This window comes from Sphingobium boeckii (assembly GCF_014199215.1).
GTDB classification, from domain to species: Bacteria; Pseudomonadota; Alphaproteobacteria; order Sphingomonadales; family Sphingomonadaceae; genus Sphingobium_A; species Sphingobium_A boeckii.
On sequence record NZ_JACIJC010000001.1, the window covers coordinates 642,367 to 699,390 of the forward strand.

Consider the following 57,024-nt stretch of genomic DNA (forward strand, 5'->3'; position numbering starts at 1 on the left):
ATCGCACAGGCTATAGCTTGCGCTGCCGAATACGGCTATCCCCCGTCATCATGACGCACGTCCATCTGCCGAAATCCGGCCAGCCTCATGTCGTTATCGAACCCGTCGATGAGGGCGGCATCGTCGATATCGATCCGGCGCTGATCATCGATCTCTACAAGGCTCATGGAGCGCTCCTCTTTCGCGGGTTCGGCGCAGACGTCGTGCAATTTCGGATCTTTGCCAGACAGTTTTGCACCACGGCAGTGGTAAATGAGAGCCCGGGCAGGCAACTGCTCGATCCGATCGGCAATATCCATACGGTCGACGGGGGCACCGGTGCCTTTTCGCTCCATCCAGAATTGTCGCGGGAGCCGTGGAAGCCTGACGCGGCTTTTTTTGCCTGCCTTTCGGCACCCAGCCGCGGCGGCCAGACGACGATTTGCGACGGTGTGGCGCTGGTGCGCGAATTGCCGGAAATGGTGCGCCTTGGGCTGAAGAACCGCAGGCTTCTCTACATCAAGCCGACTTGGCCGAGCCTGCTGGACTACTGGCTGGGAACGCCGGACCCAAGCGATGCGCAACTCATGGCACCTCCGCCGGAATGTCCTTATTTCTTCCGTCGATTTCCGGATGGAGACATCGTTCGCGCCTTCACCCGGCCAGCTCTTCACAAGCCGATGTTCCTGGATGCGCCGGCTTTCGGCAATTTCCTGCTCTTCGCGCGATTCAACAATGGACGGCCCGATCACCCGGTTCTGGATGATGGATATCCTGTGCCCGAAGCCTGGCTCCAAGCGATCAAGGCGACCGGCGATCGCCTGAGCGTCGCGATTGATTGGCGCGCGGGCGACGTACTGATGCTCGACAATACGCGGTTTATGCACGGACGAACTGCAATCGTTGATCCCGCCGAGCGATTGATCGCGAGCTTCTTTGGTTATCTCGGTTTCGCCAAACCCGATCCTGAAGAACCGGTGCACGCCATCTGGCGGCGCGAGGATTTCGAACCACCGCTGCCGCCCGATCATCCGCGATTGCGGCAGGCGGCAGCGGAGGGCTAACCGACGTTAAGGCTCAACGCCCCATCGCCTTCATCCACCTTCACCGTCACCCCATCCGGCACATCGCCACGCAGGATCATGTCCGCCAGCGGATCCTGCAGATAGCGCTGCACCGCGCGTTTGAGTGGCCTTGCGCCATAGACGGGATCATAGCCCACCCGGCCGAGCCACGCGCGCGCGGCGTCGGTCAGATCGAGGATGATCTTGCGATCGGCGAGCAATTTGCCCACGCGGCCCACTTGGATATCCACGATCGGGGCCATGTGCTGCTGGCTCAGGCGATGGAACAGGATGATCTCGTCCAGCCGGTTGAGAAATTCGGGGCGGAAATGCCCGCGCACGATCTCCATCACTTGCGGCTCGACATCCTCCACCTTCTGATCGTCCGTCATGGATGACAGATATTGGCTGCCCAAATTCGAGGTCAGGATGATCAGCGTATTGGCGAAATCCACGGTGCGGCCCTGTCCGTCGGTCAGGCGGCCATCGTCCAACACCTGCAGCAGGATGTTGAACACGTCGGGATGCGCCTTTTCCACCTCGTCGAACAGGACGACCTGATAGGGCCTTCTGCGAACCGCTTCGGTGAGAACGCCGCCCTCCTCATAACCAACATAGCCTGGGGGCGCTCCAATCAGACGGGAGACGGTGTGCTTTTCCATGAATTCGCTCATGTCGATGCGCACCATCGCATTGTCATCGTCGAACAGGAAACCCGCCAATGCCTTGGTCAATTCGGTCTTGCCCACCCCCGTGGGGCCAAGGAAGAGAAAGCTGCCGAGCGGACGATTGGGATCCTGCAAACCGGCGCGCGCGCGGCGCACCGCGCGCGACACGGCGGCTACGGCGTCGGATTGCCCGATCACGCGCTTGCCGATCGCTTCTTCCATCTTCAACAGCTTTTCGCGCTCACCAGCCAGCATCCGGTCCACGGGAATCCCGGTCCAGCGCGAGACCACCGAGGCGATGTCATCCGCGGTCACTTCCTCGCGCAACATGGCCGACGAAGAGAGCGCCGCCGCATCCGCGAGCTGCTTTTCCAGCGACGGGATCGTGCCATATTGCAGCTCACCGGCCTTCGCCAGATCACCCGCGCGCTGCGCCTGATCAAGCTGGAGGCGCGCCGCATCGAGCGCTTCCTTGATTTTGGCTTCGCCCTGGATCTTGTCCTTCTCGCCTTGCCAGCGCGTGGTGAGCTCACCCGATTGCTCTTCCAAATTGACCAGTTCGGCCTCCAGCGCGGCGAGGCGATCCTTGGATGCGGTGTCGGTCTCCTTCTTCAGCGCCTCGCGCTCGATCTTCAACTGGATGATCCGTCGATCAAGCGTCTCGATCTCCTCGGGCTTGGATTCGACCTCCATGCGCAGCCGCGAGGCGGCCTCGTCCATCAGGTCGATCGCCTTGTCGGGCAGAAAACGGTCGGTGATATAGCGGTTGGATAGGGTGGCCGCGGCGACCAGGGCGCTGTCGGTGATCCGCACGCCGTGGTGCAGCTCGTATTTCTCCTTCAATCCACGAAGGATCGAGACCGTATCCTCCACCGTCGGCTCACCCACGAACACGGGCTGAAAACGCCGCTGCAGCGCGGGATCCTTCTCCACATGCTGGCGATATTCGTCCAGCGTGGTCGCGCCGATGCAATGCAGTTCGCCGCGCGCCAAAGCGGGCTTGAGCAAATTGCTGGCGTCCATGGCGCCCTCGCCCTTGCCCGCGCCGATCAGCGTGTGCATCTCGTCGATGAACAGGATGATGTCGCCCTCGGCACCGCGGACCTCGTCCAGCACGCCCTTCAGCCGTTCCTCGAATTCGCCGCGATATTTGGCACCGGCGATCAGGCTGCCCATGTCGAGCGCCATCAATTTACGGCCCTTGATCCCGTCGGGCACGTCGCCATTGACGATGCGCAGCGCCAGCCCTTCGGCGATCGCGGTCTTGCCCACGCCCGGCTCGCCGATGAGGACGGGATTGTTCTTGGTGCGCCGGGCGAGAATCTGGATGGTGCGGCGGATCTCCTCGTCGCGGCCGATCACGGGATCCAGCTTGCCGTCGCGCGCCGCCTGGGTCAGGTCGCGCGCGAATTTCTTGAGCGCGTCATAGCGATCCTCGGCGGTGCCGGTATCGGCGGTGCGGCCGCCCCGGAGTTCGTTGATCGCGGCGTTGAGCGCTTCCGCCTTCACCCCCGCGGCGGCCAGCGCCTTGCCAGCCGGCGTCGTAGTGGCGAGCACCAAAGCGAGCAGCAGGCGTTCGACGGTGACATAACTGTCCCCGGCGGTCTGCGCGACCTGTTCGGCAGAATCGAGCACGCGCACCAGATCATTGTCCAGCCCCGGCGTTTGCTGCGCGCCGCCGCCCGAAACGGCGGGAATCTTCGCGAGCGCCTTGTCGGTTTCCGCCAGCGCGATCTGTGCGTCGCCGCCGGCGGCCTTGATCAGGCCGGAGGCCATGCCCTGCTCGTCTTCGAGCAGCGCCTTCAAAAGATGCTCGGGCGCGATGCGCTGATGGCTGTTGCGGATCGAAACGGTCTGCGCAGACTGGAGGAAGCCCTTGGCGCGATCGGTGAATTTCTCGAGGTTCATTCAACACTCCACTTTGCGGTCACCGGCATATGGTGTGGTATTTGTGCAACACAAGATGGTGCGACGCGCTTTTTTCGTTCGGCGGTGATGCACCGGCACGCGGCACTGCGAAATAGGGATTTGCGCTTAGTGTGCACGAAGCGGCGGATTAGAACGGGCTTGCCGGGATTATTCGCGGGGACACGGGTGATCCGGCATTACGCCGTCGCAAAACTGCCATTTAACAGACTTTTTCACGCCATCAGAACATTGCGATCGCGTCACAATATGTTCCTAAGGCTGCGCTCCTCACAAGGGGGACACAATCATGCGCCATTACATTCATTGCCTGCTCGCATCCGCTGCGTTCATCGGCGCGCCCGCCATTGCGCAGGATATCGCGCCCGTGGACGCCTATGAGAGCGATTCCGAAATCATCGTCATCGGCAGCGGCCAGACCCGCCAGGTTCAGGAACTGAAGCAGGAGGATATCGTGATCCTCACACCGGGCACCAGCCCACTCAAGGCCATTGAAAAGCTGCCGAGCGTGAATTTCCAGTCCGCGGACGCATTTGGCGCGTATGAATGGTCCCAGCGCCTCTCGATCCGCGGGTTCAACCAGAATCAGATCGGCTTCACGCTTGATGGCATTCCCTTGGGCGATCACAGCTATGGCAACGTAAACGGCCTGCACATCAGCCGCGCGATCAGCTCCGAGAATATCGGCACGACCCGGGTTTCGCAGGGCGGCGGATCGCTGGGCACGCAGGCCACCAACAATCTCGGCGGCACGATCGAATTTCTTTCCAGTGATCCCGTCGGCGCATTCGGCGTCAAGCTGAACGGCACTGCAGGCAGCGACAATAGCTATCGCGGCTTCGCACGGATCGATGCGGGCAGCGAAGGCGGCGCGCGCGGTTATCTGAGCTATGGCTATCTCACCACGGACAAATGGAAGGGCGATGGCGCCCAGCGCCAACATGCCGTCAACGCCAAGGCAATCGTGCCGGTGGGCAATTTCAACCTGACCGGTTTCTTCAGCTTTTCGGATCGTCGTGAGCAGGATTATCAGGATCTTTCGCTGGACATGATCCGGCGGCTCGGGCTGGAAAATGACAATATCGCGGACGATTATGCGCTGGCGCTGCGGATTGCCGATGTTGCTGCCAATCGCGGCGACAGCGGCGCGACACCGCTCAATCCGGCGGCGGGCACAGTCTATCCGGCACCTTATGGGACCGTGGACGATGTCTATTTCGACGCCGCGGGCCTGCGTCAGGATTATCTGGGTTCGATCGGCATCGATGGGCGGATCGCCGAGGGCGTGACGGTCAGCGTGAAGGTCTATCATCATGACAATCATGGCCAGGGTCTGTGGTTCACCCCCTATGTGCCGTCACCGACCGGCGTGCCGATCTCTATCCGCACCACTGAATATGATATGAAGCGCACGGGTGTTTTCGGCGGCGTGACCGCAGAGATGGGCGTAAATACACTCGCCGTGGGTGCCTGGTATGAGAATAATGATTTCCAGCAGGCGCGGCGCTTTTACGGGCTGACCAGCCGGACCGATCCAGGCCGCAGCGCGCTCCAATTCCAGAAGGATCCCTTCGCAACCCAATGGGATTTCGACTATAATACCAAGACGCTGCAATATCATGTCGAAGACAAGATCGCATTGGGTCGCGCCACGCTCGCGCTTGGTTGGAAGGGGTTCCAAGTCAAGAACGCCGCCGATCCGCTGACGGCGGGCTCGCTGGCCAGCGGCAAGATTGAATCCAAGGATTGGTTTCAGCCGCACGCGGGCATGACGTTCAAGATCGACGAGCATGGCGAAGTGTTCGCCAGCTTCACGCAATTGACCCGCGCCTTCACCTCATCGGCAACAACCGGGCCGTTCGCCACGACCCAGGCCGGTTTCGCCGCGATCAGCGGTTCGCTCAAGCCCGAGGAATCGGACACATATGAGCTTGGATTGCGCATGAAATCGGGTGCGTTCAGCGGCACGGCGGGCGTCTATTACGTCAACTTCCGCAATCGCCTGCTCGCGTTCACCACCGGTGCCGGCATTGTCGGCAATCCCGCGATTCTGCAAAATGTGGGCGCTGTGCGTTCCTATGGCTTCGAAACCGCGGGCGAATTCCGCCTGGGCGGCGGCTTCAGCATCTTCGGATCCTATAGCTACAATGATTCGACCTATCGCGATGACGTGTTCAACGCGCTGGGTGTGGTCGTTGCAGCCACTTCGGGCAAGAATGTGGTCGATAGTCCGAAGCATCTCGCCAAGGCGGAATTGGCCTATGACGACGGCACCATCTTCGGTCGTTTGGGCATCAACTATATGAGCAAGCGCTATTTCAACTATCTCAACGACCGTTCGGTGCCCGGACGCGGCATTGCGGACGCCAGCCTGGGCTACCGCTTCCTGCAGGGCGCTTTGACCGGTCTGGAAGTGCAGCTCAACGCCACCAACCTGTTCGACAAGGCCTATGTGGCCACGATCGGTTCGAACGGCTTCGGCAATAGCGGTGATAATCAGACGCTGCTGGCCGGCGCGCCGCAGCAGGTGTTCCTCACGGTGCGCAAGGGATTCTGACGATCCCGGCCATTCCGATATCCCGGAATGGCCATTCAACGCCCCATGTCCATCCCGCCATCAGTCTCGCTGATGGCGGGATGGCCTGGCTTGCCCGCCCCGCCGCCGCTGCTATGGTCGCGTCGGGTTGCAAATCAGGATGTAATAATGGGTCGCGTCTCTCGTCTTTCTCTGCTTCTGCCATTGCTCGCGCTGGGTCTCACCGCCGCCGGCGCGCGTGAACCGATCACGGGGAGCGGAGCGGTTCCCGTCGCCGATCTCGTGAAGCAGGTCGATATTCCCTATCAGCGATTCACGCTGGATAACGGCCTGAAAGTGCTGGTGCACACCGATCGCAAGGCGCCGATCGTGGCCGTGTCCATATGGTATGACGTGGGATCGACGCGCGAGCCGAAGGGCAAGACGGGCTTCGCCCATCTGTTTGAACATCTGATGTTCAACGGGTCCGAGAATGTGCCGGGCGATTTCTTCGCGCCGCTGGAGGATATCGGCGCGACTGATTATAACGGCACGACCTCTTACGACCGCACCAATTATTTCGAAACCGTGCCCGCCGCGGCGCTGGAGCGGGCGCTGTTTCTGGAGAGCGATCGCATGGGGCATCTGCTGGGCGCTGTGACCCAGCAGACGCTGACCAACCAGATTGGCGTGGTCCAGAATGAAAAGCGGCAGGGGGATACCCAGCCTTACGGTCTGGTCGAATATACCCAGATCGCCGCGCTCATGCCGCCCGAGCATCCCTATGGCCATTCCGTGATCGGCTCGATGGCCGATCTGGATGCGGCCAGCCTTGAGGATGTGAAAAACTGGTTTCGCCAGCATTATGGCCCGAACAACGCCGTGCTGGTGCTGGCGGGCGATGTGGATGTGGCGCAGGCCAAGCCGTTGGTGGAGAAATATTTCGGCGATATCGCGCGCGGCCCTGAACCCGTCGTGCCGGAGATATCCGTGCCGACGCTGCCCGCGCCCAAGACCGAAGTGATCATGGACCGTGTGGCGACCACCCGCATCTATCGGGACTGGATCGTGCCGGGGCTGAATGATCCCGATGCTGTGCCGCTGGCCGTGGGCGCGACCGTATTGGGCGGGCTGGCGAGCTCGCGGCTGGATAATATTCTGGTGCGGCAGGAAAAGCTGGCCGTGGCCGTGACCGCCAGCCTGCAGGAGTTGGCGGGCGTCAGTCAGTTCGAGGTGACGGTGGATGTAAAGCCGGGTGCGGATCTGGCCCAGGTCTATCAGCGACTGGACGCCATTCTGGGCGATTATATCGCCAAGGGGCCGACCGCCGAAGAGGTGCAGCGCGTGGCGACCAGCGCTGCGGCGGGGCGCATCAGCGGGCTGGAATCGGTGGGCGGCTTTGGTGGCAAGGCGGTCGCGCTGGCCGAAGGCGAGCTCTATTCCAAAGATCCGGAATTCTACAAGAAACAGCTTGCCGCTTATGCCGCTGTCACGCCTGAACAGGTCACGAAAGCGATGCAGAAATGGCTGACGCGGCCGGTGTATGCGCTCTATGTGATGCCCGGCCAGCGCGTGGCCTACGAGGAATCCAGCGGCGTCCCCGCCAGCGTGACCGAGCCCGAGACCGCCTCGTCCGGCCCGGTCGCGGCGCGTCAGGCCGCCGGTGCGAATGGCGTCGACCGTAGCAAATTGCCCGATGTCGGGACGATTGCCGATCTGGACTTTCCCAAGGTGGAGCGCGCCACGCTCTCCAACGGCGTCGAACTGGTCTATGCGCATCGCGACGCGGTGCCGATCACGCAGATGGCGTTCAGCCTCGATGCCGGCAATGCCGCCGATCCCAAGGCCAACCTCGGCACGCAATCGCTGCTGCTCTCGCTGCTGGATGAAGGCACCACGACGCTGGATTCGGTTCAGATCGCCGAGCGGCAGGAAATTCTGGGCGCGAGCATCTCCACCGGCGCGTCCATGGACCGCACATCGGTCAATCTGTTCGCGCTCTCCGCCAATCTGGCCCCGTCGCTCGATCTGTTCGCCGATATCGTGAAGAACCCTGCTTTCGCGCCCGGCGAGGTCGAGCGGCTGCGCGGACAGCAGCTTGCCCGCATTGCGAGCGAGATGACGCAACCGCAGGCGCTGGCGCTGCGCACCCTGCCGCCTTTGCTTTACGGGAAGGATCATCCCTATGGCGTGCCGTTCACCGGCACGGGGGATCCCAAGGCCGTGGCGCAGGTGAGCCGCGATGATCTGGTCGCCTTTCACAATGCCTGGTTCCGGCCGGACAAGGCGATGATCTTTGTGGTCAGCGATCTGCCGCTGGCGAAGGTGAAGAGCGAGATCGAGGCGCGCTTCGGCACATGGGCGGCGCAGGGGCCGGCGGGCGTGAAGGATTTCAGCCCCGCCCTTCCTCCTGCGAAAAACAGGATCGTGCTGGTAGACCGCAAGGATTCGCCGCAATCGCTGATCCTCGCCGGAGAGATATTGCCGGTGAAGGGCACCGACGAACTGGTCGAACTGTTGTCCGCCAATGATGTGGTCGGCGGCAATTTCCTCTCACGGATCAACATGGATCTGCGGGAGACGAAGGGCTGGTCCTATGGCGTGAACACGCTGGTCAACCGCGTCGCCGAACAGGTGCCTTATATGGTGTTCGCACCGGTTCAGGCGGACAAGACCGGCGCGTCGATCGAGGCGCTGCGGCAGCAGATCGGCAGTTTCCTGACGAACAAGGGCGTCACGCCCGAAGAGCTTGAACGCACCAGGATCAGCAGCATCCGGCAATTGCCGGGATCCTTCGAAACCGCGGGCGATGTGCTGGGCGCCATGCAGCGCAACATCCTCTACAAGCGGAGCGATGATTATTATGATGGCCTGACCACAGTTTACCGCGGCATGACCGCCCACGCCCTGGACAAGGCCGCACGCGCGGCGATCGATCCGGATCAATTCCTGTGGGTGGTCGTTGGCGATGCAACGACGGTGAAGCCGCAACTGGAAAAACTGGGCTTGCCGATCGAAGTGGTTCAGCCCTGAACCCGACAATCAAGAAGGAGAGTGAAATGGCGAATGTGGATGGTGCGTGGAATGTGGTGGTGAAATCGCCGCTGGGCGATCAGCAATCGGTGTTCACCGTCGCCAGCGATGGATCCGCTTTCACCGGCAATATGGCCGGCGCGATGGGTTCGCTCGATGTGGAAGACGGCAAGGTGGATGGTGACAAGCTCACCTGGAAGATGAATCTCAAGGTGCCAATGCCGATGACCCTGGATTGCGAAGCCACGGTGAGCGGCGATGCGATCACCGGCAGCGCAGGCGCGGGCGCGTTCGGCAGCTTTCCGCTCTCGGGCACACGAGTCTGACGCCTCAAATCCTCCCCTGGTTGCGCCAGGGGAGGGTATTGCCTCAAAATGTATAGGCTACGCCCAACGCGCCAAACCATTGGTTGGCGCTGCCGGCGTCGCGCACGATCGGGCTGCGCTTGAATTCACCCAGCATCTTGGAATAGCTGCCCGTTGCGAAGACTGACCAGCCGGTGCGCAGATCGCCGGACAAAGCGTAATTCGCGAGCACGGTGGTGCTGATGTTCTTCCATCCCTTGTCGAGATCATAGGTGGCAAGGCCGCTCGCCGCCGTGCCGGCGGGGCTGACGCTATAATAATAACGCGCATAGCTGCTGCCGACATAGTCCGCGGAGACGTCGAAGCCGACATAAAGGCTCTGGCTGAGTGGCGTGCCATATTCGAAGGCGGGCTGGATCACATAGCTGTCATGCGCATTGGCCACGTCGCGCAGATAGGAGACGCGCACGCCGATGGTGTCATAATCGCTGGTGATCACGCCGGTCTTGGCGATGCCGACAAAGCCACCCAGCTCGATCGGCGTATCCAGTTTGCCGAGCAGCTTCACCTGAGGATCCTTGATGCCGCGCGTGCGGCTGAACCGGGTGCCGGCGGCGACGCCCAGAGACAGGTCCAGATTGTTGCCGGGCTTTTCCGGGATTAGGTCGAAATAAAATGCTGACTGGCGCGTGTAGAAATTGTGACCCGAAATCTTGCCGCGGATCGCCGGGCCGGGAATGATGCGATAGTCATCCGAACCTTCATAGGTCGGCACGATGGCCGCTGCGGCACCGATGGTGAGGGTATCATCATTATCCGGCGGACCGGCATTATCCTGTGCAAAGACGCCCGGCGCGACGGCAAGTGAACACACCAAGATCGTCGCGCGCACTGTGCGCCTTGCGAGCATTGATTTCATGAATCGGATTCCCTGTTTCTTAAACCATTGGAATCGGAAACGTATCGAAACGTCAATTAGTTGCGTATCGCCAACTATAGAAAATATTTCATCTTCACGCTTTGCGTCACCGTCCCGGTGCTCATGCCGAATTGCGCCGCGGCGAACTTCGGGGGGCCGAAACCAAGCGTTGGGTTGCGCGAAAAGCCGATGCCTTCCTTGGGAATGCCGGCGAAGGTGTCCAGCTTGGCGTTGCTGTTTTCATCGTGGATCAGCGCCAGCGCATAATCGCCCGAGGGCAGCCCGGTGATATGCGTCCGGCCGTCCGAAGCGTGGACGGAGCGGGTGATGGCATTTCTGTCGTCAGTGCAGCCGGGGAAATTCTTCGGATAGGCCGTAAGGCAGATGCGGATCAGCCCCTTTTGCGAACGCAGGTTTGCGAACTGGATATCAAGCGCGCCCGGTGCCGCCCCGCCGCCCAGCATCGCGAACACCAGCGCCGCCGCGCCCGTCTTTCGGGTCGCCCGGAAGATCGAACGTGCCCAGCCCTTTGTCCGTGCCGCAGAGCCTGTCCCAGAACCGGAAATAGAGACCATAATTGCACCTGTATTCGGCGTGGTGCCTTTGATGATGGCTCGCGGTGATCAGCCAGCCCCCCAGGCGCCCCCCGTGGACGGACCGGGGGAACATCTCCCAGCCCATGTGATTGGTCACCCCCATAACCGTCATGATCGTCAGCACAAGCGCCAGTGCGCCGATATGGATCGGAATTGCGAAGACCAGTGATGGAATGACCACAGCGCCGGTGATCGCCTCTATGGGATGAAAGCTCATCGCCGCCCATGCCGTGGGCGGTCGGCTGGCGTGATGCACGGCATGGGCGATGCGAAACGGGCGGGGCCGGTGCATCCAGCGATGGGTCCAGTAAAACCACGCATCGTGGGCAAAAAGATAGAAAAAAACCGACAGCGGCAGATACCACAAGGGATAAGCGTTCACGTCCGCATAGATCAGCGTCCATCCGCGATTCTGCCAGCCCCAGGCGACGATGCCCGCCGGCACGCCATAGATCGCAGCACTGGCGAGCGACCAGATGATTTCCCGGCGCATCTGCCGATCCTGCCCGGCATAGAGGCCCGGATGCTTGATCCGCGTGGCCAGCGCGAATCCGGCGCTGGCAAGCAGATAGCGGACACCGATGATGATCGTCATGGCAAGCGCGGACAGCGCGATGGCGAGCGTGACGGACATATTTTCGGCCTTACGCCCGCATGTCGTCGCGGGCAATCGGCCCGGCCTCCGAAACCCCTTTGTGTCTTGGTTAAGGCTCGGCTAGGGCGCTCTTTCAATGCCTAGTAAAATCACCTGTGACATCGCCATTGTGGGGGGCGGACTCGCTGGATCGCTCATTGCGCTCGCGCTTCATGCGCGGCATCCGGGGCTTGATATCCGGCTGATCGAGGAAAGCAGCGTGATCGGCGGCGATCATGTGTGGTCCTTCTTCGCCGAAGATGTCGCGCCCGATGATCGCTGGCTGGTCGCGCCGTTGATCGGGCATATGTGGAAGGGACATGAGGTGCGCTTTCCCGCGCACGGCCGGTCCATTGATGGACGCTATTATTCGATTCTCTCCGAACGGCTGGATGCGCATGTGCGCGCCACCCTGCCCAGAAAGGCGCTGATGACCGGACGTCGCGTGGCCGCGGTCACGCGCACCAGCGTTGTGATCGCGGGCGGTCACAGGGTGAAAGCGGGCGGCGTGATCGACGCGCGCGGCCCGGCTGAACTGGGCCTGCTCGATCTCGGCTGGCAGAAATTCCTGGGGCAGGAACTGATCCTGGAAAAGGCGCATGGCGAAGCGCTGCCTCTGGTGATGGATGCCACGGTGGATCAGATCGACGGCTATCGATTCGTCTATGCGCTGCCGTTCGGCGAAGATCGCATGTTCGTCGAGGATACCTATTACAGCGATACGCCGCAGATCGATCCCGCCAAATATCGCAAGCGCGTCGCGGCTTATGCCAAGCAGCGCGGCTGGAAGATCGACCATGTGGCGCGGGAGGAAACCGGCGTGCTGCCGGTGTGCATGGGCGGCGATTTCGATCGTTACTGGGATTCAGGGGGCAAACAGGTGCCCAAAGCCGGCGTGCGCGCCGGGCTGTTTCATCCCACGACGGGCTATTCGCTGCCCGATGCGGTGCGCACCGCCGCGCTGATTGCGGGGCAGGACCGGCTCGATGGCATTTCACTCCACGATCTGACCTATGATTTCGCGAAGAAAACGTGGGACGACCGCGGTTTCTATCGCCTTCTGAACAAGATGATGTTCCGTGCCGCAGAGCCGCACGAGCGGTATAAGGTTTTGGAACGCTTCTATTCTCTGGATGCCGGGCTCGTTTCGCGCTTTTATGCGGGACAGTCCACATTCATGGACAAGGCGCGCATATTGACCGGCAAGCCGCCGGTGCCCATCGGGCGCGCCATCGCGGCGATCAGGGAGAAGCGAAAGTGACACGTTCATGAAGACGGCTGCGGTGATCGGGGCCGGCTTCGGCGGACTGGCTTTGGCGATCCGGCTGCAATCGGCCGGGGTGGAAACCACGCTGATCGAGGGGCGGGACAAGCCGGGCGGACGCGGCTATTATTGGGAACGTGACGGCTTCACCTTCGATGCCGGGCCGACCGTGATCACCGATCCCGATTGCCTGCAGCAGCTCTGGGCGCTTTCGGGCCGCAACATGGCCGATGATGTCACGCTGCAACCGGTCATGCCCTTCTATCGCCTGAATTGGCCCGATGGCACGAATTTCGATTATTCCAACGATGATGCGCAGCTTCGTCAGGAGATATTGAAGCTCAATCCGGCGGATGTGCTGGGCTATCAGAAATTCCTGGGATATGCCGCGGGCGTGTATCGCGAGGGCTATCTGAAGCTCGGCACCGTGGCGTTTCTCGATTTTGCGTCGATGATCAAGGCCGCACCGGCACTGGCGAAATATCAGGCCTGGCGCTCGGTCTATTCAATGGTCTCCAGCTTCGTGCAGAATGAAAAGCTGCGCGAGGCGCTCAGCTTTCACACCTTGCTCGTGGGCGGCAATCCCATGACCACGAGCGCGATCTATGCGCTGATCCACAAGCTGGAAAAGGATGGCGGCGTCTGGTTTGCCAAGGGCGGGACCAACCGGCTGGTGGCGGGGATGGTCACGCATTTCGAGCGGCTGGGCGGCGTGTTGCGGCTGGGTGATCCGGTCGAAGAGATCGAGACGATGGGGGATCGCGCGACGGGCGTGCGCACGCGGAGCGGCTGGCGGATGGATGCCGATGCCGTGGCCAGCAACGCCGATATCATGCACACCTATCGCGATCTGCTGACCTCAAACCGCCGCGGCGGGCGCGCGGCGACGGCGCTCGAAAAGAAGCGCTATTCGCCATCGCTCTTCGTGGTCCATTTCGGCGTGAAGGGCACATGGCCGGGCATTCCGCATCACATGATCCTGTTCGGCCCGCGCTATAAGGGGCTGCTGTCGGATATTTACGATCATGGCGTGCTGGCAGAGGATTTCTCGCTCTATCTGCATCACCCGACCGTGACCGATCCGAGCATGGCGCCCGAGGGGCATTCCACATTTTACGTGCTGGCCCCCGTGCCGCATCAGGGCAAATTGCCGGTCAATTGGGACGAGGTCGGCCCGATCCTGGAAAAGCGCATATTGGACGAGATCGGCAAACGGCTCATTCCCGATATCCATGAGCGGATCGTGACCAAATTCCATTATACCCCCGCCGATTTCGGGCAGGATCTGAATGCGCATCTGGGCAGCGCCTTCTCGCTGGAGCCGACCTTGACGCAAAGCGCGTGGTTCCGCGTTCACAATCGCGACGATGCGATCTCGAACATGTATTTCGTGGGTGCCGGCACGCATCCGGGCGCTGGCATTCCTGGCGTCGTGGGCAGCGCCAAGGCCACAGCAGGGCTGATGCTGGAGGATCGGAGCAAAAATGCCTGAATGGGGATTAGGTGCTGCGCCTAAACGGTTTCGGGGTATTTTGTGAGGCGCATAGCCATCTATTGCGGGTCGGCCACGCCGGCCGATCCGGTCTATATGGAATCCGCGCGCGCGATCGGCCGGTCACTGGCCGAACGGGGCATCGGACTGGTCTATGGCGGCGGCAGGCTGGGCCTGATGGGCGCGGTGGCGGATGGCGCGCTGGCGGCGGGTGGCGAAGTGATCGGCGTGATCCCGGTGGCGCTGCGCGACGCGGAGGTGGCGCATCTGGGCTGCACCAAACTTCACATCGTGGAGACGATGCACGAGCGCAAGGCGCGCTTCACGGACCTTTCGGACGGCTTCATTGCGATCCCCGGCGGGGTCGGCACGATGGACGAATTGTGGGAGGCGGTGAGCTGGGCGCAGCTTGGTTACCATGCCAAGCCCGTCGGCCTGCTCAATGTCGCGGGCTATTATGATCATCTGATCGCCTTTGTCGAAACCATGGCCGCGACCGGCTTCGTGCGCCCGCAGCATCGCGAAATATTGCTTGTCGATGATCAACTGGATGGCCTGCTCGCCAAAATGGCGGCGCAGCGCCCGATCGAGACCATCGTGAAGATGAAGCGGCAGGATCTGTAATTTTCCCCTCCCGCTTGCGGGAGGGGCAGGGGGTGGGCATGTCCGACTTCGCATGAATCAAGAAAAGCCCACTAATCCCTCCCGCAAGCGGGAGGGGGATTTCGCCACCCGCGAAGCGCTGGTCGCGACCGCGAGTGAGAGCATCGCGCGCGGCTCGAAATCCTTTGCGATGGCGAGCCGGCTGTTCGACCGCGTGACGCGCGAACGCGCGTGGCTGCTCTATGCCTGGTGCCGCAAATGCGACGATCTGGCCGACGGGCAGGATTATGGCGGAGTGATGAACACGCACCATGCCGAGGTCGAAGCTGCTTTCGAGGAAATCCGCTCGAAGACCGAAAGCGCGCTTGTCGGCGAAACCGTCGGTGATCCTGCGTTTGACGCGCTCGGCATCGTCGTCCGCGAATGCGCCATCCCGCACCATCTGCCGCGCGATCTGGTGCAGGGATTTGCAATGGACGCCGCGGAATGGCGGCCGCGCACCGAGCAGGATCTGCTCACCTATTGCTATCATGTCGCGGGCGTCGTCGGCGTGATGATGGCGATCGTGATGGGGGTCGATCCCGATGATCAGGATACGCTGGATCGCGCCTGCGATCTTGGCCTGGCATTTCAGCTTGCCAATATCGCGCGCGATATCAGCGAGGATGCGGCGGGCGGGCGCTGTTATCTGCCACAGGACTGGCTGACCGAGCTGGACATATCGCCCGGCGAAGAGATGAAGCCGCATTTCCGCAAGCGCCTTGCGGTCATCGCCAAATGGCTGGCGGAGATGGCCGCGGATTATGAGGCCTCAGCGCGGGTGGGCGCGGCCAAGCTCCCCTTCCGCGCGCGCTGGGCCGTGCTCGCGGCGGCGGGCATCTATGGCGACATCGCCCGTGAGGTGCGTGCCAAGGGCGAACACGCCTGGGATCACCGGGTTTATACGAGCAAGGCGGCCAAGATCGGCTGGGTAATGAAAGCGCTGGGACAGGCGATGGCAAAGCCGGGGAAGGATGTCAGCCGGGAGGGGCTTTGGACGCGGGGCCGCTAATCCCGAAAGCTGCCCACCGGCGCCCGCACCCCGGCATGGCCGCGCCGCTTCAATTCCGCTTTCAGATCCTCGGGCTTTGGTGCCCAGAGGAAACCGAAGCTCACCGTGCCCTCTTTGGTTTCCACCACATGATGCAGCCGGTGCGCCTGGATGATGCGCTTCATATAATCGGATTTGGGCAGGTAACGGTGGTTGATCCTCTTGTGGACGATCACATCGTGAAAGCCCGCATAGATCGCGCCATAGCCAGCGATTCCTGCGCCCGCCCAGGTGGCCCAATCGCCCCAGCCGAGCTGGACGCCGCCTGCGATCAGCGTGATCGACGGGATGGCGAAGATCACCGCATAGAGATCGTTCAGCTCCCAATGGCCTGTGCGTGGCCGATGGTGGCTCGCGTGCAGGAACCAGCCGGGGCCGTGCATCAGCCAGCGGTGCGCGGCGTAGGCGAAGATTTCCATGCCGAGGATGGTTGCGATGAACAAAAGGATGCCGAGGGGGAGGGACATGAGGAGGATATAGGCTCTTCGCCTTATTCTGTCATTCCCGCGCAGGCGGGAATCCCGCTTTGCGCGGAGACACCCGAAAGAAGCTGGATTCCCGCTTTCGCGGGAATGACGGGAAGGTTAAGGAAGTAACCATGAAACATCGCATCCTGCTCGTCGCCCTGCCCATCCTCGCCCTCGCATCCTGCGCCACGCCGGAGACGCGACTCAGGACAGGGCTGCGCGATGCCGGCCTGTCGCCCAAGCTCTCGGCCTGCATGGCGGACCGGATGGTGAATGAGCTTTCGCTCTGGCAGTTGCGCAAAATATCGTCGCTGGGCGATCTGAAGGATTCGAAATTCCGCGAACTCTCCGTAGCGGAATTCATCTATAAGGTCCGCGCATTGAAGGATCCCGAAATCCTCGGCGAAACCACCAAGGCGGCCGGAGCGTGCGCGCTCGGGCTCTGAGCGATCCATCGGGGGTGGCAATCGCCGCCAATCCATGCTTTAGGCCGGTGCGACTCCCCGTTTTGCAACGCGAAAGGCTTGAGCGCCCCCATGAATATCCACGAATACCAGGCGAAGGAAGTACTGGCCAAGTTCGGTGTGCCGGTTCCGGCAGGCTTTGCGGCGCTGACCGTCGATGAAGCGGTGGAAGCCGCGAAGAAACTGCCCGGGCCGCTTTATGTGGTGAAGGCGCAGATTCATGCGGGCGGCCGCGGCAAGGGCAAGTTCGTGGAGCTCGGCCCCGATGCCAAGGGCGGTGTCCGCCTGGCCAAGACGCTTGAAGATGTGCGCGCTGCCGCCACGGATATGCTCGGTAACACGCTGGTCACGATCCAGACGGGCGATGCGGGCAAGCAGGTCAATCGCCTGTACATCACCGATGGCGTCGATATCGCCAAGGAATTCTACCTCGCCTTGCTCGTCAATCGCGTGACCGGCCGGATCTCGATGGTCGCTTCGACCGAAGGCGGCATGGATATCGAAACCGTGGCGCATGATACGCCCGAAAAGATCCACGCGATCGACGTCGATCCCGCAACCGGCTTCATGCCGCATCACGGCCGCGCCGTCGCCGCTGCGCTGGAACTGGATGGCGATCTGGCCAAGCAGGCCGCCAATGTGGCCTCCAAGCTCTATGACGCCTTCCTGGGCACCGACGCCGAGCAGATCGAGATCAATCCGCTGGCCGTGACCGACGATGGCAAGCTGCTGGTGCTCGATGCCAAGGTGGCATTCGATGGCAATGCGCTGTTCCGTCACAAGGATCTGCTGGCGCTGCGCGATGAGACCGAGGAAGATCCCGCCGAGCTGGAAGCCAGCAAATACGATCTGGCCTATATCAAGCTGGATGGCGACATCGGCTGCATGGTCAACGGTGCCGGCCTGGCGATGGCCACGATGGACATCATCAAGCTGAACGGCATGTTCCCCGCCAACTTCCTCGATGTGGGCGGCGGCGCGAGCAAGGAAAAGGTCACCGCGGCGTTCAAGATCATTTTGAGCGATCCGGCGGTGAAGGGCATATTGGTCAACATCTTCGGCGGCATCATGAAGTGCGACATTATCGCCGACGGAATCGTCGCCGCGGCGAAGGAAGTGAATCTTTCAGTGCCGCTGGTCGTGCGCCTGGAAGGCACCAATGTGGCGGAAGGCAAGGAAATCCTGGCGAATTCCGGCCTGCCGATAGTAGCCGCCAATGATCTTGGTGATGCGGCGCAGAAGATCGTGGCCCAGGTGAAAGCCGCGGCTTGATTTTAATCCTCATCCTCTCCCCTCGAGGGAGAGGAGGGTTTGAGAGGACGATGAAATGAAAATCCTGGTCCCGGTCAAGCGTGTGCTTGACTATAACGTAAAGCCCCGCGTGAAGGCGGACGGCACGGGCGTCGATCTGGCGAACGTGAAGATGTCGATGAACCCGTTCGATGAGATCGCTGTCGAAGAAGCGATCCGTCTGAAGGAAAAGGGCGTTGCGACCGAAGTGATCGTCGTTTCGATCGGCGAACCCAAATCTCAGGATACGCTGCGCACCGCGCTCGCCATGGGTGCGGACCGGGCGATCCTGATCACAGCCGAGGGCGAAGTGGAGCCGCTGGGCGTCGCCAAGCTCTTGAAGGCCGTGGCCGATGAGGAGCAGCCGGGTCTGGTGATCCTTGGCAAGCAGGCGATCGACGACGACAGCAACCAGACCGGCCAGATGCTGGCCGCGCTGACGGGCTGGGGCCAGGGCACGTTCGCGTCCAAGGTGGAAGTCGCCGGCGATACCGTCATCGTGACGCGCGAAGTTGATGGCGGCTCCGAAACGGTCTCGCTGAAGGCGCCGGCGATCGTGACCACTGATCTCCGCTTGAACGAGCCGCGCTATGCGAGCCTGCCCAATATCATGAAGGCGAAATCCAAGCCGCTCGCGAACAAGACGCCTGCGGATTACGGCGTGGATGTGGCAAAGCGTCTGACCACGCTCAAGGTTTCCGAACCACCCGTGCGCAGCGCGGGCATCAAGGTGGCCGATGTGGATGAACTGGTTGCGAAACTGAAAGCTCTGGGAGTGGCGGCATGAGCGTCCTGGTCTGGGTCGAACACGATAACGCATCGGTCAAGGATGCCACGCTGGCAGCGGTGACCGCTGCGGGCAAATTGGGCGATGTACACGCTTTGGTCGCGGGCAAGGGCGCGCAGGCCGTGGCTGACGAAGCCGCCAAGATCGCGGGCGTCGCCAAGGTGCTGCTCGCTGATGACGCAGCCTATGAACATGCGCTCGCCGAAAATGTCGCGCCGCTGATCGCGGGCCTGATGAGCGGCTATGACGCGTTCGTCGCGCCCTCCACCTCGCATGGCAAGAATATCGCTCCGCGCGTGGCGGCTCTGCTCGATGTCGCGCAGATTTCGGACATCCTCTCGGTGGAAAGTGCGGATACGTTCACGCGCCCCATCTATGCGGGCAATGCGATCGCCACCGTGCAATCGAGCGATGCCAAGAAGGTAATCACCGTGCGCGGCACCGCTTTCGAGAAAGCGGCGACCTCGGGTGGTTCTGCCTCGGTCGAAGCGGCGTCTGGTGCGGGCGATGCCGGCCTTTCCAGCTTTGTGGGCGCGGAAATCGCCAAGAGCGAGCGTCCCGAACTGACGGCGGCGAAGATCATCGTTTCGGGTGGTCGCGCACTGGGCTCCGAAGAGCAGTTCCATGCGGTCATCGATCCGCTGGCGGACAAGCTTGGCGCTGCCGTCGGTGCTTCGCGCGCTGCGGTGGATGCGGGCTATGCGCCCAATGACTATCAGGTCGGCCAGACCGGCAAGATCGTCGCCCCCGAAGTCTATGTCGCGATCGGCATTTCAGGCGCGATCCAGCATCTGGCGGGCATGAAGGACTCAAAGACGATCATCGCGATCAACAAGGACGAAGATGCTCCCATCTTCCAGGTGGCGGACATCGGCTTGGTCGGCGATCTGTTCAAGATCGTGCCGGCGCTGACAGGCAAGCTGTAAGTCCACGCTCTGAAATCGAATAAGAAAGGGGGCGGCTTACACCGCCCTTTTTTGCGCGCGGGCGGCAAACCTTGCCATTTTATGCCATTTCCATAAAATGCGCCCATGGATAGCATGAACATCTCGCTTCCCGGGCCGCTCAAGGCGTTCATCGACAGCCAAGTTGCGGACGGGCGTTACAGCAGCGTGAGCGAATATGTACGGGAACTCGTTCGCGCCGATGAAAAGCGCAAGGCGCAGGAAAAGCTTGAAACGATGCTGCTTGAGGGACTTGCCAGTCCCGAATCATCGTGGGTTTCCAGCGATCTGGATGGCATTCGCGCTGCTGCGCGGGCCGGCCATTGAACCAAAAATCCGTCGCTATCCATGCGATGGCGCGGCGTGACATCGTGGAGCAATACCGCTGGCTTGAAGCGGAAGCCGGTAGCGATGTCGCCGACCATTTTCTCACAGCGGCAAATGAGGCTTTTTACAAACTCGCTGATCATCCGCGGATCGGGCCAGCGTTAGGATCGACCAACCCTCATTTGGCGGGGATGCACAAATGGAAGGTCGAGGGTTTCCCAAACGTGCTCATCTTTTACAAACCCCGCGTGCGGGGCATTTCAGTGGTGCGCATCATTCACGCCGCCAGCGATTGGTGGAGTTTGATCGACAGCCATTGAGAATATTCCGCTTCAAAATCCGCTCAGAAAACTCGCTACATTGTCGCCCAGTGCTTCGGTGGCATAGCCGCCTTCCATCACGATCACGGTCGGCAGGTCGGCGGCGCTGATTTGCGCGGCGATCTCAGTGAAATCTTCCGTCTTCAGCTTGAATTGCGAGATCGGATCGCCCTCATAGGTGTCTGCCCCGAAGGACACGAGCAGCACCTCGGGCGCAAACGCTGCGATGCTGTACAGGGCAGTTTTTAGAGCCACCTGATAGTCCGCCATTCCGGTGCCGCGGGGCAGGGGGATGTTGAGGTTCGCGCCTTCGCCGGCACCGTCGCCGCATTCGTCGGCATGGCCCCAGAAGAAGGGGTAATCCGTCACCGGGTCGGCGTGGATCGAAACGAACAGCACGTCGCCGCGATCGTAGAAGATATCCTGCGTGCCATTGCCATGGTGATAATCCACGTCGAGGATCGCGACCCTGGCTTTGCCCGCATCGATCGCCGCCTGTGCCGCTATGGCGACATTGTTGAGGTAGCAATAGCCGCCCAGATAGTCCGCGCCCGCATGATGACCCGGCGGCCTGCAGAGCGCAAAGGCCGCCGGTGCGCCATTCAGCACCGCATCGGTGGCCGCAAGCGCGGTCTGCGCCGCCCAATATGCGCCGTCCCATGTCTGCGCGGCGACCGGTGACGCGGCATCGAAGCTATACTGCCCGAATTGCGCATCGATCCGCTGCAGATGGAGCGGCCGACGGCCGACGATGGGCCAGACATAGCCAGTGGCGTCGCCCGCGCGTCCGGCGTCCACCCATTGCCGATGCGCGCTCTTCAGGAATGCCAGATAGGCCGGACCATGGATGCGCGCGATCGGTGTCTCGCCCCGATCAGTGGGGGCCTCGGTCTCGGTCAGACGGGCAAGCATATTCTTCACGCGCCCGGGATGCTCGGCATAGGGCACATAGCCGCCGTTATGCAGTTCGAGCGCGGGAGCGTGGTCCAGTTGGCGGGGATCGAAGAAGAGTTTCATGATCCGCTCTATGTCATTCCCATACGCCAAGGGAAACCCGCCGAGGGAGAGAATTGCGTTACGGACAACCGCCCGTACCGGCGTGATATTATTGCATGTGACGGAACTGTGACTGGTTCTTTACCGTTTTGCGTGTCATGAAATTGTCATGGACACCATGGTGACACCTTCTTTTTCGCGGCCTGCATCTGCGCCGCCCTTCGCCAAGCTGATGCGCGAAGTGCGGGTGTTGACGGAAATCCGCCGCGGCTGGCGGCTTGGTCCGGCCATGGCCACGGATCATGATGGCCGTGGCCGCCCGGTGATGGTGTTGCCGGGCTTTCTGGCTTCGGATGCGTCCACCGTGATGCTGCGCCGCACGTTGAAGGCCGCCAATTTCCGCGTGCACGGCTGGGGGCAGGGGCGCAATTACGGCATCCGTGCGGATATTCTCGAGCGCCTCGAAGCGCGACTGGACGAAATCCAGATGACGGACGATTCGCCCGTGACGCTGATCGGCTGGAGCCTGGGCGGTCTGATCGCCCGCGAGTTCGCGAAATATGCGCCAGACCGGATCGAGCGCGTCATCACGCTTGGCAGCCCCTTTTCGGGAGATATTCGTGCCAATCATGCGTGGCGCCTTTACGAACTGATCAACCGCCATCCGGTCGATCGCGTGCCGATCCCGGTGAATCTTACGGAAAAGCCTCCGGTGCTGACCTTTGCGCTGTGGTCGGAGAATGACGGCATCGTTTCGCCCGACAGTTCACGGGGGTTGCCACATGAAATCGATCGCGCGTGGCAGGTGGAATGCGGCCATATGGGGTTCACCACCTCTGCGGATTCGATCCAGGCGATGCTGGAGGCGATGGACGCCTGATCCGTTGTGAATCCGGACGATCAGGCAAGGGATGCGGCGATATAGGCAATGTGAGCCGGTCTCTTTCAGCTATAGATGAACGGTATCGCAGAGGAGCCCTTCATGACCAAGATCACCCTCATCACCGGCGCCAGCCGCGGTCTAGGCCGCAACACGGCGCTCAGCATCGCCCGCCGCGGCGGCGATGTCATCTTCACCTATCACAGCCGCAGCGACGAAGCCGATGCCGTTGTCGCAGAGATCGAAGCGATGGGCCGCAAGGCTGTCACGCTTCAGCTCGACACCGGACATGTGTCGGCCTTCGCGCCCTTTGCGGATCGTCTGCGGACCATCCTGCGCGATACATGGCAGCGGGACGATTTCGATCATCTGGTCAACAATGCCGGCCATGGCGATTACGCCACCATCGCGGAGACGACCGAAGCGCAGTTCGACCGGCTGGTGAATGTGCAGTTCAAGGGCGTGTTCTTCCTCACGCAGACTTTACTGCCGTTGATCGCCGATGGCGGCCGGATCGTGAATCTGTCCTCGGGCCTCACTCGCATCACCTTGCCCGGCTATGCAGCCTATGCCGCCATGAAGGGCGCGATGGAGGTGCTGACGCGCTACATGGCCAAGGAATTGGGCACGCGGGGCATCGCGGTGAATGTGGTGGCACCCGGCGCGATAGAAACGGATTTCGGCGGTGGCGCAGTGCGCGACAATGCAGACCTCAACAACCAACTGGCGAGCATTACGGCGCTGGGACGGGTCGGCGTGCCGGATGATATCGGGCCGATGATCGCGAGCCTGTTATCCGAGGACAATCGCTGGGTGACCGGGCAGCGGATCGAAGTGTCAGGCGGTCAGGCGATCTGATCCAGAGTGCGTGGGGGTGGCGACGGTCACTCCTGCGCGCCAATCAGAAAAGGCGCGGCGACCTCCTTGGGAATGCGCAGGATCCGGCCCGTCTTGCGATCGACGATCGCCCAAGTGGTCTTGGCATTCACCTTCACCTTGCCGTCCGCGCCGGTGAATTCCACATAGCGATCGAACCGCGCGCCGCGCGGTGCCTCGCCGACCCATGTCCGCGCCGTCAACGTTTCGCCCGCCTGCACATTGCCGCGATAGTCAATTTCATGCCGGGTCACGACCCACACATAGGCATCCACATGTGCCGGATCGGCAGCCGCAGCCCAGTGCGACGTCGCCATATCCTGAATCCAGCGCACCCAGACGGCGTTGTTGACGTGGCCAAGCTCATCAATGTCCCCCGGCTGAGCGGTGATAAGAAGAGAGAAACTCATCGGGCCATCAAACCGTTTGTCCAGAGCGCATTCGAGGGAGGCTGGTCCGTGGCACGACGTCCCTCGACTGCGTTCGCGACAAACGGAGTTTTTCAATCGCCACCGATATCGCCTAATTGCCACAGAACGAACGCGAAGGATTCCGCATCCTCGCGCAGACTCTCGAACCGTCCCGATTTACCGCCGTGGCCAGCGCCCATGTTGATCTTGAGCAGCAGCAGATTATCGTCGGTCTTGGTCGCGCGCAGCCTGGCGGCCCATTTGGCGGGCTCCCAATAGGTCACGCGCGGATCGTTCAATCCGCCGGTGATCAGCATGGGCGGATAGGCCTGCGCTGCCACATTGTCATAGGGGCTATAACCACGGATCAGATCGAACGCGGCTTTGCTCTCGATCGGATTGCCCCATTCCGGCCATTCACCGGGCGTCAGCGGCAGGCTTGCGTCCAGCATGGTGCTGAGCACATCGACGAAAGGCACATCGGCCACCACCGCGCCCCAGAGCGCGGGATCGGTATTGGCGACCACACCCATCAATTCGCCGCCCGCAGAGCCACCGTTGATCGCGATCTTGCCCGCGCTCGTGAACTTCTCGGCGATCAGGCCTTTGGCCACGTCGGTGAAATCGTTGAACGTGTTCCAGCGTGCCTCGGCCTTGCCCTGCAAATACCAATTATAGCCCAGATCGTCGCCGCCGCGGATATGCGCGATTGCAAAGGCATAGCCCCGATCGAGCAGGCTGATGCGGTTGGTGGAAAAACCGGGCGGAATCGCGAAGCCATAAGCCCCATAAGCATAGAGGAAGAGCTTGCCCGCGCCGTCCTTCCTGAAGCCTTTTTTATAGACCACCGAAACCGGCACCTTCGCGCCGTCCCGCGCGGTCACGATCACGCGTTCGGTCTCATATTGGCTGGCGTCATAGCCCGAAGGGATTTGCTGGACCTTCAGCGTGGTGAGCGATCCCGTGGCTGGATCATAATCATAAGTGGTCCGCGGCGTGACCATGGAGGAATAGGAGACACGGTAGACGTCTGGATCATATTCCGGATTGCTCGAAAGCCCGGCCGAATAGCTGGCCTCGGCAAAGGGAATGCGTGTTTCCGCTCCCGTGTCGTAATCCCGCAGCACGATCTCATCCAGCCCGTCCACGCGCTGGGACAGGATCAGATGCTTCTTGAAGCTGGAAGCGCCGGTCAGATAGATGCGGTCCGATCCGGGGATCACGGTCTTCCAGTCGCCGGGCGTCGCCCAATCGGCCTCGGCCAGACGAAAGTTCACATGATCATCATTGGTGATGATCCAGAATTTGCCATGCCCGGAATCCAGCGAATAGAGGCGCTTCACCTGCCGCGGCGCAATCACGATCGGCTCCGCCAGCGGGTCGGACGCCGGGATGACGCGCATCTCGCTGGTCTGGTTATCGCCGGTGGAGATGACGATCCATTGCTCATCCTGCGTATCGCCGATGCCGACCTGAAAGCCCTCGTCCGCTTCCTCGTAGATCACCTTGTCCGTCGCGGGATCGGTGCCCAGCGTGTGAAGCAGCACGCGATAGCTGCGCCAATTGTCATTGACCTCGGTATAGAAGAAACTCTTCGAATCCGCGGCCCAGACCACATCGCCATTGACGACCGTGCTGACCGTCTCCAATTCCCGGCCCGAAGCGATTTCGCGGACTTTGAGCGTATAGCGCTCCGCGCCGTCGTCATCCAAGGCCCAGGCCATCAGCAGATCGTCGGGGCTGACCTCCAATATGCCGAGGCTGAAATAGTCCTTGTCGCCCGCCTCCTTGGGCTCGTCGAACAACACTTCATCGGGGCCACCCGCTACGGGCTTGCGATAATGGATCGGATATTGCCCCCCCGTTTCATAGGCATACCAGTGGATCCACTTTCCGTCCTTCTGCGGAACAGAGCTGTCATCCTCTTTGATGCGACCTTTCATCTCCTGATAGATCGTCTCCACCAGGTCGCCATGCGGCGCCATATGGCCCTCGAAGAATGCGTTTTCGGCCTTCAGATAATCCAGCACGTCCGGATCGGTCACCTCAGGATAGCCAGCGTCGCGCAGCCAGGCATAGGGATCGCTGATCGTCTCCCCATGATGCGTGGCGGAATGCGCGCGCTGCTCGGCGACGGGGGGCTTGGGAGAATCGCTCATCATGTCTTTCTAAGGTAGAAGGCAGGGGGGTGGCACGGGGATCATGCGCGTCTTATGTTGGTCGCAATAACTAGAGATCAAGGATTGCCGCATGTCCACCCATGAAGCGCGCCTCCAGGCGCTGCGCGATCAATTGAAGCGTGACCGGCTGGATGGTTTCGTCGTGCCCATCTGCGACGAGCATATGAGTGAATATGTCGGCGAATATGCGCAAAGGCTGGCGTGGCTTACGGGGTTTCAGGGATCAGCGGGTGTCGCGGCGGTGCTTCCGGAGGCGGCGGCGATCTTCACTGACGGACGCTATACGCTGCAGGTGCGCGAGCAGGTGAATGGCGCACAGTGGCAATATCAGGATGTGCCGCAGACGAGCGTGGCCGAGTGGCTGAGCGAACACGCGTCCGATGGCGGGCGGATCGGCTATGATCCGTGGTTGCACACGCGTGCCTGGGTGCAGCAGGCGACACGCGCGCTGGCTGAACGCGGCGCGGCACTGGTGGCGGTGGAGACCAATCCGGTGGACGCGGTGTGGCCGGACCAGCCCGCGCCGAGCGACGCGAAGCTGGTGGTCCATGACGAACGCTATGCAGGCAAGAGCGCCGGGGAGAAGCGACAGGAGATTGCCGACTGGCTTCAGGGCAGGAAAGCCGATGCCGTGGTGCTTTCCGCGCTCGACTCGATTGCCTGGACCTTCAATGTGCGCGGACAGGATGTAAGTCACACGCCGGTCGCGCTCGCTTATGCCGTGGTGCATGATGATGCGACGGCTGACCTTTACGTGGCGACCGAAAAGATGGCCGACGATGTGGCACAGCATCTGGGCAATGCGGTGCGCGTGCATGATCGAGCGGCTTTTGCGAGCGATCTGGCGAAGCTGCGCGGCAAGACCGTCGTGGCCGATCCCGAGCGCGCCGTGTCCGCGATCTTCTCCAAACTGGACAAGGCGGGCGCGAAGACGCTGGCGCTGCGCGAACCGACCGTGCTGGCCAAGGCGCTCAAAAACCCGGTGGAGATTGCGGGCCATCGCGCCGCACAGACCCGCGACGGTGCCGCGCTCAGCCGCTTCCTTCACTGGATGTCGATCGAAGCGCCCAAGGGCGGCCTCACCGAACTCTCCGCCGCGGCGAAACTGCGCGAATTTCGCGAGGCGACCGGGCTGCTGAAGGATCTGTCTTTCGATACGATTTCCGGCGCGGGGCCGAATGGCGCGATCTGCCATTATAAGGTCGATGAGGCGAGCAATCGTCCGATCGAGATCGACAGCCTTTATCTGGTCGATTCAGGCGGGCAATATCTGGATGGCACCACGGATGTGACGCGCACCATCCCGGTGGGCACGCCGACGGCCGAAATGCGCGACCGTTTTACGCGCGTGCTGAAGGGCCATATCGCGCTCGCCCGCGCTATTTTCCCGGCGGGCACGCGCGGCAGCCAGCTTGATACGCTGGCGCGGCAATATCTGTGGGCGGTCGGGCTGGATTATGCACATGGCACGGGTCACGGTGTCGGCAGCTTTCTTGCCGTCCATGAAGGCCCGCAGCGTATTGCGAAATCCGCAGGCGGGCAGGCGGGGACGGAAGAGCCGTTGCACGCCGGCATGATCCTCTCCAACGAGCCGGGTTATTACAAGGCCCATGAATATGGCATCCGCATTGAAAATCTGGTGCTGGTGGTGGAGCGTGACATGGCTGGTGCCGAAGCGCAGCCGCTGGGCTTCGAAACGCTCACCTTCGCGCCGATCGAACGCAGGCTGATCGTGACCGAGACGCTGTCACCTGCCGAACGCGCGTGGATCGACGATTATCATGCGGAGGTACTGCGGATCGTCGGACCTCAGCTTGAGGGGGACGCGAAGGTGTGGCTGGAAGCGCAATGCGCGCCGCTTTGAGGGGCTAGGTGTGCAAAATGCCGCTTGTCCCGCGCGCAGTCGAGGGACAGACGGGTCAGATGGCTGTCATTATTCCTCGGGCTTGGTTTCCGGAGCCGTCCGCCCCTCGTCCCCGCGCGCCTGCGCCTTGCGTCGCCGCAGGTTTTCCCTGAGCGCTTCAGCCAGCCGTTTTGCGCGTTCTTCCTCTGCCTTCGTCATCGATCACCCCAATCAGATCAAGCACCGCACCGCAAGCCTTGACGCGGGCGCACCCTTTCGCCATAGCGCCGCCTCTGCCCGGCTTGCCGGGCTGTGCTGCCGTAGCTCAGTGGTAGAGCGCATCCTTGGTAAGGCTGAGGTCGTGAGTTCAATCCTCACCGGCAGCACCATTTTTCTCGACAGATTAGCAATGCTTCGCCTTCGGGCGAGGGATTTGCTAAGGGCAGATATGGGCTTTTCCGAAGCGGATCTCGTCATGGCCGCGCGCACAGGCCACGCATGTCGATGAGGCAGGAATTGTCATGAACGATATGATGAGGCGGCGCAGTGTATTGAGCGCCGGGGCTCTCGGCCTTGCCGGGTTGGGGTTGAGCAAAAAATTCCCGGCCTGGGCGCAGACTGGATCGTCCGGCCTGCAGGGCGATAGTCCCGCGCTCAGCGGCGAGGATATCCGGCTGCGGATCGCGCACGACATGTTCAAGGTCGGCGGGCGCACCGGCCATGCGATCACGATCAACGGCGTGCTGCCGGCTCCGCTCATCCGTCTGCTTGAGGGGCAGAATGTGCGGCTCCATGTGGAAAATGGGCTTGATGAGGATAGCTCGATCCATTGGCACGGGCTGATCCTGCCATTCCAGATGGATGGCGTGCCGGGGATCAGCTTTCCCGGCATCAAGCCGGGCACGACCTTCACCTATGAATTCCCGATCAAGCAATCGGGCACCTATTGGTATCATTCGCATTCGGGCCTGCAGGAGCAGATGGGGCATTATGGTCCGATCGTGATCGGCCCGGCGGGTGCCGACCCGGTGGCGTTCGATCGCGAGCATGTGATCGTGCTTTCGGACTGGACCTTCATTCACCCCCATCAGGTGATGGCGAAGCTCAAGCAGAAAAGCGCCTATTTCAATCGCCAGAAGCAGACCTTGACCGACGGCGCGATGAGCGCGGCAGAGCGGGCACGATGGGGCGGGATGCGGATGGACCCTGCCGATATCGCGGATGTGGGGGGATCGACTTACAGTTTCCTCGTCAACGGACATGGGCCGGATGAGAATTGGACGGGTTTGTTCAAGCCGGGCGAGCGCGTCCGCCTGCGCTTCGTCAATGCCTCGGCGATGACGATCTTCAACCTGCGCATTCCCGGTCTGGCGATGACCGTGGTTCAGGCCGATGGTCAGCATGTCCGCCCGGTCGAGACCGACGAGTTTCAGATTTCGGTGGCCGAGACCTATGATGTGATCGTCACGCCGACTGCCGACCAGGCCTATACGGTGGTGGCAGAAGCGATCGATCGATCGGGCATGGCGCGGGCGACATTGGCACCGCGGCTCGGGATGGTCGCGGCCATCCCGGCGCTGCGCCGGCGGCCGACGCTCTCCATGCGAGATATGGGGATGGGCGACATGGGGATGGCCGACATGGGGGGCGAGGCCTGCGCGCCCGAACATGCCGCCATGGGCCATTGCACGCCGGGTGCGCCCGCCGCGGCCATGAACCATGATATGCGCGACAAGTCATCGGTGCCGCCGAACGTCAAGGTCGGTGTCGGCGTCGATATGATCGCGCCGATGCCCGTGGACCGCACCGGTGATCGCCCCCTGGGGCTTGAGACGGAGCCGCACCGCGTGCTCACCTATCATGATCTGGCACCGCTCGTGCCGTTCCATGACACACGCCCGCCAGCGCGCAGCATAGACATCCATCTGACAGGCAACATGGAGCGCTTCATGTGGTCGTTCGACGGCAAGAAGATGAACGAGGGCGCGGAGCCCATCCGCTTCGCACGGGGAGAGCGGGTCAGGGTGAACCTCATCAACAATTCGATGATGAATCATCCGATACACATCCACGGCCATTTCTTCGAGCTGGTGACCGGCAAGGATCATGGCCATCCGATCAAGCACACGGTGAATGTGATGCCGGGTGGCAAGGCGAGCTTCGATCTGACCGCCGACGCACCCGGCGACTGGGCGTTTCACTGCCATCTGCTTTACCACATGCACGCCGGCATGATGAACGTGGTAAAGGTGCGACCGATGGTTGGAAGCGGCGCAGCATGATGCGCTTGCTTGCCGTTGCGGTCGCGATCGTCTTGGCAGCCCCGGTTGCCGCACGGCAGGCCGGGCCGGACACCGGGGCTGCCGGCGCGCACGCGGGTCATGCCGAGCCGCCGACGTCGGCGGCCATCGATCCGGCCTGCCCACCAGACCATGCCGCGATGGGCCATTGTACGCCATCGCTCACATCGGTGCTGCCATCGCAGCAGGCGCCTGTCGATCCCGATTGCCCGCCCGAACATGCGGCCATGGGGCATTGCACCCCGGCTGCGGGGCCACCGCGCACCGGATCGTCAGCGGCGGCGTCAAACGGCCCCGAACATGCCGCCGATGCCGTGTGGGGCGCGGATGCCATGGCCGCGGCCCGGCGCGCCGTTTATACCGAACACGGTGCATTCCGCGGCGGCAGGCTGCTGCTTGATCGGCTGGAGCATCGGACGCGGGACGGGCGCGACGGCTATGCCTGGGAAGCGGAGGCCTGGTATGGCGGCGACTATGACCGCTTGTGGCTGAAGACGGAGGGAGAGGGCGGCTTTGGCGGGTCGCTGGAATCGGCAGAAGCGCAAGCGCTGTGGAGCCATGCACTGGATCCATGGTTCAATCTTCAGGCCGGCATTCGCTATGATATCCGGCCCAAACCGGGCCGGGCACATCTGGTGATCGGAATTCAGGGGCTTGCACCCTATTTTTTTGAAATCGATGCTGCCGCCTTCCTGTCCGATCGCGGCGATCTTACCGCGCGGGTGGAGGTGGAATATGATCAGCGCATCACCAACCGGCTGATCCTGCAGCCGCGCGCCGAGTTCAACCTGGCGGCGCAGGACGTGCGGGCGATCGGTGTGGGTGCGGGGCTGTCGTCGATCGAGGCCGGGCTACGGCTTCGCTACGAGTTCGTGCCTGAGTTCGCGCCCTATCTTGGCATCTCCTATGAACGGAAACTCGGCAACACCGCCGCCTTTGCGCGCGCGGCGGGGGATGACGTCGGCGGCTCCATGTTCGTCGCCGGGCTGCGTGCCTGGTTCTAGCCGCGCGGCTTGCCGCAAAGGCATCCAGCGCCTACATTCGCCTGATGGCACAGCATCACCATCATCATGAGCCCGAAGGCCCGGCTTTGGCGGACGCGGCGCGCACGGCGCTGGAGAAATCGGGCGAGCAATGGACCGATATGCGCTCCAGCATCTTCGCCGCGTTGGCGAGCTTCGACAAGCCGGCCTCCGCTTACGACATCGCCGAGGCGGTTTCGAAGGCGCAGGGCCGGCGGGTGGCGGCCAACAGCGTCTATCGTATCCTCGATCTGTTCGTGGGTGCCAATGTCGCGCGCCGCGTGGAAAGCGCCAACGCCTATATCGCCAATGCGCATCCCGATTGTCTGCACGATTGCATCTTCCTGGTGTGCGACACCTGTGGACAGACCACGCATATCGATGATGACAGCGTTTCGGGCAATATCCGTTCCGCTGCGCAAAGGGCGGGATTTTCGCCCATCCGCCCGGTGATCGAGGTGCGCGGCACCTGCGCCGATTGCGAGTGACCTGCACCGATCCTGCATGACATCATGATGACGGTTCCGTTCGACAGCATGGCGCGGTGGGGCTAAAGCTGTGGCTTGAAAGAGGGAAACCATGTCCGATTTACCTGTCACGCCCTTGCTGGATATCGTGGCGAACCCTGCCGATCTCCGAAAATTGAAACCTGCCCAGCTTCGGCAATTGGCCGATGAATTGCGCGCCGAAACGATTTCGGCCGTGGGCACTACGGGTGGCCATCTCGGCTCGGGACTCGGCGTGGTCGAGCTGACCACCGCGATCCATTATGTGTTCAACACGCCGGAAGACCGGCTGATCTTCGATGTCGGCCATCAATGCTATCCGCACAAGATTTTGACCGGCCGACGCGATCGCATCCGCACGCTGCGCACGGGCGGCGGGCTTTCGGGCTTCACCAAGCGCAGCGAAAGCGAATATGATCCGTTCGGCGCGGCGCACAGCTCCACCTCGATCAGCGCAGCCCTGGGCTTTGCCATTGCCAACAAGCTGAATGACAAGCCCGGCAAGGCCATCGCGGTGATCGGCGACGGCGCGATGAGCGCTGGCATGGCCTATGAGGCGATGAACAATGCCGAGCAGGCGGGTAACCGGCTGGTCGTGATCCTGAACGATAACGATATGTCGATCGCGCCGCCGGTGGGGGGGCTTTCCGCCTATCTCGCGCGGATCGTCTCCAGCCGCCCCTTTCTGGGCCTGCGCGATCTGGCCAAGCGCGTCGCGCGCAAGCTGCCGCGCCCGCTGCATGACGCCGCGCGCAAGACCGATGAATTTGCCCGCGGCATGGCGATGGGTGGCACATTGTTCGAGGAATTGGGTTTTTATTATGTCGGCCCGGTGGATGGGCATAATCTGGATCAGCTCATCCCCGTGCTCGAAAACGTGCGCGATGCGGAGCAGGGACCGATCCTGGTTCATGTCGTGACGCAAAAGGGCAAGGGCTATGCGCCTGCCGAAGCGGCTGCGGACAAATATCACGGCGTCCAGAAATTCGATGTGATCACCGGCACGCAGGACAAGGCCCCACCGGGACCACCCAGCTATCAGAATGTTTTCGGTGAAACGCTGGCCAAGCTGGCGGATACCGATACGCGCATCTGCGCGATCACGGCGGCCATGCCTTCGGGCACCGGGGTCGACAAATTCGCCGCGCGGCACCCCGATCGCGCCTTTGACGTCGGCATTGCGGAGCAGCACGCGGTCACCTTCGCCGCCGGCCTCGCCGCGCAAGGGATGCGGCCCTTTTGCGCGATCTATTCCACCTTCCTGCAGCGCGCTTACGATCAGGTGGTGCATGATGTGGCGATCCAGAACCTCCCCGTGCGCTTCGCGATCGATCGCGCGGGCCTGGTCGGCGCGGACGGCGCGACCCATGCCGGCAGCTTCGATGTCACCTATCTCGCAACCCTGCCCAATTTCGTGGTGATGGCACCTGCCGATGAAGCCGAACTGGTGCACATGACCTATACCTGCGTCTGTCATGACGATGGCCCGATCGCGGTGCGTTATCCACGCGGTAGCGGCACCGGCGTGGCCTTGCCCGAAACGCCCGAGCGGCTGGAGATCGGCAAGGGTCGCGTGGTGCGTCAGGGCAAGAAGGTTGTCATCCTATCACTCGGCACCCGGCTGGAGGAGGCGTTGAAGGCGGCCGACCAGCTCGACGCCAAGGGGCTGAGCACCACCGTCGCCGACCTGCGTTTCGCCAAGCCGCTGGACGAGGCGTTGATCCGCAAACTGCTGACCACGCATGAAGTGGCGGTCACGATCGAGGAAGGTGCGATCGGTGGTCTCGGCGCACATGTGCTGACTTTGGCGAGCGACACCGGCCTGATCGACGCGGGCCTGAAGCTTCGCACTATGCGCCTGCCCGATATCTTCCAGGATCAGGACAAGCCCGAAAAGCAATATGCCGAAGCGGGACTGGACGCCGATGCGATCGTGGAAACCGTGCTGAAAGCGCTGCGCCACAACAGCGCAACGGTGATCGAGGGCGCGCGCGCCTGATGCCTATCGCGCGTTCCTAAAGCCCTTCCATCACCCGCTTCACTGTCTGTGGCTCCTTGGCAATCATCGCAAGCAGGATGCGGGCCGCTCGTTCCGGCTGGCGGCGGCCTTGCTCCCAGTCTCGCACCGAAGCGATGCTGAAACCATAGGTGCGCGCGAAACCCTCTTGCGTCTGATTATGGGCCGCCCGGATAGCCCGAACATCCACAGTGGAGGGGACATGCGCGACGAACCCGTCTCGCTTTCCCTTTTTCCAGTTCGCGACGTCGCGCAACCCGGCAATCATGCCTTCGAAATCCTCGCTGTCCATGCCCTCAGCGGTCATCACGTATCTCCTTGGCTGCTTCTTTAACGATGGCCCTCTGGCCATCACTCAGATTCGCTTGCTTCGATTTGTTGATCACCGAAATCAGGAACACGGGTTCATTCTCGGTCATATAATATGTCAGCACCCGATAGCCGCCTGATTTGCCCTGACCTTGCTTCGGCACCCTTACTTTGCGGACTCCGCCGCCGCCCGCAATGATGTCACCCGATTCAGGATTGTTGGCGAGCAGCGAGACCGCTGCTTCCCGCTCAACCTGACTCATCCCAGCTTTGTCGGCAGCCTTCAGATAAGCCGGTGTTTCCACGACCGTGTGCATCGCTAGCATATGCGGCATTGCCGTATATAAATCAAGGGATCTGCTATCAAAGCCTCGCCAGCGGCGCGGCGCTCGGCTATCATGCGCGGGTGTTCGCTGTGGAGTATCGAGTGATGCGTATCCTGTTTTTGCTCGTGATGGCGCTGTCGCTTAGCGCATGTATCGCAAAAACGGCGGTGGATATCGTCACATTGCCAGTCAGGGCGGTGGGGGCGGGCGTCGATGCGGTGACCACCAGCCAGTCCGAAGCGGATGAAAAGCGCGGCCGCGAGATGCGCAAACAGGAACAGCGCGATGCCAAGGAAGCCCGCAAGCGCGAGAAAGAAGAGCGCAAGCGCGCGCGGGACCGCGATAATGGAGATTGGGAAGCCTGATGAGCGTCGCCTTCCGCCGCGATAGTGATGAGGAGCATAAGGAGCCGCGGTTCGAACTGCCGCTCCCGGCTGGCCCCAATTTGGTGACCCGCAAGGGACTGGCCCAGATCGCGTCGCAGGTGGCGCATCTCGAAGCGCAGGTCGCTGGCGGTGGCGATGAAGCCGCGGTTACGGTGGCGAAGCGCGAATTGCGGTACTGGCGCACGCGTCTGGCCACCGCGCAGGTCGCGCCTCCCGCACCCGCGGGGCAAGCAGGTTTCGGATCGCGCGTGCGATTCCGGCTGAATGGCGCGGCGCGGATCATCGACATCGTGGGCGGTGACGAAGCGGATCCCGCAAACGGTCGGCTGGCCTTCACTGCGCCGCTCGCCAAGGCATTGATTGGCGGCGAGGCAGGCGAAGTCTTGGATTTCGGTGACAAAGCGGATGCGATCGAGATTGTGGCGATCGAGGTCATCCCCGAATAAGATAAGGCGCTTGGTTTTTCGAGCATCACAGTCGCGACCCGGACCGTTCATCATGATGCGGGCCGATGTTGTGGTGGCGCGCTTCGATCGCCGCATGACCGTGCTGCACAGGATGCGCCACTCCGAAAAGCCGGTGCGTGCGCTCGCGATGAGCGATTATAAAAATTACTTGGATAACAATGATCTGCCGTCGCCCGACGCAGTATTCGGAAAGGCTGCGCGCCAAACTTAAAACGCAAAATTAACGCATTGTCATGATTTCCAATCTAAATGTGAAACTCTGCTTTGGTGAGTTTCATGTCGGCACGTTCAGCCTTTTTCGCTTTGCTTTTTTTGCTGCTGACGCATGTCGCGCCGGGCACCGCGAAGGCTGAAATGGTTCAGCTCCGAACCCAATTTTGCCATGCCAGCGCGCCGGCGGATTTCACGCTTGCCATAGCGGGCGTGGAATCTCTGCGTTACGATTGTGATGATGAGCGGGCATCGGGTTATCAGGATCGCTGGCTCTGGCTGAAGTTGAATGATGCGGGCACGCTTCAATCGCTCCCGGCCCAATGGCAATTGCTGATCGATCAGACCCGGTTCGATCAGATCGCGGTGATGACAGTGGATCGACATGGCCGTGCCCGGATCGTCCAGCGCGGTGCCCGTGCGCTTGCCGACAATTGGGCACCAGGAGGCCTGCTGCGTTTTGGAATCGACCGTCCGGGCGCGGAGATCGAAAATCTGTATATCGGCTTCCTCAGACTCGATGAACTCGGCCTGATGCGCAAGGTGACCGCGGCGAGCCCCGAGAGCGCGGCGCGGTCTGGCGCTGCATGGCTGGCGCTGATGGGGCTGTTCACGGGCGCATTGCTGTCTGCCTTTGCTTATAATCTGCTGATCTATACCGGCCATCGATATCCGTTTCAGCGCTGGTATCTGATCTGGGTCGTCGCTGCGCTTGCTTATGGTCTGTCGTGGACCAACATGATTGCATTTGTCGCGCCGAATTTCGTCGGTCCTATGGCGGTCAGGCTGGATCTGATCTTGATCAGCATCTTGATCGGGACGGGGAACTTCTTCTTCCTGGGCGTCTTGGAAGTTGGATTGCTGCCACGCTGGCTTTCGAGAAGCAGCCGCGCTCTTGCCGTGCTGGTGATCGTTCTCGGCATTGCGGCGTCGATGGATCGGGTGTTTCCAGCGGCGCTCATGGATCGCTGGTTGAATTATGTGATGCTCGTCGGCGTCATCTCCGTCGGCGTCGGCGTGGTGTATGCGATCAAAGGCCGAAGTCGCGTCGTCTGGTTCTATCTGGTGGGCTGGGCACCCGTCCTCGCAGTGTTTGCGCTCAGGCTGTCGCGCAATCTCGGGTTGCTGCCGCAGAACGACGCGATCGACATGGCCACCTTTGGTGCGCTGGCGTTCGAGTCCATCGCCTTGTCCCTCGCTATTGCGGACCGGTTTCGCCATTTGCGGCAGGAGCGCGATCATGCGGAGCAGGCGCGCACCTCGATCGCCATAGAAAGCGAGACGCTGCGCCGCGCCGCGCACACCGATTTCCTGACCGGGCTGGGCAACCGTGCCTCCTTCCAAAATGCGTTGCGGGCGGCGATCGACGATGGTGCGCCGGGTTCCTTCATGCTGTTCCTGATCGACGTGGATCATCTCAAGAGTATCAATGATCGGCTTGGCCATGATGGGGGCGATGCGCTGCTGATCCATATCGCCGATCTTCTGCGCCGGGTGGCCGGGCCGGATGATCAGGTCGCGCGGATCGGTGGCGATGAATTCGCATTGATCGTGTCGGATCCCGATGGTGTGCGCGCGCAGCAGATTGGGGATGCGCTTGATGCCATGCAGGGAGAGATGTGGCGGCGCGGCGGTCGGGCCTGGTCTCTTTCGCTCAGCATCGGCTCCACCGGCTACGCGCCCGATACGCGCGATGCGGAATTGCTGTACAAGAATGCCGATCTGGCGATGTATCATGCCAAGAAGCTCGGCCGGAAGCGGCGCTTTCATTATGATCCGAGCCTGCGCGCTGGCCTTGATCGCAGGCTTTCGTTCGCGCGCGACGCCTGGGTGGCGATCGAGCGGAAGGAATTCGTGCTGCATTATCAGCCGATCGTATCGCTCCAGACCGGCAGCGCTACGGGCTATGAGGCTTTGCTGCGCTGGCAGCATCCCGAACACGGACTGCTCGCTCCAGCCGTCTTCGGAGACATGCTGACCGATATCGAGGTGGGCACCGCCGTGCAGGAGCATGTGCTCGATCTGATCATCGCCAAATTGTGCGCCTATCCCGAAATTCCCGCCATATCGATGAATTTTACCGCGGCGCAGCTTGATGGCGTGCACGCGGCGCAGCGCTTGCTCCAGCGCCTGAATGACAGCGGCATCGCGCCGCACAGGCTGTGTATCGAAGTGACCGAGGATATCGTGCTGGGCCGCACGGTGAATGGCATGGTCAAGGCGTTGCGCCTGTTGCACGAGGCGGGCGTCGGCATCGCGCTGGACGATTTCGGCACTGGCTATGCCTCGCTCATCCATCTCAAGCAGCTTCCGATCGACACGCTCAAGATCGATCGTTCTTTCGTGTTGAGTCTGTTCGATGAGGATGGGCAGAGCGAGGAGATCGTGCGCGCCATCATCGGCCTTGGGCATGGCCTGCGCAAATCCGTGGTGGCCGAAGGCGTGGAAACTCCGGCGCAGCGCGCGCGCCTGATCGCATTGGGGTGCAATTTGGGCCAGGGCTATCTGTTTGCGCGGCCGGCACCCTTATTGCCGTTCGAACATAGTGGACATCCGGTGGCTGGGGTTGCCTGACGCTGATCCGCGGTCGGCCGCGGCGCTCGTCCAATTTGACCAATTTGTGCGCCATTGATCGGTTGGATCGATCACAGGAAGTGGGTTTAGTCATTTCCCATTGTGCCCGCGCTCCCCTATCTCGACGCTCTCACCAGCATGGAGACGGACATTGGGTATTATCGGAACTTCGCTTAAGCCTTTCAGCACGCAGGCCTATAAGGAAGGCAAATTCATCGAGGTCAGCGAGACGGACGTGCTCGGCAAATGGGCAGTCTTCGTTTTCTACCCAGCGGATTTCACCTTCGTCTGCCCCACCGAACTGGAAGATCTGGCTGATAATTACGCCGAATTCCAGAAGCTCGGCGTCGAAGTCTATAGCGTTTCGACCGACACGCATTTCTCGCACAAAGCCTGGCACGATACCTCGCCCGCCATCGGCAAGATCACCTACACCATGCTGGGCGATCCCTCGGGCGTGATCACCAACAATTTCGGCGTGATGCGCGAAGGTCAGGGCCTGGCCGATCGTGGCACCTTCCTGATCGACCCCGATGGCGTGATCCAGTTCATGGAAATCACGGCGGAAGGCATCGGTCGTAATGCCGCGGAATTGATGCGCAAGGTGAAGGCGGCGCAATATGTGCGCGCGCATCCGGGCGAAGTGTGCCCCGCCAAATGGGAAGAAGGCGATGAAACGCTGGCGCCCTCACTCGATCTCGTCGGCAAGATCTAAAAAGCCCGCGGGTCGCAACCGGGGGATGGCCTTTGCCGTCCCCCGGACACCGCCGCCGAACAAATTTTCCGGAGCAGAATGATGTTGGACGCCAATCTCAAGCAGCAGTTGCAAGGCTATCTGGTCAATATCCGTGAACCGATCGAACTGGTCGCATCGCTGGATGAAGGCGCGAAATCGCATGAGCTTCAGCAACTTCTCGAAGAGATCGCCGGCCTGTCGGACAAGGTGAGCCTTGCCCGCGCCGATGGCGATCCGCGCACCCCCAGCTTCATGATCCGCCGAGTCGGCACCGATATCGGCGTGCGCTTCGCCGGCATCCCGCTCGGCCATGAATTCACATCGCTCGTTCTGGCCTTGCTGCACGTCGGTGGCCATCCGTCCAAGGCAGCGCAGGATCTGATCGAGCAGGTCCGCACGCTTGATGGCGATTATGCCTTCGAAACCTATTATTCGCTGTCCTGCCAGAATTGCCCCGATGTGGTGCAGGCGCTCAATCTGATGAGCGCGCTCAATCCCCGGATCAGCCATGTCGCCATCGATGGTGCGCTGTTTCAGGATGAGGTCAATGCTCGCAAGGTGATGGCGGTGCCCACCGTGTTCCTGAATGGTGAGCCGTTCGGGCAGGGCCGGATGGAGCTTGAGCAGATCGTCGCCAGGATCGACAGCGGCGCGCTGAAGCGGCAGGCCGACAAGATTGCGGGCAAGGATCCGTTCGATGTGCTCGTCGTGGGCGGTGGTCCAGCAGGTGCGGCGGCGGCCATTTATGCGGCGCGCAAGGGGATCCGCACCGGTGTCGCTGCCGAGCGTTTCGGCGGCCAGGTGCTGGATACGATGGGGATCGAGAATTTCATATCGGTATCCCACACCGAAGGCCCGAAACTGGCGGCCCAGCTTGAGCAGCATGTGCGCGACTATGACGTGGATATCATGAATCTGCAGCGGGCTGACAAGCTGGTTCCGGCGCGTAGCGAGGGCGGTCTGCATGAGGTGCATCTGGAAAATGGCGCGACGCTGAAAGCGCGGACCGTGATCCTCTCCACCGGCGCGCGCTGGCGGCAGATGAACGTGCCGGGCGAGGATGAATATCGCAACAAGGGCGTTGCCTATTGCCCGCATTGCGATGGGCCTTTGTTCAAGGGCAAGCGCGTGGCGGTAATCGGCGGCGGCAATTCGGGCGTGGAGGCCGCGATCGATCTGGCCGGCATCGTGGCGCATGTCACTTTGATCGAATTCGACAGCGATCTGCGCGCCGATGCGGTGTTGCAACGCAAGCTCGCCAGCCTGACCAATGTGCGGATCATCACATCGGCGCTGACGACCGAGGTGAAGGGCGATGGCGAAAAGGTGAGTAGCCTGGTCTATAAGGACCGCAATCACGATACGCTGCATGAGGTGGAACTGGAGGGAATCTTCGTCCAGATCGGGCTGGTGCCGAATACCGAATGGCTGAAGGATGTGGTGGCCCTCTCCCCCCGCGGCGAGATCGAGATCGATCACCGCGGCGAGACATCGCGACCCGGCATCTTCGCGGCGGGCGATTGCACCACCGTGCCTTACAAGCAGATCGTGGTCGCGATGGGCGAAGGCACCAAAGCTTCGCTTTCCGCATTCGATTACATGATCCGCCTTGAGCCGGTCGATGCCGTGGCGCAGGCGGCCTGAACAGATCCGTCACGGTGCATTGAGCACTGTCCTGAAGCCCAGGTGCGATGCGCCCGCAGTCTCGTTCTGCGCGTGCCGCGCTTCGGGGCGGTAGCGGGCGCAATAATTGGGCGCACACAGGAATGATCCGCCCTTAATCACGCGAGCGCGGACATCGGGCTGGGCGGGGTCGAAACTGGGATCGCCCGGCGCGCCGACGGGATCCGGCATCGGGCCGTGGCCGGGGAGATACCCGCTTCCGGTCCATTCCCAGGCGTTGCCGATCATGTCGTTCAGCCCATAACCATTCGCTTCGAAGCAGCCTGCGGGCGCAAGACGCGCATAGCCGTCCTTGCGATCGTTGCGCGCGGGAAATGTGCCCTGCCACGTATTCGCCCGCTCGGGCGCGGGCTGATCGAGGCTTTCCATGGCACCGGCGCGGGCGGCATATTCGAATTGTTCTTCGCTGGGCAGCGATCGACCGGACCAGCGCGCATAGGCCAGCGCGTCGGCAAAAGCGATCTGAACGACCGGCAAGTCTGCGCGGCCTGCCAGGTCGCTCTCGGGTCCATCGGGATGACGCCACTCCGCGCCTTTCTCATATCGCACCATTGGCTGGGGTTGAGCGGAACCTCACCTGCGTGGGGCAGATCGAATATTATCGCGCCGCCTTCGCGCTCCGCCTGCGTGACATGGCCCGTCGCGGCGACGAACACCGCGAATTGCCGATTGGTCACTTCGTGCCGGTCGATCCCGAATCCCTTGATCGTCACGTCATGCGCCGGGCCTTCTTCGGCATAGCCGCGGTCGCTGCCGATCCGGGTTTTGCCGCCAGCGATCCATGCCTGGCCGTCTGCCGGTTTGGGGCAATGCCCCGCAGCGGCGGCGCGGGCATCCTGTTCATCGCCGCCGCTCCACAGCGCCAATAGGCCCAGCAACGCAACGCCGCCCGGAACCAGTCGTCGGCTCATGGTTGATAGATTTTCACGCTGGGAATGATTATGCCCACCTCCTTGGCATAGACATCCCAGCCTGCGGTAAGCTCGGCCAGGCGCTCGGGATTGTCCTTCGCCAGATCGCGCGTCTCGCCGGGATCTTCGGCGATGTTGAAGAGCTGCCATGCGCCCGTGCCGGGATCGGTGATCTTCCAATCGCCTTGCCGCAGCGCGCGCGAACCGAAGAGTTCGGTGCCGATCGTATCGCCGGTCGCGTAGACCCGATCGGTTTTTCCCTTCAGATACGGCACCCAGCTCTTGCCGCGGATCGGCTCCACCGCCCGGCCCTGAAACTGGCCCTTGTGATCGGGGACGCCTGCCAGTTCGAGGAAGGTGGGCACCACGTCGGCGACCGAAGTGAATGCGCCGCCCAGCCCGCCGCTGCGCTTGAAATCCTTGCCGCCGACAAAGGCCACGGTGCGCGTGCCGCCCTCGGTGGCATAGGCTTTGAACAGCCATGACGGCGCGGTAGCCGCTTGCGCCCAGCCCGGGCCATAGGCGACATAAGAAGTGGCGCTGCCGCGATTGTCGAAACTGTTGTCGGCACCGTCGTCGAGCGTGTTGATCCCGGCCATCTCGCTATGCGCTATGTCCAGTCCTTCGGCACCATTGTCGGCCAGGAACAGGATCACGGTGTTGTCATATTCGTCCGTGCGTTTCAGCTCGGCGATCACCCGACCCACATTCTTGTCCAGCCGATCGACCATCGCCGCATAGATTTCCATGTCGCGCGCGGCAGTCTTCTTCTCTTCAACGGAAAGCGCATCCCAATCCTTTTTGAGCACCGGGGCATGGGCCGCCGTGTCAGCGTCGATCAGCCCCAGTTCGACTTGACGCTTCAGCCTGCGCGCGCGCAACACTTCGAAGCCCGCATCATAGCGGCCGCGATATCTCTCGATATCCGCCTTGGGTGCCTGGAGCGGCCAATGCGGCGCGGTGAAGGCGAGATAGGCGAAGAAAGGCTTTGCGCCGTCCACGCCCTGCTTGGTTTCATCTAGATATTGCACCAGCTTGGTGGCGAAATAATCGGATGAATAGAAATCCTGTGGAACGCCCGGCAAGGTATCTCCATTTTCGCGATAGGTGGTGCCCTTGATCAGCGCATTGGAAGTCGCCAGCCCGAAATGATTGTGCCCACCCTGCAGCAGCGTGAAGCTGCGTTGAAAGCCGCGCGCATGAGGATCCTGATCCGGCGTCAGGCCAAGATGCCATTTGCCGGAGAGCAGGGTGCGATAGCCGTTCGCGCCGAGCAATTCCGCGAGCGACGCAACATTGGGACGGAGATAGCCCTCGAAGCCCGGCTTGCCGCGTTGATTGGGCGCGATCAACTCCGCCATCGCGCCAACGCCGGCCAGATGGTTATCGGTGCCGGATAGCAGCATAGATCGCGTCGGCGAACAGGTGGGGGCGGTGTGAAAGGCGGTCAGTTTCACGCCCTTCTTCGCCAGCGCATCCAGATTGGGGGTGTCGATCTCACCCCCGAATGCGCCAATATCGGAATAGCCGAGATCGTCGGCCACGATCACCAGGAAATTAGGGCGCTTTTCGGATTTCGCCGCTACCGGCGCGGCGAATGCGGCCAGTGGCAAAACGGCGAGCATCGCAAACAGAAAACGGCTTCGCATGGCAGATCGATCTTTCGTAAAAAGGCGGCCGCGCCTCCCTGAAGACGCGGCCCAGTTTGATCCGGGAAAGAGGGGCAAACCCGGATATGCTATTCGGCGGCGAGCAGCGTCTGTTCCTGCCGCTCGGGCTTGATCACGCGGCTGCGGCTGCCGTCGATCGCCACCGGCACATCGCCAGCAATCGTGGCGCGGCGCAGCGTGCGACGCTGCAGGCCGAAATCGGCGATGGCGCGATGCTGGGTCGAGCGATTGTCCCAGATTGCCACGTCGCCCGCGCGCCAGCGCCAGCGCACCGTATTTTCCGGCTTGGTGATATGATCCTGCAGGATGCCGAACAGCCGCTGAGAATCCGCCTGGTTCAGCCCGACGAAATTCTTCACGAAATGGCCGACGAGCAGGGCGCGTTCGCCCGATTCCGGATGGACGCGGACCACGGGATGCTCGGTTTCATAGACCGTGGAAGCGAATACCTTGCGGTGCTCCTCCACGCGTGCCTGATCGGCATTGGAGAAGGTGCCGGCATAATCATAGTCATTGGTGTGCAGCGCCCAGAGGCCATCAACCAAGGTCTTGAGCGCTTCCGGCAATTCCTCATAAGCCGTCACACCATTGGCCCACAGCGTATCGCCGCCGGCTTCGGGAATGGTGATCGCACGCAGGATGGAGGCTTGGGGATAGGAATCGACGAATGTGACGTCGGTATGCCAGCTCGACGCGGCGTAGCCCTCCCTGGAATCCAGTTCGAGCAGATATTTGCTGCCCGGCACGACCGGCACCGTGGGATGCGCCACAGGCTTGCCGAACCGCTCGGCGAAAGCCTCTTGCTTCGCATCGTCCAGCACGGTCTGATCGCGGAAAAAGATCACCTTGTGCCGCACCAGCGCCGCGCGGATTGCCGCCAGCGTGGCGTCGTCGAGATCGCCCGAGAGCGCGACACCCCGGATTTCAGCGCCGATTCGCCCCGCGACGGGTACGATATCGAGCGGGCTCTCGGCTTCATGGGCATTGATGAATTGATGGGTCAGAACAGACATTGCATTGCTCCTTTAGTGAAAGATTGTGGTTATTCGGCAGGCACCAGCGCGCGTTCGCGTTCGTCGAGCGCGCGGCGGATTTCGGAATGGCGGGCTTCGTCCAGCGGAAAGCCGTGTATGAGCCAGGCGGAAAAGGCGTGGGCGATCGCGGGACCAAGCGCGAAGACGTAAAGTAGGCCGTTGAGCGCCGCGGGCGTGTTCTGCACCTTGGGATCGAAGCCGATCCATCCAACGAGCGGTAAAGCGATGCCGATGGCGACCGCTGTCGCCGCCTTGCCCGCCAGGCTGAAGACCGAGAAATAAAGACCTGCACGATCATCTCCCGTTTCGAGCCTATGCTTGTCCGCCACGTCCGCGACGATCGATCGCAGCATCAGATTGCCAGACCCTTGCGCCAACCCCTGCGCCAGGGTGAGGCCCAGCAGCAGCCCGAAGCTGTCCGGCGTTACAATCAACAGGCCAAGATTGACGGCGACCTGGACAAGCTCACCGGCCACCGCCGTCTGATGTTTGCCCAGGCGCAGACCGATTTTCATCCAGATCGGGCCGGCCAGGATGCCGAACACGAATTGAAACAGGAACAGCCCGCCGGCCCATTCAGGGCGGCCCATGTAGAAGGTGACCACGAACACGATCAGCGCGCCACGGATCGTCTGACCCAGCGTTACCGCGAAATCCGATCCCAGCACGCGGAGCAGCAAGGGGTCGCCCAAAACGGTGCGAATGATCACCCCAATTGGTTGGCGCGCCCCTACGGAAACGGGTGCCGGCTGCTCGGGGAAGGCACGCAGCGTCAGGAACAAAGCGGGCAGGATCGAAACCGCCACCAGACCGCCCATCAGCGCGAGCTTCAGCTTCCCGTCGCCGGGCCGCAACTGATCCGCAAGGGTGGGCAGGATCAGCGCGGTGAGCAGCGCAATCGCGGTGATCACGGTCTGATAAGTCGCGACGCGGGTGCGTTCATGATAGCGGCCCGAAATCTCGCCGGACCAGGCGAGGAATGGGATCTGGATCGCCGTCCATCCCAGATAGAAGAAGAACAGGACGATCGCGAGCGAGGTTGCGGTCACCTGTCCCTGCGGGAAAAACAGGAAGAGCGACGATATGGCGAAGACGATGCCGCCGCCTGCGATCCAGGGACGCCGCCTGCCGAAGCGGCTGCGGGTGCGATCGCTGAGCGCCCCCATGAACGGATCGAGCACAGCATCCCAGAGCCGCCCGACCAGAAAAATCAACCCGATGGTAGCGAGAGAAAGCCCATACTCCTGCGCATAGACCGCAGGTAGATATACGCCGAGCGGGAGGCCCGCGGCGGCGACGGGCACCGCGATGGACGAGAAGGCCGCCAGTCGCCAACCGCTCAGCCGGGCCGGATCGGTCTGCGGGGTTGAACCCGATCGGAAGAAGGCGGATGGGAAGACAGTCGCCATTTCATTGACCTCACAATTTGGTGCGCAGGGTGACGCCCACGGTACGCGGTTCGCCGATCAGGCCGGTCACAAGCCCGGTGGTCCCCGGGCTCAGAGTCTGGAAATAATCCTTGTCGGTCAGGTTGCGCGCCCAGACGGAAAGGTCCCAACGAGCGTCGTCAGTACGAATGCCGATGCGCGCATTGAGCAGTCCATAGCCTTCGATCTGGGCGTAGCGGGAGTTGCTGGCCGAGGTGTTGAAGGACGAGCGATGCGAGAAATCCGCATGGCCATAGAGATGGATTTCGCGTGATCCCCATTGCCCGATCGGTTGCGCGATATCGGTCCCCAAAGTGTAGGTATATTTCGGAACGCCCGCGAGTTGCGCACCGGTGAGATTCTGTATTCCGCCTAGATTGGCCCGTTCGGGCGCTTGCGGCGCATTGGTATAGTTGCGGTAGGTCGTGTCGGCATAAGCGGCGGATGCGGAGATGCTGAACAGGGCCGTGGGCGCGTAGGTCAGATCGCCCTCGAACCCGCGCGACCGGACCTTTGGAATATTGGCGATATATTGCCGCACGGCCTGCGAAACCTTGTCGAATTCGGTGATGGCGGTCTGGTAATCGCTGACCTCATTCCAGAAGCCTGCCAGATTGAGTGTCACACTGCGGTCGAGGAACTGCGTCTTCAGACCCAGCTCGAAACTATCGACTTTTTCGGGACTGACCTCGGGATCGACATTGGCCGGCAGAGCGGTGAGATTGAGGCCGCCCGATTTGTTGCCGCGCGAATAGCTGCCATAGATCAAGGCGTCGGGCGCGATCTTGTAGGAAAGGTTGATCAGGCCCGAGAGGCTGTCATCTGTGAAACTGGTTTGATAGCTGGTGACCGGGCTGAACTGATTGCGGATGGCCAGTGCAGCGGCTGCCTGGGCCGCGGGGAGCGTGGCGAGACTGATCCCGGCCACATGATATTGATTGAACGCGCCAGACTTCTTTTCATGGGTGAAGCGCAGGCCGCCCGTTAGTTTCAGGGCGTCGCTGATATTCCATGTCCCCTGTCCGAACAAAGCATAGCTTTTCGTGGCGGGGGTTGACGTGGAATTGGATTCAAAGCCGTTCAGCGCGGCATTGCTCACCACCGCAGGCACTGCCGGAATATTCCAGCTTGCCGCATCAGGGCCGAATGCGGTGGCACCATAGCCGCGGATGATCTGCCAGAAATAATAGGCACCCACGACATAATCGACCGAGCGTTCACCCGTGGACGCCAGGCGGATTTCCTGGCTGAATTGACGCTGGCGATTGGCCTGCTGGGCTTTGGTGATCACCGCCAGTCCCGTGCTGTCGCCATCATTGGCGGGATTCCAGTCCCACCAGCGATAGGCCGTGACGGATGTCAGCGCCGCGCCACCCAGATCCCAGTCCAGCTGGCCGGACAGGCCATAGCTTTTCATATTGGCCTGATAATGGGAATCCGATTCCCCGATCCTGTCGAACGGGCGGATCGGCGTGGGCGTGTAGCCCGCGCGCGTGACGCGATCGACGAAGTTGTTCGCGATCACGGCGCCATTGTCATAAGTGCCAAAATAATTGGCGAGGACGTTCAGCACGAAATTCTGTTTCTGCTTTGCGAAATCGCCGATCAGCTTGATCGATACATCCTCGGCCGGACGAAGAAGCAACTGGCCCCGTGCCGTGAAATTGTCATAATCCTGCGCCTTGCTGCCGTCATAGCGGTTCGTCAGGAAGCCATCGCGGTGGGTGTCTGCGATGCTCAGGCGGAAGGCCGCCTTGTCGCCAGCGATCGGGCCGGAGACCGATCCGCGCACCTGATGATAGCCATAATCGCCCAGCGTCGTCTCGCCCGAAAATTCGGGTTCGAAGCTGGGCGCGCGCGTCGTGATGTTGATCGCGCCAGCCGTTGTGTTCTTGCCAAAGAGCGTGCCTTGCGGCCCGCGCAGCACTTCGATCTGCTGAAGATCGACCAGATCGAATTGCGACTGGCCGACGCGGCCGTAATAAACATTGTCGATATAGATGCCGACGCCGTTTTCCAGGCCGTCATTGGTCAGCGCCACGTTAGAGCCGAGCCCGCGGATGTTCACATTGGTGTTGCGCGGATTGAAGCTGAACACCTGGAGGCTGGGGACGAGCTGCTGCACCTGACTCAACGTGAAATTGCCGGTGGCTTCAAGGGTCTGCGCACTCACTACGCTCAGCGCGATCGGGACATCCTGCGCATTTTCATCGCGTCGCCGCGCGGTCACCGTGATTTCGTCACCGGCCTCGCCCGCATCCAGAGCGGCATCGGGCGTAGGTTCGTCGGCAGCGATGGCGGGCAGGGATAGGCCAAGGCTCATGCCAAGCGCACCCAGCGCGATACCGTGGCGGAAATTCAATCGTCTTGAAACATTCTTTGTCATTGCGTTGATCACAGTCCCCCGAGGCCGGACGCACATGCGCCCGACGCCGCACGCTCAAGCGAGCGCGCAGTCACATTGATGATATGGATTCCCTTGAGGCGCGCCGGATTCCCGGCTGCGCAATCAGCTCAGTTCAACACACCGCGACATCGCCCCAAGAGGCGGGGCCGCTGCGCCCTGATTGCAATAGTGAGGTCGTACATTCGCATTCGTCCGTTCCCCTTGAACCGGGGGGATCACGAAGCCGGGCGTCACGCTACCCTGCATCGCGCTTTAGCCGTTGTTGACGCGGAGCAAGCTGCATCCCTTCAAAAGCCGCGGGCCGTTCAGCGGCACGAATGCCGCGGGCGACCGGCCGGTCCGCCCTATGATCTGATATGTCCATCTAATCGGTAGACAATGAGTCGGTCAATCCAAGTTTTGCTTTAGCCGCGTAAAGCGGACGGCTTTGTCATCACTCTCAGGGTTGGGGCGCAGGCTGAACTGGCTGGATGGTCGGCGCGACCGGAGGCGGGGCCACTGCGGGCGGCGGTGCGAGGACCGGCGTTGCCACCGGGGGCTGAACAAGCGGCCCCATCGCGGGGGCCATCGGATCGGGCGCGGGCAATGCAGCCGCGCGGGGTTTGCCGCGTAGCGCATCGATTTCGGCCTGACGGTTTAGCAGATAATTGGCGCGCGACGCCGCATAGGGATCCGCCGCCTCGTGAATCTTGCGCAATTGCGTATCGAATTCGACACGATAGTCGATCGAGCCGATGATGCCTGCGGGAATGGAATAGGCGGGTTGGTTGAAGGGCGCGCCGACGGCCATCGGTACGAGCAGCCGATCCACGCCCGTGCCGATGAAATCGCGCACCGTGGTCGGTCCGATCAGCGGCAGAAACAGAAATGCGCCGGGCTTCACCCCATAATAGCCCAGGGTGTTCGCGAAGCCATTGGGGCGACGTGGCAGCTTGAACGGACGTCGTTTCGCCATGTCGAACAAACCGGCCGCCCCGATCGTGGTGTTGATGGCGAAACGCCCCAATGTCTCCGCCGCCTTGCCCGGCTTGAGCTGCAGCATATAATTCAGGAAAACGACGGGTTCGGTGAGATTGTTGAAAAAATTGCGCAGGCCACTGCGCAACGGCGCGGGCACGGTCTTGCTATAGGCACTCGCGGCCGGGGCGACAAAAGCCCTGTCCACCACCTGCGTCACCTCGAAGGATTTGGCGTTGATCGCCTCCAGCGGATCGCCCGGGGTGGAGATATTGGGCCGCGCAACGACCACAATTTCGTCGGGATCGGTGTCGGGGCTGGCTGGCGGTGCGAGCGGTTCGGTGGCGGGCGGCAATACAAGCGGAAGAGACGATTCGAGCGGAGTCGCAGGCTGCGGCACCGTGACGGGGGCCGCGTCCTGCTGATCGCTCATGGCGGGAACGGTCACCAGCACAGGTGCCGCTGGCGGTGCCTCGACCGGGGTCATCGATGCGCCGGCCAGCAGCAGGGCGGTGGTCAGTGCCGAAATACTCAAACGCCTGTTCCTTCTGCCGACCGCCGGGCTTGCATAACATTATCGATCACGCCCCACTTTAGGGCGTGTTGGTTAATTCAGGATTGGCAGGACAGAGCGAACGCAAGCGGAAAAAGCCGCCATGCGAATAAACCAAGCATCGGAGCGAAAGGCCGCTTTCGCAACACTTTCGTCCTCGCCTCTACCCCGAAACCACCAACAGGGCGCTTCCTCTTCCATTGCCCCATGTTATTCAAGGGAAATTCCAACCGCCGATCCTCTCCAGCCGTGCCGGTTCGAGCCGTCGACCGGATTGCGGGCGCGGGATGGCCGGCTGAGATGATGCGAGATGGTGTTTACAATTGGGAGCGACGCCATCGGGCCTGGAAGGACACTGAGGCGCGGATCAGCATGGATGGGCTGCCGGAAGGCATCATGGGCCGCCGGATGTAGCGATCAGTGTAATATGAACGCGTCCGTTGCGGAAGGACGGCGATGCTTGTCCTCCCGGCCCGTCCCCAATGTTCAGCCTCTTGCGATATAAGCGCGCCAGCCGCCGAGCGCGGTGATGTCTTCCGCGCCCGTCAGCGCGCGGGGCTCGGCGACGAAGCCCTTGACGCTGGTGCCGTCGCTCAAAACCACCGTCCCGATCGCCAAAGGTGCCGGAACCTCCACCACGAAGCTGCCGAAGGCGGCGACATCCAGTTCATAGACTTCGAGCGCGATGGCGGCACCATCCTCGCTATGGACCAGCGCAGGCTTGGGCGGAATACTGTCCGCCATGGCATAGAGGCGATAGGTCGGCGCGGTCTCATAGGCCCCCACGAAGGTCGCATCGCGCGAGGTCAGTTGCCAATGCAGCGGCATGTCTTTCAGATGAGCGCCAACGACGGCCAGTTTCACTGTTTGCATTCTTCCCTCCAGATCGAGCAGCGGCGGGCCGGGCAGATCGGCCGCCGTGAGATAGGTGTTCGCCACGGCCAGCAGCCCCAGGTCGGTGTCGGCCGGGCCGATCAGCGTGATGCCAAAGCCCGTGCCATTGGACCGCGTGCCGGCAGGGATAGCGACCGCGGCCATGTCCAGCAGGTTCACGAAATTGGTGTAGCGGCCGAAGGCGCTGTTCAGCGCAATGGGTGCCGCCAGCATTTCCCGCACGCGATAGGTCGTGCCGGTGGTGGGAAACGCCATCAGGTCGATATCATCCCACAGGGCATCGGCATGACGCTGGAGGTCGGCGAGGCGGTAGATGCCGTTCCACAGTTCGACCGCGCTCATGCCTGTTCCTGCTTCCACCACCGCGCGGACCGTCGGCTCGATCGCTTCGGGGTTGGTCGCCAGCATGTCGGCCATGGCGGCGGTGCGCTCGGCGACCCATGGGCCTTCATAGAGCAGGCGGGCGGCCTCCAGCAGCGGCTCGATGTCAATCTCGACAAGATTGGCGGTTCGCGCCAGCGTATCGAGCGCGCGGTCGTAAAAATACTCCGACTCGCTATCGCCGAAGAATATGCGCTGCTCGCGGCGTGGCACGCCGATGCGATCGCCCCGAAGCCCACGATCGATCAAAGGTTTGGAATAAGGATCGGCGGGATCGAAACCCGCGATAATGTCGTCGATGATCCGTGCGTCCGATATCCTGTCCGTAAACACCGTGATGCAATCGAGCGTGCGGCAGGCGGGGACAAGCCCGCGCGTGCTCCAGCGGCCTTTGCTGGGCTTGAACCCAATCAGATGGTTGAAGGCGGCGGGGACGCGGCCCGAACCTGCGGTATCGGTGCCGAGCGCAAACGCGACCAGCCCCGCCGCCACGGCGATCGACGAACCCGAGCTTGATCCGCCGCTGACATAGTTCAGATTATAGGCGTTGCGCGGGATCCCATAGGGGCTGCGCGTGCCGTTGAGGCCGGTCGCGAACTGGTCGAGATTGGTCTTGCCGATACAGAGCGCGCCCGCTGCGGTCAGCCGATCGATGACGTTTGCGGAAGACTCGGGGCGATAGGCAAAGGCGGGGCAGGCGGCGGTGGTCTCGAAACCTGTGACGTCGATATTGTCCTTGGCGGCAAAGGGCACCCCCGCCAGCGGTAGGCGCTCGCCCGCGGCGATCCGGGCATCCACCGCGCGGGCGGCGGTGCGCAGGTCTTCGGGGGCGATGCGGCTGATCCAGATCTGCGGCTGGACGGCATCATAGGCGGCGAGGCGGGCGAGCGTCTCTTCCGCCACGGTAAGCGCGCTTGATGCCCCGTTGTTGACTGCGGCGGCGATCGCGGCGGGGCTCAGCCGGTCCAGCGCCGTCATGGGTGCCGCCTCAGCGCCAGCATCGGCGTGCCGGGCTGGAGGGACTGGCGTTCCTGCATGTAGAGCGCGGCGACCGTGCCGCTGGCCGGGCTTTCCAGCGGGCATTCCATCTTCATGGCCTCGATCACGGCGATGATGTCCCCCTTCTTGACCGTGTCGCCGGGGGCGACCAGCAATTTCCAGACGCTCCCGCCAAAGGGTGCTTCGATCAATTCCGCGCCGTCCGGCAGGTCGATGGCCACGGGGGCGTCGGTTTCGGGGTTGTCGAGATCGGAAATCCGATCGAACTCGCCCGAGCGTTGCCATTCGGCGCGCTCCTCATCGAAGGCGGCCTTGCGCTGCGTCTCGAAGCCCGAGATGGACTCCGCATTCTCAGCGAGGAATGTGCGATAATCGGCAAGGCGAAATTCGGATTGCTCGACCTGGATCGAGCGGCGGCCGCTGGGAAAGTCGCGGCGCCAGTCGATCAGTTCCTCCGCGCTGACCGGAAAGAAGCGGATCTGGTCGAAGAAGCGCAGGAGCCAAGGCTTGCCCTCGATAAAGGCGTCGGTCTGGCGATGCGTGTTCCAGATCTGGATGGTGCGGCCGAAAAGCTGATAGCCGCCCGGTCCCTCCATCCCATAGATGCACATATAAGCGCCGCCGATGCCGACGACATTGGGCGGGGTCCAAGTGCGCGCGGGATTGTATTTGGTGGTGACCAGCCGATGCCGCGGATCGATCGGGGTTGCCACCGGCGCGCCCAGATAGACGTCGCCCAGCCCAAGCACGAGATAGCTGGCATCGAAGATGAGGTTCTCCACCGCATCGGCATCGGCCATGCCGTTGATGCGGCGGATGAACTCGATATTGTCCGGGCACCAGGGCGCATCCGCGCGGACGGCACCCATATATTTCTCGATCGTCTCGATCGTGGCGGGATCGCGCCAGCTTAAGGGGAGATGGACGATGCGCGAGGGGACGGTGAAATCCTCAAGGTCGCCCAGCCGCTCTTCGGCGGCGATCAACGTGGCCAGCGCACCGCGCTGGTCCAGCCGCTGCCCGTCGAAATGAAGCTGGAGCGAGCGGATGCCGGGGACAATGTCGATCACGCCCGCCAGCGCCTGCTTCTCCAATTCGCACATCAGCGCGTGGACGCGGATGCGCAATTCGATGTCCAGCACGATCGGGCCGTATTCGACCAGGATATTGCGGTCGCCCTGCTGGCGATAGACGGTGCGCGGGCGCGTCCCGTGGCCGGGGAGATCGGCAAGGATCGGCGACAGCGTGGCGATATCGCGGGCCGGTGTTTCCGCCTCGATGCTTTCCAGCGGGGCGTGGTCGGCTGCGGCTGCCTCTTCCAGCGCGACGGGCAGGAAGCGCAGGCGATCGCCCGGCGCGAGCTGTCCGATCTTCCAGCGATCCGCCGCGATCACTACGAAGGGGCAGACGAAACCGCCGAGCGAAGGACCGTCGGGGCCGAGGATGATCGGCATGTCGCCGGTGAAATCCACCGCGCCCACGGCATAGGGATTGTCGTGGATGTTGGACGGGTGCAGCCCCGCCTCGCCGCCATCCTTGCGCGCCCAATGCGGCTTGGGGCCGACCAGCCGGATGCCGGTGCGGTTGCTGTTGTAATGCACCTGCCAGTCGGCGGAGACGATGGTCTCGATATCGCCGTCGGTGAAGAAATCCGGCGCGCCATGAGGGCCGTAAAGCACACGCAGCGTCCAGGTCTCGCCAAAGGCCGGCAGCGGCAGCGGCGCCAGAGGCGTGTCCACGGGCGCACTGCCCAGGTGCAGCGTATCGCCCGCGAGCAGCCGCCGCGCGGCATGGCCCCCGAACTGGCCGAGTTCGAAAGTGCTGTGGCTGTCGAGATAGGGCGCGATATCCAGCCCCCCGGCGAAGAGGAGATAACCCCTGATGCCGCCGCCGGCGGCGCGGCCCATCACCAGCGTCTGGCCGGCCTGCACGTCGATGGGAACGCCGCGCTCCACGGGCAGGTCATCCAGCGTGGCACCGAAATCGGCACCGGTGAAGCACAGGCGCGCGGGCGCGTTGAACAACAGCGTCGGTCCGCTGACCGCGATCTCCAGCCCGGCCTCGCCCTCTGCATTGCCGAGCAGCCGGTTCCCGATACGGAACGAGCGGTCGTCCATCGGACCCGAGGGCGGCACACCGATCGCCCACAGGCCCAGCCGGCCCGGCCAGTCCTGCACCGTGGTCGCGGTGCCGCCGCTGATCACGCGCAGGCTGCGCGGGTGATAAGCGATGGAGTCGAGCAGCCGGGTCGAGACTTGGCCTTCGGCAAATTCCGGGGTCCGCACGACATCACGCAGCCAGCGCACATTGGTTTCGATGCCGTCCACGCGGCTGTCGTCGAGCGCGCGCTGCATGGCTAGGATCGCCGCGTCGCGCGTGGCCGCGCGGACGATCAGCTTGGCGAGCATGGGATCGTAAAAGGCGCTGATAGCGCTGCCCGCCATCACCCAGGTCTCCGCGCGGATATCCGATGGAAAGTGGACGGCGGTCAGCGTGCCCGATGTGGGGCGATAGTCGAGCGCGGGATCCTCGGCATAAAGGCGCACCTGCACCGCATGGCCGCTCGGCACGGGCGGCGCAGCATCGAGGAAGGCGAAATCGCCCGCGGCACCGCGGATCATCCATTCGACGAGATCCACACCCGTCACCTCTTCGGTGACGCCATGCTCCACTTGCAGGCGAGTGTTCATCTCGAGGAAGAAGAAACTCTGCCGCTCGGCGTCGTAGAGGAATTCCACCGTGCCGGCGGATCGATACTGCGCCGCCTCGCCGAGACGCACGGCGGCGGCGATCAGGGCGCTGCGGACACTGTCGGGCAGATTGGGTGCAGGCGCTTCCTCGACCACTTTCTGGTTGCGGCGCTGCAGCGAGCAGTCGCGCTCGCCCAACGGCATGACCCGGCCACGCCCGTCGCCGAAGATCTGGACCTCGATATGGCGCGCGCGGCCGACATAACTCTCGAGGAACACGCCGGCATCGCCGAAATTGCCCTCGCCCAGCCGCGCGACGCCCGCAAAGCCCTCGCGCACCGCGGCCTCATTCTCGCAGATCCGCATACCGATGCCGCCGCCGCCCGCCGTGGCTTTCAGGATGACCGGATAGCCGATCGCGCGCGCGGCGATGGCGGCTTCCTCTGCGTCGGTCAGCAGGCCTGTGCCGGGGGCGAGCGGAACGCCATGTTCGGCTGCCAGCGCGCGGGCGCTGTGCTTCAGGCCGAAGATGCGGATATTCTCCGGCGTTGGGCCGATGAAGACGATCCCGGCGGCTGCGCAGGCCTCGGCAAACTCCGCATTCTCCGCCAGGAAGCCATAGCCCGGATGGATCGCGCCCGCGCCGCTGTCGCGCGCGGCCTTCAGGATCGCGGCGGTGTCGAGATAGCTTTCCGATGCGGGGGCGGGGCCGATGCAGAACGCTTCATCCGCCTGCGATACATGCAGCGAGCCGACGTCGGCTTCCGAATAGACCGCCACGGAGCGCAGGCCCATGCGGCGCAACGTGCGGATGATCCGGGTGGCGATCGCCCCCCGGTTCGCCACCAGGACCGTGCCGAAGCTCATGCGGTCACGATCATCCGCACGGATGTGGGGTTGAAGGCGTTGCACGGATTGTTGATCTGCGGGCAATTGGAGACGACCACGATGACGTCCATCTCCGCGCGCAGGTCCACGGTCAGTCCGGGCGCGGAAATGCCGTCGACGATCCCCAGCGCGCCGTCCGCCTCGACCGGCACGTTCATGAAGAAATTGATGTTGGAGACCATGTCGCGCTTCCCGCGGCCTTCGGTGAGATTGGCCTCGAGGAAATTCTCGACACAGGCATGTTGCGATTTGGTGTGATGGCCATAACGCAGCGTGTTGGACTCGCAGGAACAGGCGCCGCCAATCGTGTCGTGATAGTCGACCGAAGTGGCGGTGATCGTCATCATCGGGCGGCCTTCGTTCGATCGCAGCACCGCGCCGGTGCGCAGGAAGAGATTTTGCTGCGCTGCAACGGTGTCTTGCGCGCTATAGCGCTCAGCATCGTCGGCGGCCGCATAGAGGAGAAAATCGACCGCCTGGTTGCCTTCCACGTCGACCACACGCAGCGTCTGGCCGGCGGCGACATGATGGAGCCAGGGCGCGCGAGCGAGAACGATCTCGTCATGGACGACGGCACCGGACAGGCCCGAGAGATGCGGGTCGCCAATATGGGAACCAGGGGTCATTTCGGCCTCTTTCGTTCTAGCGACGGAAATAATCTTCGACATTCAGGAAGGCGCGCAATGCCTCCGGCGTGGCCTTGCGGATGGGATCGTCTTCGGGGGTGACGGGGCCGCGCCACGCGGACACGCGCAGGGGAGTGACACACCAATCGTCGCGCGGATCCAGCACATGCGGGCAATTGGCGAGGACCAGGATAACGTCCATTTCTGCGCGCAGAACCATCGTGCGGCCCGCCTCATAGGGGCCGACCAGCGGGGTGATCGCGCCATCCGCCTCGATCCGCGTGCCCTTGAACAGATTGACGCAGGGGTGGACATCGCGGCGCTGCAGCCCATGCTTCGCCGAACCCAGCAAGAGGCGGTCGCGGCCATTGGGAAAAGCGCCGCTGTTGCGGCCTTCGCCATATTTCGCCTGATTGGTCGCGGCATTGGAGGTGCCGCAAAAGGCGTCATGGGTTTCCGCTCCATCCTCCAGGATGCTCATCAGCACGCGGCCCATGTCGGACAGCAGCAACTTGCCCGCGCCCAGATAGGCATTCCACTGGATCTTCACCGTATCCGCGACATTCAGCCGCTCGGCCGGCATCTCGGCATTGAAGATGAGCAACGAGGCGCAGGCATCGCCCTCAAGATCGATCAGGCGCAGGCGCGATCCGCGCGTCAGGCGTCGAGTCGCATAGCCGCCCGCAGCAATCGTTTCTTCCCAGAGCAGGTCTTCGCCAGACACATGGGCCGGCAAGTCGTCGGCAATCGGCGGCAGGATCGGCATCGCCTCCACCACCGTTCCCGCCATGGCGCGCGCGTGATCGCGAGCGGCCATCGGATCGGCGAGCGTCGTCGTCACGCGGCGACACGCTTGCTGGTCGAACTCCTGCCGGATGCTGCGGTATCATTGTTGGCCCGGCCATCCTGCTCGTGCAGCGGCGGGAGCAGCGCGGTGGTGGTAACAAGCTGGATCTGATGGACGCTGCGAATGCTGCGCAGCGCGTCGCACAATTCCTTCAGCCGCATCGCCGGCCCCTGCACCAGCAACACTTCAAGCGACTGATCATCCTCCAGAAAGACGTGCTGAGAAGAGATCACTTCCTTGAGATAGTCGGCCTGGGTCTGGGCGAGCTGCTGGCGCACCCGGCCACGATCACCGCGATAGACCAGGGTGATCGTTCCCGCGAGCATGGCTTC

At 62.3% G+C, this 57,024-nt stretch carries 49 protein-coding genes, 1 tRNA gene and 1 pseudogene (2 of these 51 cut by a window edge); 28 read left to right on the forward strand and 23 right to left on the reverse strand.

Features of this window, described 5'->3' with window-relative positions; translation table 11 throughout:
* On the reverse strand, nt 1-2 hold a 2-nt sliver of the coding sequence (locus FHS49_RS03280; protein WP_184015162.1) for a hypothetical protein. Its footprint begins 967 nt before the window's first position; a 2-nt sliver of its 969-nt coding sequence is all that appears in the window; its start codon straddles the left edge of the window (only 2 of its three bases are visible, at nt 1-2); its stop codon lies beyond the left edge, outside the window.
* Nucleotides 3-50: 48 nt separating this feature from the next.
* Here FHS49_RS03280 and FHS49_RS03285 point away from each other — a divergent pair, with 48 nt between their 5' ends.
* The gene (locus tag FHS49_RS03285; RefSeq protein WP_184015164.1) at nt 51-1,043 is read left to right on the forward strand and encodes a TauD/TfdA family dioxygenase; all 993 of its coding nucleotides are present in this window, start codon (nt 51-53) and stop codon (nt 1,041-1,043) included.
* Here the strand turns inward: FHS49_RS03285 and clpB are convergent.
* Nucleotides 1,040-3,619, reverse strand: coding sequence for an ATP-dependent chaperone ClpB (gene clpB, locus FHS49_RS03290; protein WP_184015167.1), 2,580 nt, complete (start codon nt 3,617-3,619; stop codon nt 1,040-1,042). The two genes, FHS49_RS03285 and clpB, sit on opposite strands and share 4 nt — an antisense overlap.
* A 307-nt stretch (nt 3,620-3,926) precedes the next feature.
* Between clpB and FHS49_RS03295 the strand changes: the two genes are divergently transcribed.
* The 3 genes from FHS49_RS03295 to FHS49_RS03305 all read left to right on the forward strand — a co-directional run bounded on the left by FHS49_RS03295 (nt 3,927) and on the right by FHS49_RS03305 (nt 9,511).
* Nucleotides 3,927-6,194, forward strand: a complete 2,268-nt coding sequence (locus tag FHS49_RS03295) for a TonB-dependent receptor (RefSeq protein WP_184015169.1) — start codon at nt 3,927-3,929, stop codon at nt 6,192-6,194.
* A 147-nt stretch (nt 6,195-6,341) separates the two neighbouring features.
* Complete coding sequence (locus FHS49_RS03300) at nt 6,342-9,185, forward strand: M16 family metallopeptidase (RefSeq protein WP_184015171.1); 2,844 nt, start codon at nt 6,342-6,344, stop codon at nt 9,183-9,185.
* Between the two features lie 26 nt (nt 9,186-9,211).
* Nucleotides 9,212-9,511 carry a hypothetical protein gene (locus FHS49_RS03305; RefSeq protein WP_184015173.1) on the forward strand — a complete coding sequence of 100 codons (300 nt, stop codon included), beginning with the start codon at nt 9,212-9,214 and terminating at the stop codon, nt 9,509-9,511.
* A 43-nt stretch (nt 9,512-9,554) separates the two neighbouring features.
* On the opposite strand, the gene FHS49_RS03310 is transcribed toward FHS49_RS03305, so the two are convergent.
* The 3 genes from FHS49_RS03310 to FHS49_RS03320 form a co-directional block, all read right to left on the reverse strand.
* Complete coding sequence (locus tag FHS49_RS03310; RefSeq protein WP_246350246.1) at nt 9,555-10,409, reverse strand: MipA/OmpV family protein; 855 nt, start codon at nt 10,407-10,409, stop codon at nt 9,555-9,557.
* A 74-nt stretch (nt 10,410-10,483) separates the two neighbouring features.
* The gene (locus FHS49_RS03315; RefSeq protein ID WP_184015976.1) at nt 10,484-10,873 is read right to left on the reverse strand and encodes a DUF2141 domain-containing protein; all 390 of its coding nucleotides are present in this window, start codon (nt 10,871-10,873) and stop codon (nt 10,484-10,486) included.
* Nucleotides 10,839-11,639 (reverse strand): sterol desaturase family protein, encoded by an 801-nt coding sequence (locus FHS49_RS03320; RefSeq protein ID WP_184015175.1) that lies wholly within the window; start codon nt 11,637-11,639, stop codon nt 10,839-10,841. Before FHS49_RS03320 ends, FHS49_RS03315 begins: the two co-directional genes overlap by 35 nt.
* Before the next feature lie 97 nt (nt 11,640-11,736).
* Between FHS49_RS03320 and crtY the strand changes: the two genes are divergently transcribed.
* The 4 genes from crtY to FHS49_RS03340 all read left to right on the forward strand — a co-directional run bounded on the left by crtY (nt 11,737) and on the right by FHS49_RS03340 (nt 16,049).
* Nucleotides 11,737-12,900, forward strand: coding sequence for a lycopene beta-cyclase CrtY (gene crtY / locus FHS49_RS03325; RefSeq protein ID WP_184015177.1), 1,164 nt, complete (start codon nt 11,737-11,739; stop codon nt 12,898-12,900).
* 7 nt (nt 12,901-12,907) lie between these two features.
* Nucleotides 12,908-14,395, forward strand: a complete 1,488-nt coding sequence (locus FHS49_RS03330) for a phytoene desaturase (RefSeq protein WP_184015179.1) — start codon at nt 12,908-12,910, stop codon at nt 14,393-14,395.
* Between the two features lie 42 nt (nt 14,396-14,437).
* Complete coding sequence (locus FHS49_RS03335; RefSeq protein ID WP_184015181.1) at nt 14,438-15,019, forward strand: TIGR00730 family Rossman fold protein; 582 nt, start codon at nt 14,438-14,440, stop codon at nt 15,017-15,019.
* A 169-nt stretch (nt 15,020-15,188) separates the two neighbouring features.
* Nucleotides 15,189-16,049 (forward strand): phytoene/squalene synthase family protein, encoded by an 861-nt coding sequence (locus tag FHS49_RS03340; protein ID WP_246350331.1) that lies wholly within the window; start codon nt 15,189-15,191, stop codon nt 16,047-16,049.
* On the opposite strand, the gene FHS49_RS03345 is transcribed toward FHS49_RS03340, so the two are convergent.
* Nucleotides 16,046-16,555 carry a sterol desaturase family protein gene (locus FHS49_RS03345; protein ID WP_184015191.1) on the reverse strand — a complete coding sequence of 170 codons (510 nt, stop codon included), beginning with the start codon at nt 16,553-16,555 and terminating at the stop codon, nt 16,046-16,048. The two genes, FHS49_RS03340 and FHS49_RS03345, sit on opposite strands and share 4 nt — an antisense overlap.
* 131 nt (nt 16,556-16,686) lie before the next feature.
* Between FHS49_RS03345 and FHS49_RS03350 the strand changes: the two genes are divergently transcribed.
* From FHS49_RS03350 to FHS49_RS03375, 6 genes are all read left to right on the forward strand, one after another.
* The gene (locus tag FHS49_RS03350; RefSeq protein WP_184015193.1) at nt 16,687-17,001 is read left to right on the forward strand and encodes a hypothetical protein; all 315 of its coding nucleotides are present in this window, start codon (nt 16,687-16,689) and stop codon (nt 16,999-17,001) included.
* A gap of 90 nt (nt 17,002-17,091) precedes the next feature.
* Nucleotides 17,092-18,291 carry an ADP-forming succinate--CoA ligase subunit beta gene (sucC, locus tag FHS49_RS03355; protein WP_184015195.1) on the forward strand — a complete coding sequence of 400 codons (1,200 nt, stop codon included), beginning with the start codon at nt 17,092-17,094 and terminating at the stop codon, nt 18,289-18,291.
* A gap of 55 nt (nt 18,292-18,346) precedes the next feature.
* A complete protein-coding gene (locus tag FHS49_RS03360; protein ID WP_184015197.1) occupies nt 18,347-19,096 on the forward strand; it encodes an electron transfer flavoprotein subunit beta/FixA family protein in 750 nt (249 codons plus the stop codon).
* A complete protein-coding gene (locus FHS49_RS03365; RefSeq protein WP_184015199.1) occupies nt 19,093-20,022 on the forward strand; it encodes an electron transfer flavoprotein subunit alpha/FixB family protein in 930 nt (309 codons plus the stop codon). The genes FHS49_RS03360 and FHS49_RS03365 overlap by 4 nt, the downstream gene beginning before the upstream one ends.
* A gap of 114 nt (nt 20,023-20,136) precedes the next feature.
* Nucleotides 20,137-20,367: a type II toxin-antitoxin system ParD family antitoxin gene (locus FHS49_RS03370; RefSeq protein WP_221240347.1), complete on the forward strand. Its 231-nt coding sequence runs from the start codon at nt 20,137-20,139 to the stop codon at nt 20,365-20,367.
* Nucleotides 20,368-20,393: 26 nt separating this feature from the next.
* Nucleotides 20,394-20,687, forward strand: coding sequence for a type II toxin-antitoxin system RelE/ParE family toxin (locus tag FHS49_RS03375; protein WP_184015203.1), 294 nt, complete (start codon nt 20,394-20,396; stop codon nt 20,685-20,687).
* A 12-nt stretch (nt 20,688-20,699) separates the two neighbouring features.
* Here FHS49_RS03375 and FHS49_RS03380 read toward each other — a convergent pair whose 3' ends face one another.
* Nucleotides 20,700-21,704, reverse strand: a complete 1,005-nt coding sequence (locus tag FHS49_RS03380; RefSeq protein WP_184015205.1) for a histone deacetylase family protein — start codon at nt 21,702-21,704, stop codon at nt 20,700-20,702.
* A 157-nt stretch (nt 21,705-21,861) separates the two neighbouring features.
* On the opposite strand from FHS49_RS03380, the gene FHS49_RS03385 reads away from it, so the two are divergent.
* Together FHS49_RS03385 and FHS49_RS03390 are read left to right on the forward strand one after the other, a co-directional pair.
* Nucleotides 21,862-22,563: an esterase/lipase family protein gene (locus tag FHS49_RS03385; protein ID WP_184015207.1), complete on the forward strand. Its 702-nt coding sequence runs from the start codon at nt 21,862-21,864 to the stop codon at nt 22,561-22,563.
* Nucleotides 22,564-22,665: 102 nt separating this feature from the next.
* Nucleotides 22,666-23,421 carry an SDR family oxidoreductase gene (locus FHS49_RS03390; protein ID WP_184015209.1) on the forward strand — a complete coding sequence of 252 codons (756 nt, stop codon included), beginning with the start codon at nt 22,666-22,668 and terminating at the stop codon, nt 23,419-23,421.
* Nucleotides 23,422-23,447: 26 nt separating this feature from the next.
* On the opposite strand, the gene FHS49_RS03395 is transcribed toward FHS49_RS03390, so the two are convergent.
* Entirely contained in the window at nt 23,448-23,849 is a 402-nt protein-coding gene (locus tag FHS49_RS03395; protein ID WP_184015211.1) for an acyl-CoA thioesterase, read from the reverse strand.
* A 92-nt stretch (nt 23,850-23,941) separates the two neighbouring features.
* The gene (locus FHS49_RS03400; RefSeq protein WP_425502660.1) at nt 23,942-26,011 is read right to left on the reverse strand and encodes a S9 family peptidase; all 2,070 of its coding nucleotides are present in this window, start codon (nt 26,009-26,011) and stop codon (nt 23,942-23,944) included.
* 88 nt (nt 26,012-26,099) lie between these two features.
* Between FHS49_RS03400 and FHS49_RS03405 the strand changes: the two genes are divergently transcribed.
* Nucleotides 26,100-27,893 carry an aminopeptidase P family protein gene (locus tag FHS49_RS03405; protein WP_184015213.1) on the forward strand — a complete coding sequence of 598 codons (1,794 nt, stop codon included), beginning with the start codon at nt 26,100-26,102 and terminating at the stop codon, nt 27,891-27,893.
* Between the two features lie 69 nt (nt 27,894-27,962).
* Here FHS49_RS03405 and FHS49_RS19805 read toward each other — a convergent pair whose 3' ends face one another.
* On the reverse strand, nt 27,963-28,091 hold the full coding sequence (locus FHS49_RS19805; protein WP_281397023.1) for a hypothetical protein: 129 nt from the start codon (nt 28,089-28,091) through the stop codon (nt 27,963-27,965).
* Nucleotides 28,092-28,186: 95 nt separating this feature from the next.
* Between FHS49_RS19805 and FHS49_RS03410 the strand changes: the two genes are divergently transcribed.
* From FHS49_RS03410 to dxs, 5 genes are all read left to right on the forward strand, one after another.
* Nucleotides 28,187-28,261 (forward strand) — tRNA-Thr (locus FHS49_RS03410).
* 132 nt (nt 28,262-28,393) lie between these two features.
* Nucleotides 28,394-30,154: a copper resistance system multicopper oxidase gene (locus FHS49_RS03415; RefSeq protein ID WP_184015215.1), complete on the forward strand. Its 1,761-nt coding sequence runs from the start codon at nt 28,394-28,396 to the stop codon at nt 30,152-30,154.
* Nucleotides 30,151-31,176, forward strand: a complete 1,026-nt coding sequence (locus FHS49_RS03420; protein WP_184015217.1) for a copper resistance protein B — start codon at nt 30,151-30,153, stop codon at nt 31,174-31,176. Before FHS49_RS03415 ends, FHS49_RS03420 begins: the two co-directional genes overlap by 4 nt.
* Before the next feature lie 44 nt (nt 31,177-31,220).
* Nucleotides 31,221-31,682 carry a Fur family transcriptional regulator gene (locus tag FHS49_RS03425; RefSeq protein ID WP_184015220.1) on the forward strand — a complete coding sequence of 154 codons (462 nt, stop codon included), beginning with the start codon at nt 31,221-31,223 and terminating at the stop codon, nt 31,680-31,682.
* A gap of 91 nt (nt 31,683-31,773) precedes the next feature.
* Nucleotides 31,774-33,699, forward strand: a complete 1,926-nt coding sequence (dxs, locus tag FHS49_RS03430; protein ID WP_184015222.1) for a 1-deoxy-D-xylulose-5-phosphate synthase — start codon at nt 31,774-31,776, stop codon at nt 33,697-33,699.
* Between the two features lie 16 nt (nt 33,700-33,715).
* Here the strand turns inward: dxs and FHS49_RS03435 are convergent, their stop codons facing one another.
* The gene (locus FHS49_RS03435) at nt 33,716-34,024 is read right to left on the reverse strand and encodes a helix-turn-helix domain-containing protein (RefSeq protein ID WP_221240348.1); all 309 of its coding nucleotides are present in this window, start codon (nt 34,022-34,024) and stop codon (nt 33,716-33,718) included.
* Complete coding sequence (locus tag FHS49_RS03440; protein WP_184015224.1) at nt 34,014-34,343, reverse strand: type II toxin-antitoxin system RelE/ParE family toxin; 330 nt, start codon at nt 34,341-34,343, stop codon at nt 34,014-34,016. Before FHS49_RS03440 ends, FHS49_RS03435 begins: the two co-directional genes overlap by 11 nt.
* Nucleotides 34,344-34,360: 17 nt before the next feature.
* Between FHS49_RS03440 and FHS49_RS03445 the strand changes: the two genes are divergently transcribed.
* The 6 genes from FHS49_RS03445 to ahpF all read left to right on the forward strand — a co-directional run bounded on the left by FHS49_RS03445 (nt 34,361) and on the right by ahpF (nt 40,369).
* The gene (locus FHS49_RS03445) at nt 34,361-34,717 is read left to right on the forward strand and encodes a DUF6726 family protein (RefSeq protein WP_246350248.1); all 357 of its coding nucleotides are present in this window, start codon (nt 34,361-34,363) and stop codon (nt 34,715-34,717) included.
* Nucleotides 34,717-35,184, forward strand: a complete 468-nt coding sequence (locus FHS49_RS03450) for a GreA/GreB family elongation factor (RefSeq protein WP_184015226.1) — start codon at nt 34,717-34,719, stop codon at nt 35,182-35,184. Before FHS49_RS03445 ends, FHS49_RS03450 begins: the two co-directional genes overlap by 1 nt.
* A gap of 52 nt (nt 35,185-35,236) precedes the next feature.
* A complete protein-coding gene (locus tag FHS49_RS03455) occupies nt 35,237-35,416 on the forward strand; it encodes a hypothetical protein (protein WP_184015228.1) in 180 nt (59 codons plus the stop codon).
* A 65-nt stretch (nt 35,417-35,481) separates the two neighbouring features.
* Complete coding sequence (locus FHS49_RS03460) at nt 35,482-37,989, forward strand: putative bifunctional diguanylate cyclase/phosphodiesterase (RefSeq protein ID WP_184015230.1); 2,508 nt, start codon at nt 35,482-35,484, stop codon at nt 37,987-37,989.
* 151 nt (nt 37,990-38,140) lie between these two features.
* The gene (gene ahpC, locus FHS49_RS03465) at nt 38,141-38,704 is read left to right on the forward strand and encodes an alkyl hydroperoxide reductase subunit C (RefSeq protein ID WP_184015233.1); all 564 of its coding nucleotides are present in this window, start codon (nt 38,141-38,143) and stop codon (nt 38,702-38,704) included.
* An 81-nt stretch (nt 38,705-38,785) separates the two neighbouring features.
* Nucleotides 38,786-40,369: an alkyl hydroperoxide reductase subunit F gene (gene ahpF, locus FHS49_RS03470; RefSeq protein ID WP_184015981.1), complete on the forward strand. Its 1,584-nt coding sequence runs from the start codon at nt 38,786-38,788 to the stop codon at nt 40,367-40,369.
* 9 nt (nt 40,370-40,378) lie between these two features.
* Here the strand turns inward: ahpF and FHS49_RS19965 are convergent.
* The 11 genes and pseudogenes from FHS49_RS19965 to FHS49_RS03525 all read right to left on the reverse strand — a co-directional run.
* Nucleotides 40,379-41,319, reverse strand: a pseudogene (locus tag FHS49_RS19965) (formylglycine-generating enzyme family protein).
* On the reverse strand, nt 41,316-42,968 hold the full coding sequence (locus FHS49_RS03480; RefSeq protein WP_184015235.1) for an arylsulfatase: 1,653 nt from the start codon (nt 42,966-42,968) through the stop codon (nt 41,316-41,318). Before FHS49_RS03480 ends, FHS49_RS19965 begins: the two are co-directional and overlap by 4 nt.
* Before the next feature lie 89 nt (nt 42,969-43,057).
* A complete protein-coding gene (locus FHS49_RS03485; RefSeq protein ID WP_184015237.1) occupies nt 43,058-44,002 on the reverse strand; it encodes a TauD/TfdA dioxygenase family protein in 945 nt (314 codons plus the stop codon).
* A gap of 29 nt (nt 44,003-44,031) precedes the next feature.
* The gene (locus tag FHS49_RS03490; protein ID WP_184015239.1) at nt 44,032-45,432 is read right to left on the reverse strand and encodes an MFS transporter; all 1,401 of its coding nucleotides are present in this window, start codon (nt 45,430-45,432) and stop codon (nt 44,032-44,034) included.
* Between the two features lie 10 nt (nt 45,433-45,442).
* The gene (locus tag FHS49_RS03495) at nt 45,443-47,812 is read right to left on the reverse strand and encodes a TonB-dependent receptor (RefSeq protein WP_246350249.1); all 2,370 of its coding nucleotides are present in this window, start codon (nt 47,810-47,812) and stop codon (nt 45,443-45,445) included.
* A gap of 484 nt (nt 47,813-48,296) precedes the next feature.
* Entirely contained in the window at nt 48,297-49,349 is a 1,053-nt protein-coding gene (locus FHS49_RS03500) for an MlaA family lipoprotein (protein ID WP_246350250.1), read from the reverse strand.
* A gap of 504 nt (nt 49,350-49,853) precedes the next feature.
* On the reverse strand, nt 49,854-51,620 hold the full coding sequence (gene atzF / locus FHS49_RS03505) for an allophanate hydrolase (protein ID WP_184015243.1): 1,767 nt from the start codon (nt 51,618-51,620) through the stop codon (nt 49,854-49,856).
* Nucleotides 51,617-55,198 carry an urea carboxylase gene (gene uca, locus FHS49_RS03510; RefSeq protein WP_184015245.1) on the reverse strand — a complete coding sequence of 1,194 codons (3,582 nt, stop codon included), beginning with the start codon at nt 55,196-55,198 and terminating at the stop codon, nt 51,617-51,619. The genes atzF and uca overlap by 4 nt, the downstream gene beginning before the upstream one ends.
* Nucleotides 55,195-55,845, reverse strand: coding sequence for an urea amidolyase associated protein UAAP2 (locus tag FHS49_RS03515; RefSeq protein ID WP_184015247.1), 651 nt, complete (start codon nt 55,843-55,845; stop codon nt 55,195-55,197). Before FHS49_RS03515 ends, uca begins: the two co-directional genes overlap by 4 nt.
* Before the next feature lie 16 nt (nt 55,846-55,861).
* A complete protein-coding gene (locus FHS49_RS03520) occupies nt 55,862-56,686 on the reverse strand; it encodes an urea amidolyase associated protein UAAP1 (protein WP_184015250.1) in 825 nt (274 codons plus the stop codon).
* A protein-coding gene (locus tag FHS49_RS03525; RefSeq protein WP_184015252.1) for a CopG family ribbon-helix-helix protein crosses the window boundary here: on the reverse strand, nt 56,683-57,024 show its 3' portion. 168 nt of this gene lie beyond the right edge of the window; only the last 342 of its 510 coding nucleotides appear in the window; its start codon lies beyond the right edge, outside the window; it ends in the stop codon at nt 56,683-56,685. The genes FHS49_RS03520 and FHS49_RS03525 overlap by 4 nt, the downstream gene beginning before the upstream one ends.

What these genes read in the sequence shown, in the direction of transcription:
- FHS49_RS03285 (WP_184015164.1), top strand. Translation starts at nt 51, where the DNA reads ATGACGCACGTCCATCTGCCGAAATCCGGCCAGCCTCATGTCGTTATC.
- clpB (WP_184015167.1), bottom strand. Translation starts at nt 3,619, where the DNA reads ATGAACCTCGAGAAATTCACCGATCGCGCCAAGGGCTTCCTCCAGTCT.
- FHS49_RS03295 (WP_184015169.1), top strand. Translation starts at nt 3,927, where the DNA reads ATGCGCCATTACATTCATTGCCTGCTCGCATCCGCTGCGTTCATCGGC.
- FHS49_RS03300 (WP_184015171.1), top strand. Translation starts at nt 6,342, where the DNA reads ATGGGTCGCGTCTCTCGTCTTTCTCTGCTTCTGCCATTGCTCGCGCTG.
- FHS49_RS03305 (WP_184015173.1), top strand. Translation starts at nt 9,212, where the DNA reads ATGGCGAATGTGGATGGTGCGTGGAATGTGGTGGTGAAATCGCCGCTG.
- FHS49_RS03310 (WP_246350246.1), bottom strand. Translation starts at nt 10,409, where the DNA reads ATGAAATCAATGCTCGCAAGGCGCACAGTGCGCGCGACGATCTTGGTG.
- FHS49_RS03315 (WP_184015976.1), bottom strand. Translation starts at nt 10,873, where the DNA reads ATGCTGGGCGGCGGGGCGGCACCGGGCGCGCTTGATATCCAGTTCGCA.
- FHS49_RS03320 (WP_184015175.1), bottom strand. Translation starts at nt 11,639, where the DNA reads ATGTCCGTCACGCTCGCCATCGCGCTGTCCGCGCTTGCCATGACGATC.
- crtY (WP_184015177.1), top strand. Translation starts at nt 11,737, where the DNA reads ATGCCTAGTAAAATCACCTGTGACATCGCCATTGTGGGGGGCGGACTC.
- FHS49_RS03330 (WP_184015179.1), top strand. Translation starts at nt 12,908, where the DNA reads ATGAAGACGGCTGCGGTGATCGGGGCCGGCTTCGGCGGACTGGCTTTG.
- FHS49_RS03340 (WP_246350331.1), top strand. Translation starts at nt 15,189, where the DNA reads ATGGCGAGCCGGCTGTTCGACCGCGTGACGCGCGAACGCGCGTGGCTG.
- FHS49_RS03345 (WP_184015191.1), bottom strand. Translation starts at nt 16,555, where the DNA reads ATGTCCCTCCCCCTCGGCATCCTTTTGTTCATCGCAACCATCCTCGGC.
- FHS49_RS03350 (WP_184015193.1), top strand. Translation starts at nt 16,687, where the DNA reads ATGAAACATCGCATCCTGCTCGTCGCCCTGCCCATCCTCGCCCTCGCA.
- sucC (WP_184015195.1), top strand. Translation starts at nt 17,092, where the DNA reads ATGAATATCCACGAATACCAGGCGAAGGAAGTACTGGCCAAGTTCGGT.
- FHS49_RS03360 (WP_184015197.1), top strand. Translation starts at nt 18,347, where the DNA reads ATGAAAATCCTGGTCCCGGTCAAGCGTGTGCTTGACTATAACGTAAAG.
- FHS49_RS03365 (WP_184015199.1), top strand. Translation starts at nt 19,093, where the DNA reads ATGAGCGTCCTGGTCTGGGTCGAACACGATAACGCATCGGTCAAGGAT.
- FHS49_RS03370 (WP_221240347.1), top strand. Translation starts at nt 20,137, where the DNA reads ATGAACATCTCGCTTCCCGGGCCGCTCAAGGCGTTCATCGACAGCCAA.
- FHS49_RS03375 (WP_184015203.1), top strand. Translation starts at nt 20,394, where the DNA reads ATGGCGCGGCGTGACATCGTGGAGCAATACCGCTGGCTTGAAGCGGAA.
- FHS49_RS03380 (WP_184015205.1), bottom strand. Translation starts at nt 21,704, where the DNA reads ATGAAACTCTTCTTCGATCCCCGCCAACTGGACCACGCTCCCGCGCTC.
- FHS49_RS03385 (WP_184015207.1), top strand. Translation starts at nt 21,862, where the DNA reads ATGGTGACACCTTCTTTTTCGCGGCCTGCATCTGCGCCGCCCTTCGCC.
- FHS49_RS03390 (WP_184015209.1), top strand. Translation starts at nt 22,666, where the DNA reads ATGACCAAGATCACCCTCATCACCGGCGCCAGCCGCGGTCTAGGCCGC.
- FHS49_RS03395 (WP_184015211.1), bottom strand. Translation starts at nt 23,849, where the DNA reads ATGAGTTTCTCTCTTCTTATCACCGCTCAGCCGGGGGACATTGATGAG.
- FHS49_RS03400 (WP_425502660.1), bottom strand. Translation starts at nt 26,011, where the DNA reads ATGATGAGCGATTCTCCCAAGCCCCCCGTCGCCGAGCAGCGCGCGCAT.
- FHS49_RS03405 (WP_184015213.1), top strand. Translation starts at nt 26,100, where the DNA reads ATGTCCACCCATGAAGCGCGCCTCCAGGCGCTGCGCGATCAATTGAAG.
- FHS49_RS19805 (WP_281397023.1), bottom strand. Translation starts at nt 28,091, where the DNA reads ATGACGAAGGCAGAGGAAGAACGCGCAAAACGGCTGGCTGAAGCGCTC.
- FHS49_RS03415 (WP_184015215.1), top strand. Translation starts at nt 28,394, where the DNA reads ATGAACGATATGATGAGGCGGCGCAGTGTATTGAGCGCCGGGGCTCTC.
- FHS49_RS03420 (WP_184015217.1), top strand. Translation starts at nt 30,151, where the DNA reads ATGATGCGCTTGCTTGCCGTTGCGGTCGCGATCGTCTTGGCAGCCCCG.
- FHS49_RS03425 (WP_184015220.1), top strand. Translation starts at nt 31,221, where the DNA reads ATGGCACAGCATCACCATCATCATGAGCCCGAAGGCCCGGCTTTGGCG.
- dxs (WP_184015222.1), top strand. Translation starts at nt 31,774, where the DNA reads ATGTCCGATTTACCTGTCACGCCCTTGCTGGATATCGTGGCGAACCCT.
- FHS49_RS03435 (WP_221240348.1), bottom strand. Translation starts at nt 34,024, where the DNA reads ATGACCGCTGAGGGCATGGACAGCGAGGATTTCGAAGGCATGATTGCC.
- FHS49_RS03440 (WP_184015224.1), bottom strand. Translation starts at nt 34,343, where the DNA reads ATGCACACGGTCGTGGAAACACCGGCTTATCTGAAGGCTGCCGACAAA.
- FHS49_RS03450 (WP_184015226.1), top strand. Translation starts at nt 34,717, where the DNA reads ATGAGCGTCGCCTTCCGCCGCGATAGTGATGAGGAGCATAAGGAGCCG.
- FHS49_RS03455 (WP_184015228.1), top strand. Translation starts at nt 35,237, where the DNA reads ATGATGCGGGCCGATGTTGTGGTGGCGCGCTTCGATCGCCGCATGACC.
- FHS49_RS03460 (WP_184015230.1), top strand. Translation starts at nt 35,482, where the DNA reads ATGTCGGCACGTTCAGCCTTTTTCGCTTTGCTTTTTTTGCTGCTGACG.
- ahpF (WP_184015981.1), top strand. Translation starts at nt 38,786, where the DNA reads ATGTTGGACGCCAATCTCAAGCAGCAGTTGCAAGGCTATCTGGTCAAT.
- FHS49_RS03480 (WP_184015235.1), bottom strand. Translation starts at nt 42,968, where the DNA reads ATGCGAAGCCGTTTTCTGTTTGCGATGCTCGCCGTTTTGCCACTGGCC.
- FHS49_RS03485 (WP_184015237.1), bottom strand. Translation starts at nt 44,002, where the DNA reads ATGTCTGTTCTGACCCATCAATTCATCAATGCCCATGAAGCCGAGAGC.
- FHS49_RS03490 (WP_184015239.1), bottom strand. Translation starts at nt 45,432, where the DNA reads ATGGCGACTGTCTTCCCATCCGCCTTCTTCCGATCGGGTTCAACCCCG.
- atzF (WP_184015243.1), bottom strand. Translation starts at nt 51,620, where the DNA reads ATGACGGCGCTGGACCGGCTGAGCCCCGCCGCGATCGCCGCCGCAGTC.
- uca (WP_184015245.1), bottom strand. Translation starts at nt 55,198, where the DNA reads ATGAGCTTCGGCACGGTCCTGGTGGCGAACCGGGGGGCGATCGCCACC.
- FHS49_RS03515 (WP_184015247.1), bottom strand. Translation starts at nt 55,845, where the DNA reads ATGACCCCTGGTTCCCATATTGGCGACCCGCATCTCTCGGGCCTGTCC.